The organism is Lacticaseibacillus jixiensis (assembly GCF_042847315.1).
GTDB lineage: Bacteria > Bacillota > Bacilli > Lactobacillales > Lactobacillaceae > Lacticaseibacillus > Lacticaseibacillus jixiensis.
The window spans coordinates 1-57,671 of record NZ_BAAFPR010000018.1; the positions used below are offsets into that span (position 1 = coordinate 1).

A 57,671-nucleotide genomic window follows, 5' to 3' on the forward strand; every position below is an offset into this window, starting at 1 on the left:
GTCCAACTTGATACGAACAATCTCGGGTTGATCTTCGTCCATATAAATACCTCACCATTCTTATGATGAGGTCATGATACCGCTTGGCAATTGAGAGGGATAGGCGGTCTGTTATTAGGTGCTTACATTTCTTTGCACCTTTTTGCATAATAAATCCCCCTAAGGATAACTAAACACAAAAAGCCAGAAAAGAATCGATCAGATTCTTTTCTGGCTTTCGTTAGTCTGAAAAGATTTGGTCCCTAATTAAACAATTAAATTGTTATGATTAGGCGCGCTTCTTCAAAGAAGTACCGGCCAAACCGAACAATGCGCCCATGACTGCGACAACACCGACAGCAGTAGCAGCAGTGTTGTTGTTGTCACCAGTTGCTGGGTAAGTTGCAGCCTTAGCAGCAGCAGTCTTAGTAGCGGCAGCCTTAGTGGTTGCAGCAGTCTTAGTTGCAGTAGTCTTAGCAGCAGTCTTCACAGTCTTAGCAGCAGCTGAGGAAGCAGCGCTGGATGCAGCAGAGCTAGTAGTGGAAGAAGCGGTGCTGGATGCAGTGGAGCTTGCAGTAGAAGAAGCAGTGCTGGAGGCAGTAGATGAAGCAGTGCTACCAGTGGAAGTGTTGGTGTCTGTAGTATCAGTAGTTGGTTCGCCCTTGGCTTCCATTTCAGCCTTGAGTGCAGCAATCTGATCAGCATACATCTTTGCTTCGAACTTCAAGCCTTGAGCGTTAGCATTTGCATACTTAGCTTCAAGATCCTTAAGTGTGTTAAGGTCCTTTTGTGCTTCGAACTGCGCAACAGTCAAGCCAAGTTGGCTAGCTTGGTATTCGTCAGTGTTAGTGATCATCTTGCCAGGCTTGGAGCCAGTATCAGGCTTTTGAGCGTAACCGTTAGAAGTGCTGGATGCAGTGCTGGTAGCAGTGGAAGAAGCACCGCTAGTTGCAGTAGAACCAGTGCTGATCTTAGTGCCATCAGTGTTGTAGCCAAGGGCAGCTAACTTCTCAGCGACTTGCTTAGCCATGCTCTGTTCCATCTGGTTCGCAGCTTTAGAGTATCGTGCGTACTCATCAACCAAGCCTTGAACTTCCTTGGACGTAGCATCGTTAGCGGTCTTAGTTTGGCCAGCGGCTGCATTGTGGGCATCTGAGCCGAACGAACCACCAACTTGGCCGTTGTTAACTGCAGTGCTTGCACCAGTAGTAGGAGCGGCAGAGCTAGTTGCTGTAGTGGTAGCAGCGGCTGCGTTGTGGGCATCCTTACCAAAGGAACCAGCGACTTGGCCATTGTTAACAGCGGTGCTTGCACCAGTAGTAGGAGCGGCAGAGCTAGATGCTGTAGTGGTAGCAGCGGCTGCGTTGTGGGCATCCTTACCAAAGGAACCAGCAACTTGGCCATTGTTAACAGCAGTGCTTGCAGCAGATGATGCAGGTGTAGTAGTTTTTGCAGTACCAGCGGTTTCGCCAGCTAATACTGAAGCTTGATAATCAGTCGTACGGAGTGTAGCAGCGGAAACATCTTTGTTACCAAAAGCAGCTACTGAGAACAAGCTGGCTGCAGCTACCCCAGCTACGAATAATGTTTATGAGTCTTATGAGTCATTTGGAATCCCCCTCAGGATATAATAGTTTGAAGGAGGCTAATTATGTATTTGTAACTAGCCATCACATCTAAGTTGATTATATGGCATCAGCCATACTTCGTCAAAGAAATATTCATCACTCGCGCGGCAAGATCGCAATTGCAAAACTTTTCCAGCAAACAATTAGTTGAATTAATTGTTTAATACATGATACGGTATGTCATTGTTTACAGAAATGGTTTTCACACATTTCTGAGAATTTTTCTATCTTGATTCCTAAGCCCCGATGCTTAACGTAATATTGCTGCCTCCTGTGCTTGAAAACTGTGTAGAAAGTTAGGCTCATATGTATCGATTGTAACGATCAATTTGTAAGAAAATATATTCATCTTTGTGCCTATGTTCGATTATTACAAACAGATTAATTTGTGACATGGATACTATGGTTGTACACAACACAATTGCTTGACAGCGCGTTTTCCCCGCTATGCTGTGTGAATTGCATACATACTGGCCTATTTGTTCCCGCTTGCGATGATAATTGTTATCTCATTTATGATTGTTAACGTCTGTCTGAAGGCTAAAGTGTTATCGTGTTTACCGACACATCATGTTCAAACGAAAAAAACTGACGCCGAGGATCACCCTCTTCGTCAGTTCTTCACTTTAAGTGCAGATTTAGTCTTGCTGCGGATTGATGACCAATTCCTTCCATCGGTTCCAAACCGCTTCTTGAGAGAAGTCTTTAGCGCGGGCGTAAGCACCCTTAGACAAGTTCGCTAAGCGCGTCTTAGAAGTGAATGTCTTCACCAGCATTTTCGTCAGTCCTTCAACATCGCCGTAAGGAACGATTTCGCCTGACTTGCCAGCTTGAATCAACTCTGCAGGTCCGTAATTCGTATTGTAACTGATGGTTGGTACGCCATGGGACGCAGCTTCAAGAATTGCCAGTGGTGCGCCTTCGTGGCGACTGGATAACAGCATCACTTGCGCATCGTCGTATACCTCACCGATGTTGTCTGAGTATCCCATAAAGTGCACAACATCTTCCAGATCTTGCTCTTTGACGATTTGCTTGGCCAGTTTCTCATCACGATAGTCGGTATTACCATCGCCATAACCATAAATATCCATGGTCAACCAATCCAGCTTGTCATGCGCGGCTTTGAATGCCCAAATCGCGTCGTCAACGTGTTTCTCCCAATACAATCGGGCCACCATGATAATTTTGCCTTTCGTGCGATCAGGTTCCAACACTACGGGCTTAGCTAATTGCTCATCAGGGATCACGCCAACTGGAATGCCGTGAATTGGCACGGTGGTCTTGAGCCGCTTGCGCATATCTGAGGCTTGCTGTTCAGTTGGCGTGATCACCATGTCAGTGCGGCTCAACAATTCGGTTTCGCCAATCGACGGGTACGTCAGTGGTGAATGCATCGGATCATGGAAGTCTTGGAAGTGGATATTATGAAAGTGCTCGAGTTTCCGCGCCGGTGTGGTCATATTGATCATTGGCCGATTCGTCACATCCGAGCGATCAGAGATGAATGTATCGCCGCCAGCATTCAATTCATCCAGAAATACCTTATACATCTGGTCGGGGTTCATCAAGCACCATTCTCGGCCGTCTGCACGACGCAGGCGATAAGCCGTCGCAACGATGCCGTCGCCGCGCTTGCGGTAGGTAATTTCCACGCCGACGCGACCGGTACTGGAATAGAAATTCTCCAATGCAACGTAATTGCGAGACACGTCATCATCTGTGGCGAAGAACTGACTGAAGCCTTTGAAGCCGCGGGTATCATAATAATCCCGGCGAACCAGTTGATGATCACCGTCATAGATGTCAGCGTAATCAATCCGTCCGCCTTTGTGCATAATACTCATCACTTCGCGCTCGGTATTATAACAATGCGTGGTAGTGCCTTGGGCATCTAACCGCAACTCAGGGGCGATATCTTCATCAGCCAAGTGCTTCTCTGGCACATCCGTGTTGTCACAGAAGAAATCATACAAATTCACATAATGCTTGTAATCAAGATGGTTAACTGCCAGGTTATCACTGGCCTCGCGCGTATAGACGCTGGTCACGATTTTGGCGTCGACCCCGTGCAACAAGAAATTTGCCAGGCGCTTGAACTCCGCGTGCTCGATCCCAGAACAATACCGGGGAATAAATGCGTTGAGAAAATAATACATGTCTAGTCTCCTTAAGATGTAGTGGGCGACTCCCTCGACAACGATCAAGCTTGCGGTAACCTCAGCCTAAAGAAATCGTTCTCGGCACCCTATCGTTCGATTATAGGAGGATATCAAGCGGAATACAATTCGGATTCGCATGGGTATGCCTAAATCTCGCCGAAAAAAGCGCTGAGACAATTGTCTCAGCGCCATCAATGCTTGCAGTATGGTGTCGGTTTTGTAACGTGCTACCCACGGCACGTCAGTAATTGGGGGATTAACTCGCGGTAAAATCTTGCCGTAAGTTGAATGTTCATCCAAATCAAACTTCATAAGACTGAACACATTTGTGCAATAAATCAAGCAACTGCTCCAAGCACGACTAAAGATTATCACGATTTGACATGACTGTCAATTTCATGTGCGAGGCTGATTGAAGTGATCTGCATTAAACTTAATCCGTCTTTGGCTCATAGAAGCGGCCCATGATCTTCACTGAATCGGTGATCGACACAAACGCGTATGGGTCGCTGGCCTTCATTGCTGCTTCAAAGTCGTACATTTCCGCACGGGAGATGATCGTAAACAGGATCGTTTTTTCTTCGTGGCGGAAGGCCCCTTCTGCATCGTGGACAATGGTGATGCCGCGACGCAAGGTGTTCTGGATTTCGTTGATCACGTTCTTGGGGTGCTCGGTGACGATCATCACTTGCAGGCGCTGCTGGCGCGTGTAGACGGAATCGAGGATCTTGCCGTTGATGAAGATGGCCAAAGCCGAGTACAGCGCATGCGGCCAATCGTTGACGAAGCCGGCGAAGAACAAGATCACGACGTTGACGGCAATGTTGACGGTACCGATGGTGGTGCCTGTCTTCTTGCGCATCACAATGCCGATGATGTCCAAGCCCCCAGTGGAGATGTTGTTGCGTAAGGCAAACCCGGTGCCCAACCCGTTAACGACCGCCCCGAAGATCCCGCTGACGATCGGGTCTGAAGTCAATGGCTTAATGATCCCCAGCCAGCGGATCGACACGGAACTAAAGATGACTGCCAAGAACGTGAAGATGGTGAAGCGGTGGCCAATTTTGCGCCAGGCTAACACGAATAACGGCACATTCAATAGAAACAACAGCGTCCCGGTGTTCAACAAGTCGGTGCTGCGCCAGCCCATAAACGGCAGCGGGAAGTCGAACCACTTGCGTACGACAGTGGCCAGCAACTGTGCCGCGCCGGTGACGCCGGAAGCAAAGACCCCTGCCGGTTCCCAGAACATATTCATGGCGATGCCGACACAGATGGCGTAGAAGATGGCGGCGGTAAAGCGGCTCCAGTTCTGGTGACGGCGAATCAGCCGATCGATTTCATGCATGTGTAATTGCGATCCTTTCTGCAAGTCAATGCTAGTAGTATAGCATTATTTCTGAAAGCCAGGACGGCCAATTTCTGCTTCCAAGTAATAAGAATGCCCCACCAACTGGTGAGGCATTGCTTATTAGTCAAATAATGATGCGTACTCGCCATAACCTTGTGCCGCCAATTCTGCTTTAGGCACGAAGCGTAAAGCAGCGGCGTTGATGCAATAACGCAGGCCGCCTTGCGCTGCTGGCCCGTCGGTGAAGACGTGGCCGAGATGGCTGTCGGCGTTCTTGGAGCGCACCTCAACGCGTTCCATGCCAAATCTTTGATCGCGGTGCTCTTGCAACTTGGCCACTGGCTTGGTGAAGCTCGGCCAGCCGCAACCCGCGTCGTATTTATCGCGACTGGAGAACAGCGGCTCGCCAGACACCACATCAACATACAGCCCTTCTTGCCAGAAATCATCATAGATGCCAGAGAACGGCCGCTCGGTGGCCCCATCTTGGGTCACGGCGAATTGTTCCGCCGTCAAGCGCTTGCGTAAATCGTCCATGTTTTCACCTTCCTTACTTTAAGTATACTAAACCCCGCCGCTTAACACAAAATAAGCGCCTTGCCAACGTCTGGGTGGACTAAGCGCAACGCGTAAACAGCTGAATCAATGTTCTATAGCACGACAAATACACGATTGGGTCTTTACCCATCGTGGAATTTCGTCGCGGCAGGCTATTTATTTCTGATCTTGCTGCCTGCCGATCGTTATTCAATTAAGTACCCAGCCTTCGTAAGCCTACTCCAGCTGAGGTGGTCGTGATACGGTCCTGTTGTACGCCCTGGCATTGCCCGTGGACTAGGTGACCGGGCTTCATAGCGCGCGCTCTGGGGGAACAGGCCACACTCCTGAGCAGAACTCATTCGTGCCAGACCGGCCTGTTTCGGGGTTTGGGGTACAGACAAGCTTGGCCTTCGTTCGTCTCCTCTCCCCTATGCGGTTGAGCAAGTATAAGATAACATGGTCGCAAGATTAATGCAAGCGTTTTTCTAACATTTTACAATCTTTACAAAGCAATCGCGTAGATCCCGGGTTTTGCAGATCAATCACCTGCTTGCGCGAAGCACTGCAGCACGCAAATGCGCCCATTCAACGCAGATGTGCTGAATGGGCGCATAGTTGATCAATTACGCTTACGACGGAACAAGGTGGCACCAATCAAGGACACAAGGCCCATCCCCAACATTGCCAGAACGTTCTGCGACTCGCCTGTGGCTGGTAAGCTGCGGCGTGTTGCGGCTTGCTTGGCTGCGCGGCGTGAGCCAACGGATTGCGTCTGCTTGGTTAACTTGGCAGCCGGCTGTGCTGGTTGTGCTGACAGTGCTGGCTGGTCGCTTGGGCTTGGCGCTTGAGTCGGCGTTGCAGTGTCACCAACGTTAGTGTCTGGCAAGCTGTGACGATCCGGCGTGGATGCTGGCGTGGTTTCACCATTGGTGTTCGTCGAGGTTGTGGTCTGTTCGCCGTTGGTGTCCGGCGGCGTGGTTTGACCGTTGGTGTTATTCGGTGTTGTGCTTTCGCCTCCATTGTTGTTTGGCGTAGCTGTTTCGCTGCCGTTGTTGTCTGGTGGTGTTGTTTGACCACCGTTGTTGTCTGGCGGCGTCGTTTCGCCACCGTTGTTGTCTGGCGGCGTCGTTTCGCCACCGTTGTTGTCTGGCGGCGTCGTTTCGCCACCGTTGTTGTCTGGCGGCGTCGTTTCGCCACCGTTGTTGTCTGGCGGTGTGGTTTGACCGCTGTTGTTGTCTGGCGGAGTCGTCTCGCCGCCGTTGTTGTCTGGCGGAGTTGTTTGACCGCCGTTGTTGTCCGGTGGAGTCGTCTCGCCGCCGTTGTTGTCTGGTGGAGTCGTCTCGCCACCATTATTGTCTGGAGGTGTGGTTTCGCCGCCGTTGTTGTCTGGCGGAGTTGTTTGACCGCCGTTGTTGTCTGGCGGTGTGGTTTCGCCGCCATTATTATCTGGCGGTGTCGTTTCGCCGCCGTTGTTGTCTGGCGGAGTTGTTTGACCGCCGTTGTTGTCTGGCGGTGTGGTTTCGCCGCCATTGTTGTCTGGCGGAGTTGTTTCACCGCCGTTGTTGCTTGGCTGATCACGAACATAAATCACGGTGTACTCAAGATCATCATCACCAAACGAAACAGTCTGTTTGCTGGTGGCAGCAGCTGGACTTGATTCGACGTGGTAACCTGCGATGATTGGATCATTTTGATAGCCAAGGGTCGCAGATTCTGGGCCATACGTAACGGCGCCATCAACCGCGTCGGTCAATGCTGTGAAGTTCGCGTGATCGGTGAAATCGGCTGCTAGTTGGATACCATTTTGATCGACGTAGTGCACTGTTTTGGTGACAGTGTCTAACGCTTGTGTTGGCGTGTTGCGGTTGTAGACCACGGTATATTCCAGGTCCGCGTCGCCGTAGTGTACAGTTTGGCTGCTGGTTGCGCCAGCTGGGCTGGTGACTTTCGTGAAGCCGGCAAAAGTCGGATCAGCTTGATAGCCAAGGGTGGCGCTGGCCGGGCCGTATTGCGTTGTGTCGGTGACAGCATCGTGCAATGCGGTGAAGTTGGCGTGATCAGTGAAATCGGCGGCCAATTGGTTGCCGTCTTGATCGACGTAGTGCACCGTTTTGGTCACGGTGGCTTGCGTTTGGGTGGTGGCGTTCTTGGTGTAAACGACATCGTACGTCGTGTCCGGATCGCCGAATTTGACAGTTTGGTCGGTGACCGCCGCTTGCGGAGTCGACTTCAGCGTGTAGCCTGGGATCTCCGGGTTCGCTTGATGGCCGAGGGTCGCAGTCTTTGGTGTGTAGGTCGCTTCCTTGGTGATCGTGTCAGTCACCTTGTTTAAGGTCACTTTGTCAGTGAAAGCAGCGGTGAGTGAATGGCCGGTTTCATCGACATAGCGCACCGTCTTGGTGATGGTGTCTTTGGTGGTCGTCGTTGGGTTCTTGGTGTAAACGACATTGTACGTCTGATCTGGATCGCCGAATTTAACGGTTTGATCAGTCGTGGCCTCAGTCGGAATGGTTTGGGCAGTGTAGCCTTTGACCGTTGGCACGTCTTGATGGCCAAGCAGCGCAGTTTCTGGACCGTACTCGGCGGTGCCAGTTGTGGCATCATGCAATTGCGTGAAGTTAGCATGAGCCGTGAAGTCCGGCGCTAAAGTCTGCCCATCTTCGTCGACATAGTGCACCGTCTTGGTGACTGTGTCTAACGTCGTGGTGGCTGGGTTCTTGGTGTAAACCACGGTGTATTCTTCGTTCTTTGCCCCATAACTAACCGTTTGATCAGTGGTAGCTTCTGCTGGGTTTTGCGTGATGGTGTAGCCCTTGAACTCTGGATTATCTTGATGGCCAAGGGTCGCAGTTTCTGGCGCGTACTGGCTCGCATTCGTCTTCTGATCATGCAGCTCAGTAAAGTTGGCGTGGGCAGTGAAGTCTGGCGCCAGCGTCTTGCCGTATTGGTCAACGTAATGCACGGTCTTGGTGACTGTGTTTAGTGTCATGGTGGTTGGGTTCTTGGTGTAGACCACGGTGTATTCTTCATTCTTTGCACCATAACTAACCGTTTGATCAGTGGCGGCTTCTGCCGGGTTTTGCGTGATGGTGTAACCCTCGAACTCTGGATTATCTTGATGGCCAAGGGTCGCAGTTTCTGGCGCGTACTGGCTCGTATTCGCCTTCTCATCATGCAGCTCAGTGAAGTTGGCGTGCGCGGTGAAGTCTGGTGCTAGCGACTTGCCGTATTGGTCAACGTAATGCACCGTCTTGGTGACTGTGTTTAGTGTCATGGTGGTTGGGTTCTTGGTGTAGACCACGGTGTATTCTTCGTTCTTTGCACCATAACTAACCGTTTGATCAGTGGTGGCTTCTGCCGGGTTTTGCGTGATAGTGTAGCCCTCGAACTCTGGATTATCTTGATGGCCAAGGGTCGCAGTTTCTGGCGCATATTGGCTCGCATTCGTCTTCTGATCATGCAGCTCAGTAAAGTTGGCGTGGGCAGTGAAGTCTGGCGCCAGCGTCTTGCCGTATTGGTCAACGTAATGCACGGTCTTAGTGACTGTGCTTAGCGTCATGGTCGTTGGGTTCTTGGTGTAGACCACGGAAACATTGATGTCCTGATCACCATACTTGACGGTTTGCGCAGAAGTTGCTGCTTCAGGGCTGTTCGCAACTGAGTAGCCCGCAATTTCAGGGTTATCTTTGAAACCAAGTGTAGCAGTCCGTGGCGCAGAGTCCGTCGTACCGGCTACATCATCGACAACTTGAGTGAAGTTGGCATGTGCCGTAAATGCGGGTTTGAGTTCATTACCCTTCTCGTCAACGTATTTAACAGTCTTAGTGACTGTATCAAGTGACTGCTTGAGGCTGTTGGCTTTATAAACCAACGTTACTTCAATATTTTTGTCGCCATATTTAACAGTTTGATCAGTTGTAGCTTCTTTTGGAGTATTGGTCAACGTAAAGCCAGGAATTTCCAAGGTTTGGGCTTCTGGATGACCCAGCGTTGCCGTTTCCGGACCGTAGCTCGCGTCGCCAGTCTGCTTATCGACAACTTTGGTAAAGTTGGCTTGGGCCGTATAATCAGGCTTGAGCGTATCCCCTTTCTCGTCGACAAAATGAATCGTCTTCGTCACAGAATTCAGCGACTGGGTGAGGCTGTTTGCTTTATAAACCAACGTTACTTCAATGTTCTTGTCGCCATATTTAACGGTCTGGTCAGTTGTGGCTTCTTTTGGCGTATTGGTCAACGTATAGCCAGGAATTTCCAAGGTTTGGGCATCTGGATGACTCAGCGTTCCCGTTTCCGGACCATAGCTCACGTCGCCAGTCTGGTCATCGACAACTTTGGTGAAGTTGGCTTGGGCCGTATAGTCATCCTTGAGCGTATCGCCATTCTCGTCGACAAAATGAATTGTCTTCGTCACAGAATTCAGCGATTGGGTAAGGCTGTTGGCTTTATAAACCAAAGTCACTTCAATATTCTTGTCGCCATATTTAACAGTCTGGTCATCTGTAGCTTCTTTTGGCGTATTGGTCAACGTATAGCCAGGAATTTCCAAGGTTTGGGCATCTGGATGACCCAGCGTTGCCGTTTCCGGACCATAGCTCACGTCGCCAGTCTGGTCATCAACAACTTTGGTGAAGTTGGCTTGGGCCGTATAGTCAGGCTTGAGCGTATCACCATTCTCGTCGACAAAATGAATTGTCTTTGTCACAGAATTCAGCGATTGGGTGAGGCTGTTTGCTTTATAAACCAACGTTACTTCAATGTTCTTGTCGCCATATTTAACAGTTTGATCAGTTGTGGCTTCTTTTGGCGTGTTGGTCAACGTATAGCCAGGAATTTCCAAGGTTTGGGCATCTGGATGACTCAGCGTTGCCGTTTCCGGACCATAGCTCACGTCGCCAGTCTGGTCATCGACAACTTTGGTGAAGTTGGCTTGGGCCGTAAAGTCATCCTTGAGCTTATCACCATTCTCGTCGACGAAATGAATCGTCTTCGTCACAGAACTCAGCGACTGGGTGAGGCTGTTGGCTTTATAAACCAAAGTCACTTCAATATTCTTATCGCCATACTTAACGGTCTGATCAGTTGTGGCTTCTTTTGGCGTGTTGGTCAACGTATAGCCAGGAATTTCCAAGGTTTGGGCTTCTGGATGGCCCAGCGTTGCCGTTTCCGGACCATAGCTCACGTCGCCAGTCTGGTCATCGACAACTTTGGTGAAGTTGGCTTGGGCCGTATAGTCAGGCTTGAGCGTATCACCATTCTCGTCGACAAAATGAATTGTCTTCGTCACAGAATTCAGCGATTGAGTGAGGCTGTTGGCGGCATAAATCACAGTCACGTCAATATCCTTATCGCCAAAGCTGACAGTTGAATCACCGGTCGCATCAGCTGGATTTTTGATTACATGATAGCCGTCAACTGTCGGATTAGCCTGGCCAGGCAAAGTTGCAGGTGCTGGCACTCCAGTTTTTGGATCAACAGCATCGCTGACTTCTACTGATTTCGAGTAGTCATCTACAAGCTTGTCACCACCTTGATCGGTGTAATGCACAGTTTTCTTGATGGTTTGCGTGGTGACTGGTTCGTCTTTGGCGTAATTGTAGACGATCACATCCCCATCGAAGTCATATTGTGAAACTTGGCCGTCCACGGCAGTATTGTTTGGTATGTCGCCATAATTAGCATCGGAGTTCTCGATTTCGACTGCACCGGCAACATAATCTTTTGGAATCAGCGCCATATCGGTATCCGAAAGCTTCGGAACGTGCAAGGTGTCAACGCCGTCTTTTAGCACTTGCGTCAAGTCGTCCAAGGCAATGTTGTGCACGCCGTCAGCGTCGGTGTAGCGCAAAACCGCGGTGAGTGTTGAGGTGCTGGACATGCTGACGTTGGCACTGGTAGATTCGTTGTACGCCGCGCCGTTCATGAATGTCAACGCATCAAGTTTGGCCACTTTACCATTTTGCTTAACGAAATCATCTACCGTCCCAGTCAGCGTGATGCGGCCGGTGGAATCCCCGGCTGCGACCTTACCGAATGAAACATAAACCGCCCGCACACTGCTCCAATCACTGATCTGATCTTCCGTGACAAAATTCGTCAGATCTGGCGTCGTTTGGCCATCAGCCGGCGTATAGGTGCTGGTCGAATACATGATCTTCGGCGTGTATGCCACCCCTTTGCTTGACGTAGCCGGCACGGTGATCGGTTCGGTGAGATGATAAGTCGCCGTCGAGCCGCCTTGCCCTGCAGTGGCCAAGTTCAAGATCGTAGATGACCCTTCAATGCTGGTATTGCTGGAGTTGAGCAAGTTATAGTTGAAAATTACCGTACCATCGTCATGCACATCAGAGGTGGCGTCAACGACAGGATCAGGGTTTTGGTTACCTTGCGCAAGCGTGATGCCAGCTTGGACTTTAGCTGCGATAACACTCCAAGGCTGCTGCGCATCATCCATTTGAACCGCGTTAGCATCCCCGTCGGTTAATGACAGGTCAGTTACTTTCTTGGTCTGCTTCAAGGCGGTGTTGGGTGAAGTAATGTAGTAATCAACAGAAGATTCGCTTGCTGTTGAATCCAATGAATTCTCAAGGTTCAAGCCGTAAACGCCAGTTGTTGTGGTCGAAACACTTTCCCCAGTGCCGGTGAAATCCATTTTGACGCCAGTGCGTCCGTCGTCGGTGGTGTATTTGGTGATGACTGCCTTAGAGCCAGCCGGAATGAGATATCCGGCAACAGATGCATTGCTTGGCGCAATGAAATATACAATTGGCTCGAATAATTTATCAGTGGTCTGGCCGCTACCACCATTGGCTTTGATACTCATCGACCCTGACGGCTCACCGGGATTTTTGCTTGTCTGCTTAGTCCAACCAATGGTATTGCCGATCGGTGCAGCGATGGTTTCTATCCTAGAGCCGTTAGTTGTCGTGCTCTTGGCTAAACCATCATTGAAGGCAACTGAGAATGTTAGCTTATCGCCCACTTTGAGCGGTGTGCCATCAGCGTAAGTCTTGTCCACTGTGCCATACAGCAAGAAGCGTTCGCTCCAGTTTTCCGCGAGAACTGCGCGGATTGTGTACGCACCAGCATCTAAATGATTTGGTTTGAGCACCGCGGTAACGATCCCGCTGGTGTTTTTGGCTTCAATAGTGCCACCTGGGGCAACCGTGCCGGTTTCTTCACTGCCGTCTTTCATCTTCAACGTGTAGGCATAACTGGTGGTGCCAGGCATATAAATAAAATAGCCGCTGCCCGGATCTGGTACTTTGATGCCAGTTGCGGTGATGCCATCCGGCACGCTGAAGGTGAACGAGGAATTATTCAATGCGGCTGGTGCGTTCAGCGTAAAGTCCACGCTGGACAAGTATTTCGGATCATTGGTGACATCATCATCTACTAACAATACCTCCGTGGAAGTACTGCTGTTCCCATCGACACGCAGCTCGATTTCTGGTGAAATCTGCCCGGTGCCAGTGCCTGATAAATCATCTTGCCAAACTTTCCCAGTCCATGTCAGCGTCTTGCCATTGTCTAGCTTTTGTTCGAAAACAGCCGGCCCGTCAGCTTTGACGGTGGTGTCTTCTGCTGGCTGGGTTCCGGTATAAGCTCCAATCAAGAAATACGGATCGCTCCAGTTTTTGGTGCCACTACCTGGGCCGCCTTGGCCAGCCGGCACCGTGATAATAATATCGCCACTTGCGCCGTCTGGTTGGGTAATGGTCGTACCATCTTTGAACTGGTTGTATATATCGGTGGCCGCTTGATCCAACTGAAAACCCTTTGGCACTGGGATCGTGATTTTGGCACCAGCAGAATTTATCCACTTGGATACAGCTTGAACGTTCGTCGAATCAAGCACACCCGTGGATTCAGCAACATTGAATGCATACAAGACTTCGGTGCCGTTGACAAGCTTGGGAATCGCCGTCGTGGAAGGATGTTGCCGAACCGGAGTCGTTAAAGCAGCACTAGGCTGAATCGTTTGCGGCAATTCGATTGGGGTTTGTTCTTTGCCATTGACTGACCATTTGATTTGTAAATTCTTCGTACCGATATATTCAGCACTGATCGGGCGAATGATTGCAGAGTTTTGTGATTGATTATCCGCTAATTTCAAAGTCAAATCTTGGTTGATCGTCACCCCACCAGGTGCAGTAATGGTGTAAGTCGTGGTGCCGTCTGCATTCTTCACCGCCTTGCCAGTACCGACCCCTGCAGGCAGCGCTGCAAAATTATCCCAATTGAGGATCGGCGAATCTGTTGGCAGCGTAACTGATACAGTTTCATCACCAGACGTGGCCATGTTCAAAGTGACAACCAGAGTCTTTGCGCCGGAGTTGTAGCCGATCTTATCTGTGGATAGTGTAAGATTGACCTTCTTAGTGTCGTCCCAATGCACCAGCGGATTGTCGGCTTCCTTGTACTCAACTGCTGGTGCTTTGGTGTTGGCCGCGTCAGCGGATGCGGCTTTGTCGTCACTAGCCGTCGCGTCAGTGGCTGACTTTATTGCGTCATCAGCGGCTTTGGTTGCGTCATCTTCGGTTTGATCTGCGGCTTTGTCTGTTGCGGCAGCATTTGTGTCGCTTGCCACTGCATCAGTTTCCGCTGTTTTATCGTCACTAGCAGCTTTGGTTGCGTCATCGTCAGTTTGTGCTGCATCTTCAGCCGTAGCAGCCTTAGTATCGCTAGCCTTGGCAACGGATATCGCATCATCAGTGGTGGCGTTAGTTGCGTCGTCGCTCGTTTGGTCTGCAGCTTTTGCATCACTAGTCGCTGCATCAGTCGTTTGTTTGTCGTCATCAGTCGCTTTTGCGGCGTCTGCGCTGGTTTTTGCTGCATCTTCATCAGTTGCTTTGTCGTCGCTGGCAGTTTTGCTTGCATCTGCCTCAGTTTGCGCCGCAGCTTTCGCGTCGTCAGTTGTCGCTGCTGGCGTTTTGTCAGTTGCTGCCGCATCACTGGCTTTAGCGTCAGCTGCCGCAACCGTCACTTGCCCATCTTTCACCGTTTCTGCGGTGATGTTTTGCGCCGGATTGGCTGCTTGCAGCGCCGCCAACCCAGCTTTAGACAAGGTCACCGCATAAGTGCCGGCAGTGGTCTTGTCGACTTTGCTAAAGTCAAAATCTTCAAGCGTCCATTTGGGCGCTTGTTCGCCGGCGGTCATGGTGACTTTCGGAAAGGCAGCGGTTTCGCCAGACTTGATGGTTTGCGTGCCAATGGTCAACACCGTGGTCGGCGTAGGCACCAGCTTGGCGGCAGTGTTCGCAGCTGGTGCTTTAGTGGCAGCCGCATCGGTGGTCGCTTCAGTAGCGGCAGCAACGCTGTCAGGCTGTTGGGTCAACAACAAACCAGAGAACACGAAGGCCAACCCGGCTACTGTCCAGTTGCGGCCAACCTTATACATTTTGTAACGCTTCTTCTCGTCATATGTAGCTTGCAATAACTTCTTGTGTGCTTTGACCGGCATACGATCAACTCCTTACTCTACCCAAACAAATTTATTAATAGGGTCAGGATACCATCGTCACCAGTCTACTTGATGTCAACTTTTGTAAAATTCTTGTTCAAAATCTGGAATACACGAAATGTGGAATAACCGTGTGGCCGCTACTCACCCAGCAAAAACCTAATATACATTGTGTCAGTGACAAGTTCTCGTAATATTCCTTCTGATAAATAATCTTACACAAAAAACACCCTTGTACTGCATTCAGCAGTATAAGGGTGTCGATGGTTTATTCGTCGAACTGCGCATGCCCAACGCGGCGTGATCTAAGTGCGGGCTTGCGTGTAAGTCATGACGCCGCTTGGGCCAAGAACGCCCAAACGTCATCCTGCCTTACACTCCGCCCTAAACCCGCTTTGTTCCGCTCTGGGGTTATTCTTCTGGATCGTCGTCGTGTTCGTGTTCTGGATCGACCCCGGCCCGCACTTCGATACCCAAATCAGCCAATTGATTGTCAGCGACTGGGTATGGCGCTTTGGTCATTGGTTCGCTGGCTTTAGAGTTCTTCGGGAAGGCGATGACGTCGCGGATGTTGTCGCGACCGGCCAACAACATAGCGAAGCGATCCAAACCGATCGCCAAGCCGCCATGCGGTGGGAACCCGAAGTCTAACGCGTCTAGCAAGAAGCCGAATGCCTTTTGCGCGCGTTGCGGGGTGAAGCCCAAGGCGTGGAGCATTTTCTCTTGGATCTCGCGGGTGTGGATACGAATCGAGCCGCCGCCAAGTTCATAGCCGTTCAAGACGATGTCGTAACTTTGGGCGTGAGCCGCATGTGGGTCGGTGTCCAACAAGTGCACATCTTCTTCGTTAGGCATGGTGAAGGGATGGTGCGCTGGGACCCAGCGTTGGATACCTTCGTCGTATTCAAACAACGGCCAGTTGACTACCCAGCAGAAGGCAAATTGCGACTTGTCGATCAAGCCCAGTTCATCCCCGAGGTGTGAACGCAAGTAACCCAGCGATGCCGCTACGACTGCCGGTTGATCGGCGACGAATAAGATCAAGTCGCCGGCCTGCGCATTAAGCGCGCCAGTTAAAGCTGCGCCGTCGCCGAAGAACTTGCTGATAGGACCGCTGATGCCGTCGTCAGTCACCTTCAACCAAGCCAAGCCTTTGGCGCCAAAGCGCTTAATGTAGTCTTGCATGGCGTCGATCTTCTTGCGCGAATAGGCTGCTGCGGCTTGTGGTGCCACGATGGCGCGCACTTGGCCGCCGTTGGCCACGGCGTTGGTGAAGACTTTGAAATCAGAGTCCTTGACCAAATCAGACACATCTTGGATCTCCATGCCAAAGCGCAAGTCAGGCTTATCAGAGCCGTACTTGTCCATGGCGTCTTGCCACTGGATGCGCTTGAATGGCAGCTTCACGTCGACGCCTTTGACGTCTTTCATGACTTTGGCGATCAAGCCTTCGGTAAGGTCTTGGATCTCTTCGGCAGTCAAGAAGCTGGTTTCCATATCGATTTGGGTGAATTCCGGCTGACGATCGCCGCGCAAATCTTCATCACGGAAGCAGCGCGCGATTTGATAATAGCGATCAAAGCCCGCCCCCATTAACAACTGCTTGAACAATTGTGGGGATTGCGGCAGCGCGTAGAAGCTGCCTGGATACACGCGAGATGGCACCAAGTAATCGCGCGCGCCTTCAGGTGTCGATGCCGTAAGCGTTGGTGTTTCAATATCAATGAAGCCTTGTGCGTCAAAATACGCATGCGTAGCGGTCATGATCTTGGAGCGCATAATCAAGCCTTGTTGCATTTCTGGGCGGCGCAAGTCCATGTAGCGGTACTTGAGCTTGGTTTCTTCAGATACCGACACGCCGTCTTCAATGTAGAACGGCGGCGTTTTGGCTTTGTTTAACACGGTGATGGCAGAAATCGCCACTTCCACCTTGCCTGTTTTCATGTGCGGGTTAATGGCGTCATTGCTGCGGGCGCGCACCAAGCCGGTAACTTCCAGCACGTATTCGCTGCGCACCGCTTCAGCCACTGCCAAAGCATCAGCGTTGATCTCTTGTGAGAACACCAATTGCACGATGCCTGCGCGATCGCGCAAATCGATGAAGATCAAGTTGCCTAAGTCGCGGCGCTTCTGGACCCAGCCTTTCAGCGTAACGGTTTCGCCTAAATGGGCTTCCGTCACGTCGCCGGCATAATATGTTCGTTTAGCCATGCTACTGTTCTTCCTCCAAAGTTTCCTTATATAGTGATGCGAAGTCGTTAAAGACCACGTCTTGGGCAACGGTTTGTTGCTGGCCGTCTGCCATGTCTTTGACTTGCACCGTGTGGTCAGCCAATTCGCTTTCGCCTAGCGTCAAGACTAAGCGGGCGTTGGCTTTGTTGGCGGACTTGAATTGGGCTTTGGCTTTGCGGCCTAAGAAGTCCATGTCTGCAGCATAGCCTTGCGCGCGGATCGCTTGGGCCAGCTTCAAGGCTGTTGGCGCAGCGGTTTCGTCGATCGCAACGATGTATGCCGGCAAAACGGCTTGCTTTTGCTTACCTTGCATCAGCAGCATCAAGCGTTCAACACCCATGGCAAAGCCGACACCTGGGGTTTCTGGGCCGCCGAGTTCTTCGACTAAGCCGTTGTAGCGCCCGCCGCCTGAGATGGTGGTGTAGCCGCCGCCGAATACCGGATCGCCAGACATCACTTCAAAGATGGTGTGGTTATAATAATCCAACCCGCGCACCATATCGGCATCAACCACATATTCGATCCCAAGGTTCTCCAGATTGGCCTTGACCCCGGCAAAATGCGCCTGAGCTTCAGGGGTCAAATAATCCAAGATCTTCGGCGCGTTGGCGACGATTTCTTGGTCATGCTTGTCTTTGGAATCAAGCACCCGCAGTGGGTTCTTCTCCAAGCGCACCTTGGAATCTTGCGACAATTCGTCGCGATAAGGCGTCAAGAAATCCACCAGCGCCTTATGATACGCCGCGCGCGATTCAGGATCGCCTAAGGTATTGATGGCAAAGCGCAACTTGGTCGCACCCATGCCTTCCAATAAGTCCTTGGCTAAGGCGATCACTTCTGCGTCTAAGACTGGGCTTTGCGCGCCGAAAGCTTCCACGCCAATTTGGTGGAATTCGCGTTGGCGGCCGGATTGGGGCCGCTCATAGCGAAACATCGAACCCATGTAGAACAACTTCACCGGCTTGGCGTGTTCTGGTCCGTAGAGTTTGTTTTCCACATAAGCGCGCACGACACCGGCAGTGCCTTCTGGGCGCAGCGCCATCATACGGCCGCCTTTGTCTTCGAAGTTGTACATTTCTTTGGTGACGATGTCGCTGGTGTCACCTGCTGAACGTGAGAAGACCTCGACGTTCTCAAACAACGGCGTGCGGATCTCTTCATAACGATACCGCTCTAAGATCTTACGGGCAGTGTCTTCAACTTGTTGCCAGAGTTCACTTTGCCCCGGCAGAATATCTGCGGTGCCTTTTGGTCGTTGATAACCCATGCTTTTATCCCCTTTAGTCTATTCATCCGCAAAAAAACACACCCCTCGCGCTAAACGAAGGGTGCGGACACGGTACCACCTTGTGATTTCACTCAGCCATAACGGTGGCTCCCGGAGTACTTCTGCCTCAGCTGCGTCTTGTCGATCATTATCGGGCTTGCACCATCCCCGAATCGCTTAGGTGATCTCTTCTACAGCGTCATTGGCGCGGATGTTTGTTTACCTATTGAGAATACAAAAGGCGCGGCAGTTTGTCAATGCTGTAAGGCGAAAAGTGCAAACGAAAAGCCGCAATCCGTAAACTTTGGCAGGTTTCTTTGCGGCTTTGGCGTTGGTACTATTAACGCTGTGTAGAAACTGGCCACTGCACTTCATCTGACCACGCAAGCCCGCGCCTCAGAAACGTTGGCTGCGATTGGTAAAGTTTACCATGTCAGGTCATGGTGACACAACCAGAAAGTTACTTCGTTTCTCTCTAGACGATCATGGACCCGTGTGCACAGGTGCAGATCAGCACGAGTATATAATTTATTCGATTGTATACCATTAAATTGCTTCGATAGACATGGCTATCAGGACATGAGATAATCACCTTGCGCGAAGTTGATGCGCGGTGGCCTCCAACAGAAAGGTGTGATGCTTATGGCGAAACAAATCGCCGTGTCCCATCATCCTCACGAAAGGAAGCTGAACTTGTTACTCGCACTGCTTATCGCCTTGGCGATAACAGTCAAGTTGCTGGAAAAGCTGATGACGTCGATGTCGCGAATTGCTTCGGCATTTGTTGATATCGAAGAGACGGTGCTTCGTCACCGTCACGTCAGACAGAAGCTGAAAGCGACGCGTGCCGATTCGCACGTTAAGAAGTGCAAGCGAAAAGCCGCAATCAGTAAACTTTGGCGAGTTTTCTTGCGGCTTAGTAGCTTACACTATTAAGTTGTAAATCGAACTGAGCCACCGCACTTCATGCGGTCGCGCAGCCCCACGCCTTGGAAACGTGGGGTTTTTCGATGTCTAAATTTTACCATGTCGGGTCACACTTGCGCAACCAGACAAATCACACTCCTAATCGATCATTACTGTGTTAAGAAGTGCAAGCGAAAAGCGCAATCAGTAAAATTTGGCGAGTTTTCTTGCGGCTTTCAAGCTGGCACTATTAACGTCGTGTAGAAACTGGCCACCGCACTTCATGCGGGAGCGCAGCCCCACGTTATCACACGTGGGGTTTTTCTATACCTGGATTTTAACATGTCAGGTTACGCTGGTACAACCATGCCCTTAACCCCCATAAATATTTATCCCGATTATGACATCACCAATGCGGGCGCGGCGCGAGTTTGGTATAATGAGGCTAACTTATTAAGGACTGATCGAAGATGAAACCATTCAAACAACTGCACAAATGGCCTTTGGTGCTGGCAATCGGCGTGATGATCGGCATCAGCACCGCAACCACGGTGGTCATGGCCAACAACACCACCTTAAGCGTCTCGGCCAGCGTGCTTAACGTCCGCTTGGGCCCAGGCTTGACGTACGGCGTGATGGGCCAAGTACAAAAAGGCGCCAGTCTCACCATTTTACAGAAGAAAAATTCCTGGTATCAAGTGCGCCTTGGCGGCAACCGCATCGGCTGGGTCGCCTCTTGGCTGGTTCATCAAGATGACGCCACCACCAATGCAGCCAAAGTCGCCCGCTTGAAAACCAACGCCAACGTCCGGCAATACGCAGCTACCAGCGCTAAGCTGCTGGGCACATTGAGTTCAGGCTCAGTGGTCAATGTGCTGTATCAAACCAACGGCTGGTCTCAAATCACCTACAACAACACTGCCGCTTGGATCTCGTCAAGCCTGGTCGAATTCACCGGCGCCACCACCAAGATCACCCCGCAACAAACCAGCATCGCCACGACCAAAGTGACCACCCCGACCTTGACAGCGACCACCACGTTAGCCGCCAACATTCGCCAAACTGCGGGGATGAGCGGCCGCGTCATCGAGCGCATCGCCAAAGGCACGCGTGTCAGTGTGCTGAATCAAAGCGGCGAATGGTATCACGTGCGCTTAGCCGACAACAAAACCGGCTACATCGCCAGCTGGATCTTGTCGATGCCTGGCAGTTCCACCAATAAAGCCGCCACGAAGTTATCTGAAGCCACGATCGTCATCGACCCAGGCCACGGCGGCAACGATGTCGGCGCTTCGTCAACTTCCGGCAAATACGAGAAAACGTACACCTTAGCCACGGCCAAGGCAGTCGGTACCAAGCTGCAACAAGCCGGCGCCAATGTGATCTACACCCGCAGCGCAAATACCTATGTCGACTTGGCTCAGCGTCCGGCACTAGCCCGCAAGGTCAAAGCCGACGCATTCATCTCGTTTCACTTTGACTCCACGCCAAACGCCAACACCGCCAGCGGCTTCACCTCTTATTATTTCAACGCCACCAAAGACAAACCGCTGGCCAGCGCGTTGAACAAAGCGCTTGGTGCCAACTTGTCATTGACCAATCGCGGCGTGGCTTACGGCAATTACGAAGTCTTGCGCGAAAACGATCAGCCGGCGGTTTTATTGGAGATGGGTTACATTAATTCCGATAAGGACTTCCGCTATATCTCGTCGCCTGCTTATCAACAACAAATCGCCTCAGACGTGGTCACCGGCTTGACTAATTACTTTGCCGCCGGCCACCATCAATAATTTAAATCACTGTTTCACCGGGGCATGGGTCCTGGGGAAACAGCGATTTTTTGTGCACTATCGTTTGCTCATGGTTGTTATTTTAATCACCGACGATGCTTGGCCAACCGCAAGCCTCTTGGTATAATAATGACATACGAAAAGCCGCATCGTGCTCTAACACAATGCGGCTTCGGATAGCAATATCCTAGCACCCGCTTTAAGAGCAGTTGATTTTCAACGACAGCATCAGGCCGCGTTTACTTGTCCAAAGTATTAATGGCGCGGCTTTTTCTTATGCGACCGTTTTTGCTTGTTCCTGACGTTCCTTAGTACTTGCAGACGGGAGATTGTTATTTTACCAGCCACTGATGCTTGTCCAACCGCAATCCTCTTGGTATAATAAGGACATACGAAAAGCCGCATCGTGGTGGAAACACAATGCGACTTCGGATAGCAATATCCTAGCACCCGCTTTAAGAGCGGCGATTTCGACGTTATTACAAAGCCACGTCTACTCTTCGAAAGTATTAATGACGCGGCTTTTTCTTATGCGACCGTTTTCGCTTGTTCCGATGTTGCTTGGAACTCGCCTGCCACCTTGCGCGTAAATCGAGCAAGATGGGCAGAACCGCCGCTCACAATGCTTCGTGCATTTTGTTATTTTATCATGTTTTCTCTTAGCAAAATAGCTGCCTGTCTGGCCGCCAGTATCAGTATAAGCATCTTGTTGGGCACCGGCCGCATCAGCAGTCATGACCAACGGCTTGGTATTTTAACGTTCATCAATAAATTTTTTTCCGCCAAGACATCCTCCTTCACCCGATAATAATACGCGTCACCCATCAGCAATTTCCTTGATGAGTGGCGCGTATTTTTGTTTGCAATTAATCTTTGCGCCGCTTGGTGGTCACACTCAATCCGAGCAGACTCGCAAGTGCCAAGCCGACAAAAGCCAAACCACTGGTATCGTACTCCCCGGTTTGCGGCAACGTCTGGCGCGATTGCGGATCTGGCGCAGCATTCGACAATTGCGGTTGTGGATCAGTTGGCGGATCTATGATACCACTTGGCGTCTGCTTGGCTGGATCACCATCGGCCGCCGGCAACGTGATGCGCGGATCACTGCCGGTGCTCGAAGGGCCGCTGCTGCCGACATTTGACGGCGTACTGGTACTGCCCCCACTGGTTGGCGTGCCGCTACTGCCACCGTTTGTTGGTGTACCGGTGCTGCTGCCTGTTGTCGGGGTGCCCGTGCTGCCATTACTTGTCGGCGTGCCCGTACCGCCATCACTGGTTGGCGTGCCGGTACTGTTGTCACCTGTTGTCGGGGTGCCCGTACTGTCATTACTCGTTGGCGTGCCGCTACTGCCACCGTTTGTTGGTGTACCGGTGCTGCTGCCTGTTGTCGGGGTGCCCGTGCTGCCATTACTTGTCGGCGTGCCCGTACCGCCATCACTGGTTGGCGTGCCGGTACTGTTGTCACCTGTTGTCGGGGTGCCCGTACTGTCATTACTCGTTGGCGTGCCGGTACTATTGTCGCCTGTTGTCGGGGTGCCAGTACTGCCATCACTCGTTGGCGTGCCTGTACTGTTGTCGCCTGTTGTCGGTGTCCCCGTGCTGCCGTCGCTCGTCGGGGTGCCGGTACTGTTGTCGCCTGTTGTTGGTGTCCCCGTGCTCCCGTCGCTCGTTGACGTGCCGGTACCGCCGTCGCTCGTCGGTGTACCCGTACCGTTGTCGCCTGTTGTTGGTGTGCCAGTACTGTCACCAGTGGTTGGCGTGCCGGTACTGCCGCCTGTTGTCGGTGTGCCAATGCTGCCGCCTGTCGTTGGCGTACCGGTACCACCAGTCGGTACTGCCGTGTAAATAATCGTCAGCTCGACATTTTCGCTATCAGCGGTCACTGGCGTTGATTGGACGACACTTTGATCCGCGGAATATCCGCTGATGAATGGTACATAGAACTCGTCGAATGCGCCGCTGCCCCACGCGCCATACGTGACAGCTTGCGTCACCGCATCTTGTGTCGCACTGCGAGTCAGCGTCACACTTTGTACAACGTCATCACGCATCGGCGCGCCATCACTGCGCCGTACAAAATGAATCGTCCGCGTCACGGTGCGCTGCAACGTTTCGTCTTGTGAATCCAGTGGGACAATGCGATGCGCCAAGTTCACCGTGTACGCCTGATCAACTGTGCTGTCATCGTCAAAAATCATCCCCGCTGTTGGATAATTGTCATCTATCACCTCATAACCTTGATCGATAAAGTCTTGGCGAGTGGCGTCTGTCCTGTAAGCGCTGGTGGTATTCGGCAGTCCGGTCACATGCACCACCTGCAACACCGCATCGGTAGTCGTATCCAGATACATCACGGTGGCTTGTTGAATCGCGCGATAAACTACCGTGATTGCTTGCGGCACGGTATCAAGGTCGATCACCGCCTGATCGGTATCCGTGAAGTCATTTTGCGCTTGGTCGCGGAAAGTGATCAAGGAAGGCTTCGTGCTGAAGAAAGCGTAAAGATACGCTGAAGCACTGCCGCTGGTTGGTTTAACAACCTCAGCGGAACCATCCGGATTGGTGAAAGTGACCGTGTTGTCTGCATTTGCCACTGCAACGATTTGATTGCCGGTGCGCGTCGTGAAACTGACCGAAGCGATTTGTTCTTGCAAGGCCGTATCGTCATAGCCAGCTGGCGCCACCACCAGCGACTTGAAGCTGCTGCCGTTGCCCGGCACATTCAGCGTCAAACTTTGCGCCGGCGCCAGCGATTCGCCTGTGGTGTCGACCACATTCAGCGTCACCATAGCCGTTTGCCGCTTAACCAAGTGCACCACGATTTGATTATCATTATCTGTCAAAGTGTATGGGATCGTGGTTGTTTGTCCGGCGGCTAAGGCATAGTCAGTGACGAGCCCCAAATCGGCCAAATCGACTGTCACTTGTCCCGTCTGCCCCACGAACCCGGCATAAGTCGGCGCATCAGCTACCGCCACATCTGCGTCATTCAAATCATCATGGAAAATGACCCTGCCAGTGACCGCCGCGTTATACACCACCGTCATCACCCGTGGCACCTGGGTCAAATCAACCACGGCCTGATCAGTGTCAGTGAAGTCATTTTGCGCCTGACCTTGGAACGTAATCAGGGAATCCGGTTGACTAAACAGCGTGTACAAGTAAGCCGAAGCGCTGCCTGAATCTGGAGTAATCGTTTCACTGGTCCCGTCTGGGTTGGTCACCGTGACAGTATGATCCGCATTGGCTACCGCTGAAACTTTAGCGCCAGTTTGCGTTTCAAAAGTGATCGAGTGCAGCTGTTCTTTCATAGCGGTATCGTCATAGCCAGCTGGGGATACGACCAACGATTGGAAAGTGTTGCCATTGCCTGGGACGTTCAGCGTGACGCTTTGCGCTGGGGCCAGAACTTTTCCAGCAGTATCAACCACGTTCAACGTGACTGTGGCGGTTTGCCGCTTGATCAGATGCACCACGATTTGATTATCATTATCTGCCAAAGTGTACGGGATCGTTGTCGCTTGACCCGTTGCCAAAGCATAATTGTCTGCCAAGCCAAGCTGGTTCAAATCCACTTCAACGCTGTCAGTTTCACCGACAAAACCTTGATACGTCAGTGGTTTTTCAACATCAACCGCTTCATTGTTGAGATCATCATGAAACACCACTGCACCGCTGACCGCCGCGTTATACACCACCGTCATGACCCGCGGCACCTGAGTCAAATCAACCACAGCCTGATCAGTGTCAGTGAAGTCATTTTGCGCTTGACCTTGGAACGTGATCAAAGAATCCGGTTGACTAAACAGCGTGTACAAGTAAGCCGAAGCGCTGCCTGAATCTGGAGTAATAGTTTCACTGGTCCCGTCTGGATTAGTCACCGTGACAGTATGATCCGCATTGGCCACCGCTGAAACTTTAGCGCCAGTTTGCGTTTCAAAAGTGATCGAGTGCAGCTGTTCTTTCACAGCGGTATCGTCATAGCCAGCTGGGGATACGACCAACGATTGGAAACTGCTGCCGTTGCCTGGCACATTCAGCGTGATACTTTGCGCTGGGGCCAAGACTTTCCCGGCAGTATCAACCACGTTCAACGTGACTGTGGCGGTTTGTCGCTTGACTAGATGCACCACGATTTGGTTATCGTTGTCAGCCAAGGTGTACGGGATCGTCGTCGCTTGTCCAGCTGCCAAAGCATAATCCCCATCAAGCCCTAGTGCGCCGAGATCAACGGTGACATTACCATTTTGCCCAACAAAGCCGGTGAACGTTGGTGCATCGGCCACGGCCACATCCGCGTTATTCAAATCATCATGGAACACGACCGTCCCAGTGACAGGCGTGTTATACACCACCGTCACCACCCGCGGCACTTGGATTAGATCAACCACAGCTTGATCAGTATCGGTGAAGTCATTTTGCGTCTGGCCTTGGAACGTGATCAAAGAATCCGGTTGACTAAACAGCTTGTACAAGTATGCCGAAGCACTGCCTGCATCTGGGGTAATCGTTTCACTGGTCCCATCTGGGTTGGTCACCGTGACAGTATGATCCGCATTGGCCACTGCCGAAACTTTAGCGCCAGTTTGCGTTTCAAACGTGACCGAATAAAGCTGTTCTTTCAAAGCAACCGCATCATAACCATCCGCTGCCACCACCAAGGACTTAAAGGCACTGCCGTTGCCTGGCACATTCAGCGTGATACTTTGCGCTGGAGCCAAGACTTTCCCGGCGGTATTGACGACATTCAGTGTCACTGCAGCGGTTTGGCGCTTAACCAGATGCACCACGATTTGGTTATCGTTGTCAGCCAAGGTGTACGGGATCGTCGTCGCTTGTCCAGTTGCCAAAGCGTAATCTGTTGCCAAACCCAGCGCCTTCAAATCAACCGTGACGCTGCCAGATTGGCCAACAAAGCCTGCATAAGTCAGCGCGTCACTTGGCGCAACATCAACATGATTCAAATCATCATGAAAGACCACCGTGCCAGTGACTGCCGCGTTATACACCACCGTCACCGCGCGCGGCAGCGTGGCCAAGTTGCTTAAGGCCTGATCAGTATCGGTGAACGCGTGCTGTGCTTGATTGCCGAATGTGATCAAGGCATTGGCGTCGGATACCAGCGCGTAGAGATATGCCGAAGGACTGCCGGATGGTGGAGTGACGGTTTGGCTGGTGCCGTCTGGGTCGCGCATCGTCACCGTCCCGTCAGCGTTGGCCACCACATTGACTGTGTCGCCATTACGTGCTTCAACGGTGATTTCATGGATCTGCTCGCTTAACGCTGCCGCATCATAACCCGCCGGTGCCACCACCAAAGTGCGATACGCGCGCCCAATGCCTGGGCTGTTTAGCGTCACACTTTGCGGTGGGGTGAGCGTTTGGCCGCTGGTGTCTAAGACGTTCAGCGTTAAAGTCGCAGTTTGGCGCTTGATCAAATGCACGACGATTTGGTTGGTGCCATCGGCAAGCGTGTATGAAATTGTGGCCGCCTGCCCGCTAGCCAAAGCGTAATCATCGGCCAAGCCCAGCTGACTTAAATCAATGTCCAGCGTGCCGGCCTCCCCGGCAAAACCTGTAAACGTCAGCGGCTTTGCCAACGCGACATCAACATTATCAGTATCATTGTGGAACACCACCGTCCCGCTTAATTGCGAATTGAACGTCACAATGATCGTCGCCGTGGCGGTTTGCGCCCCGCTGGCATTCTGCGCACTGGCATCTAATGTGTTCTGCACTTGGCCGGCAAAAGTCAGCGCCGATTCGCTGTTGCTGATTTGTTGATACAGATATTCACTGGCGCTGCCTTCGGGTTTGATCAATGATTGGCTGCCATCAGCGCGCGTGATGGTCAAAGTGTTATCGGCATTGACCATCACTTGATTGGTGCTGCCGTCTCGTGCCACCACGGTCAAGCCGTGCAATTGCTTTGGCAACACCGCCGGATCATAACCGCTTGGCGCAATCACCAGCGACTGGAAAGTCCCAGTGGCAGGGATGGTAAAACTCAATGTTTGTGGTGCTTGTAATTGATGATCGTTGGTATCTTGTACGCGCACTTCAACTTGTGCTTGGGTACTGGTAATCGTCAATTTCCCGGCTGCAACCACGCCATTGTCAAAAAGCTCCTCAGGATTAGCCGCGGCCAACTTCGCTAAGCCGCTATCAGATAAGCCCACACTAAATTCACCAACCGCCCCGGCGCCTTCTGCCAGCAATAAATCACCACTGGCTGTAGCCACCGTATAGCTGCCGTCATCATTTGCGACCCAGCCGTCTGCCGGCTTCAACCCTTGTGGCAAGTGCAAGGTAAATTGCTCAGGTACCGCGTTGTCATGCCAAGACATTGTTTGATCATCGATCGCCCCTTGGCCCGCTAATTGCGCCAAATATTGCACCGTGTACGTGTTGCCAGGTGCCACCGCATCTAAACTGGTCAACGTCGCGGTGGCTTTGGGATAGGTTTGGGTCAAAGCAACACGGCTGGGATCGATTTCGTACACTTGCCCGTCATGCGTCAGCGTTTGCGGCAACTTGGCCATCACATCATAGACACTACCGGATCGGCCGGTGGTGGTGACTTGATCAAGCACGGTTTGATCGGGTGCAACCAGGCGGTACGTATCTTGCACCGGCGCATCAACGAAGGTGTAACCGGAAACCCAATTGATGTTATCGTATGACCCTGGTGTCAAAGTATAAGCATTGCGCACGCCAAGCGCAGTGGCAACAGTTTGATTGCTGGTATAGCCGGAATCGCCAAGGGTGTAGGCGCCTTTGGTATAGGCAGGATCATCGGTGGCATATAGTGCGGCTGAATCAGGTGTTGCCGCATGAGCGCCAATGAAGCCGTCTTTGACTGTTGCATTCGGGTCAGCAACAACATGAAATTGCGCCGTATTCCCAAAGGCGGCCTGAGCAAACTGCAATGCAAAAGTCTGACGCCGGTTGTAATCTGCCAACTGCGTCACTGTCAAATTCGTGTAAGTGACCCCGGCGGCTTTAAGGCTGGTGATCAATTGTTCCTGCAACACTTGCGCCGGCGCATCAGCTACCAACACGTCACCGTCGGCAGTGGGTTGCCCAATCAGAAACCCAGCAGGCAAAATCAAGAACTCAGTAAGATCAGTGACGGTTTTGCCATTAAAATTGTAGCCTAATACCGAAGCTGACAACGTTAAGGCACTGCGCCGTGACACGACATAGCCTTGCATTGGCTGGCCATCACGATAGCTGAACTCGGTGTCGCCGGTTAGTTTGCGCAGATCTAAGCGAGTGCCGGGAAAAGTCACCCCGAAATTGGATGGATTGATCGACACCTTCGATTGTTGCGAAACCACAACGGTGATCTTGCCTGCTTCAATGGTGGCACCACTCAGCGGCTGCTTAGGATTGGCAGCATTCAATGCATCGATCGTCGCAGTGTTCAACGTTAGCGGATACTTGCCAGTTTTAGTAAGATCCACTTGACTCGTGTCAAAATCGGCCGCTGGCACGTTATAGATCTGGCTGGTTTGCCCGGTATTGGTGTAGCCTTTAGTCCAATCTGCAGGTACAACATAATCCGCTGCATCCATGATCGTGACGCTAAACGTCTTCGGGGTTGCCGCGTTTTGCGCCACGGTGCTGGAAGCCACCACCGCTTTAGCAATGCTTTGAACAGTGAGACTACCGGCAGTCACCGCATTGGCATTCAGCGCGTAATTAGGATTTGCCGCTGCCAGCGCTGCCAAACCTTGTTGAGATAAGGTCACCGAATAGCGGCCTGGGTTCTGTGAAATCGCACTGAGGTCTAAATCGCCGCTGCCAGTCGCGATCGTATAACTTCCGTCAGCGTTAGCCGCCCAGCTTGCTGGCGCTTGCAATTTGCTGGCAGGATCGATCGTCACTTGATAACTGGTGGGATCGGCTTGGCCTTGATCTTTGCTGAGAGCTGCAAGCTTCACGGCGCCGGCTGCAACACTGGCAGGCACAATGGTCAAGTTGCCTGCTTTAACGGTAAACGTGAAACCGGGATTTGCCGCCTGAAGTCGCGCTAAACCGGCATCAGACAATGTCACAGGATGTTCGCCGACGTCTTGACTAACTGCCGCAACATTGAGGTCCCCTGAAGCCACCGGTACTTGATATTTACCAGTCGGCGTGGCAACATACCAGCCACTAGGCGCTTTGATGCCCGCTGGCAATTGCACCGTGTAATTTAACGGCGTGCTGGCTTTGGCATCATAAGTTTTCTTAGTGGTGCCAACAGTGATCACAGCCGTTTGCTGGACAGGACTATCCCCTGTTGCTGGCGAATCTGCAGGCTCAACGGCATCATTGGCTGTTGAAGCATCAGGCGCAGCAGTGGTGGGTGTTGGTTCAGTAGTTGCCGCATCAGCGAGCTTAGGCCCATCAGATGCAGTTACTGTTAGTTTATCAGCCGCGGCCTTGTCGGCTACTGTAGTTGCGTCTTGGTCGGTAACTGCAGTCGTTTGCACCCCAGCTTCATCGGCAGCTTGTACCGCTTGCGGCCCCATCGTCCATACCCCAGCGGCAAACAGCACCGACACCCCTGTCGTTGCCCACAGTTTGCCAATCTTGTACATTTGCACACGATACACCCGTTGCAACGTGTCTTGCGTCAAATCACGCCGCGTTTTGTGGATCCCCATATACAACACTCCCATCCTTTGTGATAGCGCTATTATCTAACGAATCGCCAAGGCATTTGACGCAACATTTATAAGAATTCCGTCCTTAACTTGCAACAGATTCCGACTATACCAATATCAGCGAATACCTTGATTTCCGCCGATACGTGCAGCCCAAAAGCGGTGTGATACCAGTGTGGAATGCACAGCTGTTTGCGATCAACAACGAATTGATTCCAGCCAAGAACGATCCAGATTCGACTACGGTAGGACAGGCGTTGCAGAGGGGCGTGGGGAAAGCGGCGGTCAGGCCGTGAAACGATCAGCGGCACAAGACTTGCGGGTTGTGCAAGGCTTGCGCTGCTGATCGCGGCAAGAATTTAGACAGGCAGGTGAGCGCAGCGAGCGCCTGGCTAAATTCTTAGGCGGAAAACGCGCAGCGACGTGGAGCGAAGCGGAGCTAGCAGCGCGGTTGGAGCCGGCCGCACAGCCTGCGCCGCCGCTTTCCCCACGCCCCGGCGCAACGCCTGTCCGGGCTTTACCCAAAACCAAACATCCCTTACACGCCGCCCTAAAAAACCGCTTTGCTGCGCTCTGGGCAAAAAAAAGCCTGCAACAAAACCATTCTGGTTTCGTCACAGGCTGCCGGTTACTTGCCGATCAGCGGCAAGATATCAGTTAATTCTTCAATTTGATGATCGGCCATTGGCGCATCGTTGAGCTTATCGATGTTGAAATACACCCCTTGCACCCCGGCGGCTTGACCGGCAATGACGTCAAGTTTGCGATCGCCGATCATCGCCGTATGCGCCGGATCCAGCTGATATTTGTCAACCAGGTACAACACCGCATCAGGCTTGGGTTTGCGGGCCAGATGCAAATCACTGGTTACCCCGCCTAAGAACAGCGTATCCAAGCCGTTTCTTGCCAGCAGCGTCCAGGCTTTGTCATCGCGATGCGTCATCAATAAGTTGGTGCCGCCTTGAGCCACCACGCCGCGCAACACTTCGGCGGTTTGCGGATAAGGGGTGGCTTTCATCACTTCCAAAGCTTCGCGGCGATGGTATTCTGCCAGCACCGCTTGTTCGTCTTGGCCTTGTTGGCGCGCATAGCTTAAAGCCGTTTCGGTGACTGAGCCGTGCTTGATGATCTTATATAAGCTGGCTTGGTCAATATCGACGCCGATGGTTTCAAGCGTATCATACAAGGCCTTTAAGATGCCTGGATAAGTGTCATACAGGGTCCCGTCGAGATCCCAGATCGCGTTTGTAATCAAAAAATTTATTTCTCCTTCGTATCAATGATGATGGTCACTGGCCCGTCGTTGATCAGCGCCACTTGCATATCCGCGCCGAACACGCCTTCTGCCACAGTGAGGCCCAAAGCGCGCAGCTGCGTGTTGAATTCATGGTACAAGCGCTCGCCAAGTTCAGGTTTGGCTGCGTTAATGAAGCTGGGCCGGTTGCCTTTCTTGGTATCGGCAAACAAGGTGAATTGCGAAATCGACAAAACCGCGCCATTAACGTCGGCTAACGCCAGATTCATTTTGCCGGCGGCATCGCTGAAGACGCGCAGCTTTGAAAGCTTGCGCACCAAGTAGGCGACGTCTGATTCATCGTCATCAGGCGCCACGCCTAACAACACCATGAACCCGGCGTCGATTGCGCCATGCACCTGGCCGTCGATGGTCACCGACGCTTGGCTGACGCGTTGGATCACTGCTTTCATGTTGGCCTCCTAACCTTGCGAGCGCTTGACTTCATAGATGTCTGGGATGTTCTTAATGGCATCCATCATCCGATCCAAGTGCGCCAAGTTGCGAATGCCAACGGTGACGTGAATGTCGGCCATTTTGTCATGGTCAACGCGGCCGATCACGTTGTTGAGGTTCTTGGTTTGGGCATTGAGCGTCTGCAAGACATCATTCAACAAGCCGGAGCGGTTGTAGCCATAGATCTCCAAATCGGTGTCAAAAAGCTGGCTTTGGTCATTCAAGTTCTGCCATGCCACATCGATCAAGCGGCCAGCCATTTCGGAATCGGCGGCCACATTCGGGCAGTCGGTGCGGTGGATCGTCACGCCGCGGCCTTTAGTGACATAACCCACGATTGGGTCACCTGGCACTGGACTGCAGCATTTGGCCAAGTGCACCAGCAAGTTGTCGACGCCTTCGATGACGATGCCTTCTTGGGTGCGCGAAGTTGGCTTAGCCGGCTGCTTGTCGCGGTTGACGGTGGTGACTTTCTGATGAGCTTCTAAGATTGCCTTTTCGCGGGCGGCTTGGTCGGCCTTCTCCTTCTGGCGGCGGACTTTCTCGGTCAGGCGGTTGGCGATGATCTTCGGTGTATATTCGCCATAGCCAATGGCTGACATCAATTCGTCTTCTTGCGTGAAGTTCAACCGTTTCAACAAGTCTGCCATGGCAGGCTTTGGCGCAAAGAAATCTTTCGGCGCATAGCCGCTGTCCAACAATTGATGTTCCAGCATGTCGCGGCCTTTGACAGCGTTGACTTCTTTGTCTTCTTGCTTGAAGTAGCGGCGGATCTTGTTGCGCGCACGCGACGTGAACACCAAGTTGACCCAGTCGCGGCTGGGCTTAGAGCCAGGCGCGGTGAGGACTTCAACAATGTCGCCGTTTTTGAGTTGATAGTTCAGCGGGACGATCTTGCCATTGACCTTGGCACCAACAGTCTTATTGCCGACATCGGTGTGCACCATGTAGGCAAAGTCCAAGGGGCCAGCGCCTTTAGGCAATTCGTACACATCCCCGCGCGGTGTGAACACATACACCCGGTCGGTGAAAATGTCGCCTTTGACGGATTCCATGAAATCATTGGCGTCGTCGGCTTCATCTTGGATCTCCAAGATCTCGCGGAACATGTCGAGTTTCTTGCCAGATTGGTCGTATTGCACCTCAGTGGTTTGGCCTTCTTTATACGCCCAGTGCGCCGCAACACCATATTCGGCGACATGGTGCATTTCTTCGGTGCGGATCTGCACTTCCAAAGGCTTGCCTTGCGGGCCGATCACTGTGGTGTGCAGTGATTGATACATGTTGGCTTTAGGCATGGCGATATAGTCTTTAAAGCGCCCTGGCATCGGCTTCCACTTGGTGTGAATCGCCCCAAGCACGGCATAACAGTCTTTGATGGTTTCGGTGATCACCCGCACGGCCAATAAGTCGTATAACTCATCGAATTGCTTGTGCTTATCGCGCATTTTCTTATAAATCGAGTAAATGTGCTTCGGCCGGCCGTAGATCTCGTATTTCATGTGCAAATCGGCCAAAGCCGCGTTGATTTCTTTGATGGCACCGGCAATATAGGCTTCACGCTCGCCGCGCTTGGACTTCATGAGCTGCGCAATGCGGTAATATTGTTGCGGGTTCAAATAGCGCAGCGATAAGTCTTCCAGCTCCCACTTAATGGTGCTGATCCCTAAGCGATCGGCTAATGGTGCATAGATCTCCAGGGTTTCATTGGCGATGCGGCGCTGTTTGTCCGGCCGCAGGTGCATCAAAGTGCGCATGTTGTGCAAGCGATCAGCCAGCTTGACTAAGATCACGCGCATATCTTTGGCCATGGCCAAGAGCATCTTGCGGTGATTCTCGGCAAGCTCATCTTTATGCGCAACGTAAGTGACTTTGCTTAACTTGGTGAGGCCATCGACGATCACGGCAGTTTCTTTGCCAAACACTTCTTGAATGTCGCCAAGGGTGATGTTGGTGTCTTCAACCACATCATGCAAATACCCCGACGCCACAGTGACCGGGTCCATCTTGAGCTCCGCCAAGATGCCTGCCACTTGGATCGGGTGAATAATATAAGGTTCGCCACTTTTGCGGCGCTGATCGTGATGCACATAAGCCGCGAAGTCATAGGCTTTCTTGACGAAGGCCAAATGTTCTTCGTTCATATACTTGCGGCACAGATCCATGACCTGTTCTTGGCTCAGTTCGGTTTCTTCAGCCATATTCTTTCCTCCCAGACGCCTGCACCGGCGCGAAGCAGCAGCGCAGACGTGCCTTGACAATGTGTCGTCCAATTGATTCGATTGTACCACATCTATTTGGCCAACGCGGCGCAACTGATCAGACCAATCGGCTTTAGTCGGCTTTGATCCAACTAAGCATCGTCAACAGCCAATAAATCGGCAAGAACCAATAGTTATACTTGGCAAAGCGCAAGAACACCATCACGCCAAAAAGCACCGGCAACACCAAGCTGTAATACCAGCTTAACTGGCCGCGGCGCATCAAGTGGCCGACCCATAATGCCCATAAGCTGTTGATCACCATGAACAACAACCCGACGCGCCAAGCGATCGACATGCCGACCAATTTGAACACCCAAGGCATCAATAAGGTAAGCACGAGGTCGCCTAGGATCAACAGCCCGGCGTTAGATTTAGACCATGTGAGCAATTTCTGCATATCAATCAGATCTCCTGTAATTCTACCAGCGCGCTAATGGCGCTGAGTAAGTATAGTGGTGCGGTTTCCGTGCGCATAATGCGCGGCCCCAAGCCCGCAGCCGCAAACCCCACTTGCGTCAAGTGTGTGACTTCTTGCGGACTCAACCCACCTTCTGGTCCAAACACGGCAATCAATGACGCTGGTTGCCGGCCCACAGTTTGGACCAATTGACTTGCTTCACCGTGTTTGGCAGCTTCTTCATAAGCCACCACCCCAGCAACGCCTTGTTCAAGCTTCAATTGTTCAAGCGTCGTAAAGCCCACTTGCGGGATCATCAAGCGGTGACTTTGCTCGGCAGCACCTTGGGCAATGGCTTGCAAGCGCGTCAATTTCTTGGCGACGCGCTCTTTGGGCCATTTGGCGGTGCCCCATTGCATATTGGCAAAATCGATCTTGGCCGCGCCTAGTTCGGTGGCCTTTTGGACGATCCATTCGGCTTTATCGCCTTTGCCCACGCCGCACACCAAGTGCACTGCAATAGGCAGTTCAACTTGTTGGCTCAAAGGCGCATCAACATGCACCGTTAGCGGCGTGTCCTTAACGATCGTTGCCACATAAGCGTGCTGATGCGCATCGACCAGCTCCAGCTTGGCCCCTGGCTGCATGCGCAAGACCTTAATGGCGTGTTGGTGAATGCTGGCTTCTAAGGCAACGGTTTGTTCTGCGGCTAAAGCTTGGCTGGTAAAGAAGCGATTCATGGCGTCACCTGCTTGGCGCAAATGGCCACCCAATCGCCGCGATGGCGCACTTCCACCACAGAAAGCCCAGCGTCTGCAAGCGTTTGGCGGATCAAGGCTTCCTTGTCGTAATAGATCCCAGCCAACAGCACCTGGCCGTGTTCAGCTAAGCGCGCAGGCAGCTGCGGAATCAACGGCACCAACACCTCGGCTAAGATATTGGCACAAATTAAATCGGCTTGTTCATCGATGCCTTTAAGCAAATCATTGGCGATCACGTGAATGTGATCCACCGGATTCAACGCCAGATTGGCTTCGGCATTGGCCACAGCGACATCATCCACATCAGTCGCCAACACCGACGCTACGCCAAGCTGGCGCGCGGCAATGGCTAAGATCCCGCTGCCGGTGCCGACATCGATCATGTGTTCACCGCCGCGGACATTGGCTTCTAACAGCTGCAGCATCAAGCTGGTGGTCGGATGCGCCCCAGTGCCAAAAGCCATATCCGGGTCTAAGCGCACCACGATTTCACCAGCTTGTTCAGGCGTGTAATCTAACCAGTCCGGCACCACCGTTAAGAACCGCGAAATACGCAAGGGATGATAATACTGCTTCCACGCCGTTGCCCAATTGGCTTGGGCAATGTCGTCGACAGTGATCGTGCCCGCCCCTGCATCAAGCCCAAATTCAGGCAATTGCGCCACGCGGGCGGCAAGCGTGCTTTTGAGTTCCACCAGATTGGTATGCGGCGCATAATAGCCGGTCACCGCCGCGCCGGCTTGGCGATGCTTGATGCTGTTAGGGTCCAGCCACTGCCCGGTGGCGGTTTTGATTTCTTTGGCGTAATCGGCACTGTCATCGATTTGCACGCCAGCGGCGCCAGCTTCCATCAAGAAGTTGGCCACCGCCTCAACGGCTTGGGTGCTGGTGTCGATCGTCAATGCGATCCAATCGTCCATGGGCTCTCCTTAATAGCGCGGGTAAGCGATGAAATTCTGCTTCGTGGCCGCTGGCTGCTTGGCATAAGCGGCATCGAACTTGGCTTGATCGAAGTGCAGTTCAAACACTTCTGCATCGCTGGTGCCGTCAACGAAATCAAACAAGTCGCTTTGCCCATCGTCTAACAAGTCTTGCAAATACACGAATAATGCATCCACGACCGCTTGTTCAATGCCTTTCTTACCGGCAAAATCAAACATTGCCAAATAACTGTCGGCGTAATCAGCGCCGTCGATGCGGGTGCGGTCATAAAACAAAATCGCATCAGTGTAGTCCACCACGTTGCCTGATTCAACTTCTTCGCCGGCTTGATCTTCAATATCAAAGGCGTCTTGGGCATCAACGTGCATGGTCATTTCCAATTCGATCACATGCGCTTGTTGATCCCAGTTGAGGTTCAATTCCCCGTCAAAATCCAGCGCGTCCATTTTGTCGCCGATATAGTCGAGCATGTTCGTTTGTGCCATGTTGTCTTCCTTTCTGGTGCAGGGTCACTGCACACAAGCGACGCATCGCCGCATTCCGCTTGACAAGCCTTGACTTGCCAACACATTGTCATCTTTATATGATAGCCGAAACTGGCGTTAGTTTCCACTGCTTCTTACACCTTGTTAGACGCCTGCAACCTTGCAATCTCGCTGACACATCAACTATTGCAGCGAGCTGCTTACAGAAAAATCCCCGCCGGCAGTGCGAAGCGGCTATAATTAACCTCATATTACTGAGGAGGATCATCATGCCTGATACCACTTTTGCCCAACTCGTGGCCACTTGCGCCGACGAATTGGTTTCTGCCGAATACACTGAAGACCGCATCGCCAAGCGCTTAAGCGACTGGCAAGCGAAGAATCCTGACGCCGATGCCGCATTGTTGGCCACTTATCAATTGAATGAAGCGCGCGGCTTTTCCGAAGCGCTGTTAAGCGGCGTGTTGGCAGCCTTGAACGCGCAAGGTTATTTGCACCAGCCATGAGCCAAAAAGCCTGCAACGCCACTAACTAGGTGATGGCGTTGCAGGCTTTTTAAGAGGCACTTTTACAAGATGCGCGGCAGCACCGGGCGGCTGAAGTAATTGCCTTGCCCGTATGCCGCCTCATAGCGATCGCACAAACGCAGCCCAGCGTCGCTTTCGATCCCCACTAACACCAATTTCAACCCATATTGTTGACAGCGCGCCTGCCAGAACGCCAGATTGGCCTGCAATTGCGTCAGCTGCTCAGGCGTAGGCTTGACGATCAGCGGTACTTTCACCGTATCAAAGAACCGGATCACTGAGGCAAAGGCGTCAAACTGCGCCGGCGTGGTGCACCCATCAATGGCAAAATGGATCCCGCAAGCCGCATAGTCTGGGGCATATTGGGCAAATAACGCCGCATCAGGCATTTGTTTGAGTTCGATGCGAAAATCAAAGCCAGGGTGGCTTCTGGCATAGGCGATCAGCGCCGCTTTCAGCGGTGCGTTCACCAACTGCGCGCAAGTAAAGTTCATCGCCAAAGCCGGCGTTTCCAGCTGGGTGTGGATCTTAGCGATCAAGGCCATCAAGGTGGCTAACGTCACTGAGAAATCAGGCGCTGCTTGCCAGTGCCCGGCGGCATAAACTGATAAGCGCAACTCGTTGGTGACCACTGTTGAATCTTTGATCCGCATCACCGGCTGGGTGTAATACGTATAATTGATCATCACCGAGTGGGAATTGTTCAACAAATCTGCGCGGCCATCCACAGTGATCCGGTCACGACCGTTTTGCTTGGAGAGATACAAGCTGTCGTCTGCGCGCTTCAACAAGTCATCAAGGGCCACATCGCTATTTTCCAAATAAGCCACGCCAATGGAAATCGAACAGCGCAAATGGTCATGCGCATAAGCGATGGGCACCGTGCGCACCGCCGTCCAGCAATTGCGCACCAACGCCACTGCCTGTTCCAAGGTGCTGTTGGCCATGATGATGGTCATTTCTTCGCCGCCGGTGCGATATAGTGCCGCATCGATTGGCGCTTGGGCCAATTGTTTCTGCAACAAGCGCGTGACTGAAATCAAGACCTCATCGCCTGCGGCATGGCCGAATTCATCATTGATCGACTTAAAATAATCAATATCCAACATGGCCACGGCCATCGGCAATTGTTCTTGTTGACAGCGTGTAAACGCCGCTACCCCTTGCCTGCGCATCCGATTGAGACTGTAAGCATGCGTTAAGGCGTCATACATCAGCGAATTGCTGAGCCTGGCCCGCTCTTGGGCGTGTTTGTGCACCCGGGCAATATAAGTATAAGCATAGGCACTCATGGCAATAAAGATAATCGTAAAGCGCCACTGCTCCGCTGTGGTCATGTGCACAGTCGTGGTCCAGGCCAAGATGCCCAAGATACTAAACAAGCTCAAGTTTGGTGCCGCTTGGTAATGGAAGCAGCTTTGATAACGTCTGACCACAAGACATGTGACGGCTAAGATCACTGCCACCAGTACAAACAATTGCGGCTGGAACGGATGATTGATAAACCACACCAAACTAAACTGCGCCCAATACCACAAATAATCCGGCAGTGAATTGGTTTCGTCCAAGATCGGATAAGCCGCAGCAAAGAGCAACAAGTTGATATACATCCCGCTGCCTTGAAACACCGTCAAGATCGCCGCTTGCAAACAAGCCAAGACGCTGAGCAACACCAATTTGCGCAACCCGCTGTTGACCAGCCGCTGCCAACGGGTATCACCGCCGCGCAGGCGCAAATAGACATTAGAATCGTAATAAGTTAAATATCCTGCAACAAAAAATATTGAGGTGACTAATCGCCCCAACCAGGTTCCTAATGCCATTGTGTTCCCCCGTGATCACACTCACACTGATGAGTTTCATAATCCTTTTCATTTAAACGCAATGGTTAACACCTGTCAAATCAAGGCGCCGCCGCTGTCACGTTTGGCGTCGGGTCAGAAATTTCCCACTCACATAAAAAAAGGCAAGCCCTCGGTTGATTCCGAGCGCTTGCCCTTTTAAACAAGTCAATCAGTTATGCAATGAATCATGCACCACAGGCATGGCAATCGGCTTGCGGGCTTTGACCACCGGCACTGGTTTGACGTTTGGTGCTGGCACCGGTGCGCCTTTGATAATGGTTTGCCAAGTCGAATACAGCAACAACGCTGAGACAAAAATCAACGGGAAGCCGGCAACTGAACAAATCGCTTGCACCGTTTCAAAGCCGCCAACAAACACGATCCCGAAAGCAAACAACATGAAGATCACCATCCAAGACATACGGTTGACCAAGCTTGGCTGCTGCGTGGCGCTTAACTTCTTGGAAGTAAACGTCGACACGATGTAAGCCGATGATGATACCGTCGTGGCTAAGAAGATGAAACATGACACACCGTATACAGCGACCATCACGATTTTCAACGGCAAAGTTGACAAGACTTGCGCAATCGCTGCGGCTTGACCTTGACTGTTTAACGTGGCGATCAGATCCACCGCGCCGCTTTGTTGCAAAGCCAGCGCATAACCGCCTAAGATCGCATAAAAGCTCATGCAGCCTAAAGCACCATACGCCAACATGCCAAAGATCACCTGGCGAATCGTGCGGCCTTTGGAGATACGGGCGATAAACAAGCCCATAAATGGCATGTACGTCAACCACCAGCCCCAATAGAATACCGTTTGGGCTTTGATGGCGCCTGCGCCGGCACTAGTGGTCATCCCAGTACTCATTTGCACAAAATGCGTCACCATGAGTACCAAGCTGCGGCCTTCGCTGCGAATCAAGGTGCCAGTCGGTCCAACAATCAACACGATCACCAGAAAGCCAATGGCCGTCCAGATATGTGCTGAACTCAACTTATCGATGCCGCCTTTAAGCCCTTTGACCATGGTCAAAGCAAAAATCAGCAGCAGCACGATAAACATTGAAAGCTTCAAGAAGATGGTATCTGAAACCCCAGTCATTTGGCTGATGATCTTGGCTAAGACAGGAATTTCCATGCCAACGGAAGAACCGACCCCGCCCATGATGCCAAACACGACCAAGAAATTAACCACCAAGCGCAGCGCCTGCTTCACACGGCCTTTGCCTTGCAAAATCGGCATTGCGTCAGATAACGCCGTGACATGGACATGCTTGACAAACATTTCATAGCCGATCAACACGGCAGCTGAAGCAAACATCATCCAAGCCATCGGCCCCCAGTTGAACTGACCGAGCATATGGGCATATTGATAAGCCTGCGCCGAACCTGCCTTGGCACCAAACAACGGTTGTTGCACATCGCGTAATGGATCGACCATGCTTAACATCAAGATGCTGGCATCAATGGCAGTGGCAAACACCATACTGCCCCATTGGAAGTTGCTATAAGCCGGCTTGTCATCGGCTTTACCTAACTTGATGCGGCCAAAGTGGCTAAGCGCCAAGTAGATGAAGAAGACGAAGTTAATAATGTAAATACTTAAATATAACCAGCTGAAGTGGGCCGTTAAGCCCGCCATCATTGCGGCTAAGAAAGTCTTCAGGCGGCTGCCGCCAAGCAATAAGCCTGCCGACACCAGCATGAACAAACCAGCCGTTGGTACAAAAAGACGTGCGTTGATATTTTGTCTGTTTAAAATAAAAGTGCTCCTAGTTCCCGACGACGGTTATCACGCACTGCCCCTACCAAGCGACGGGTCATAGACGCCGTCAATAGTCCTGCAAAGAAAGTTCTCTGCTCCCGTTTGAATTATTCAAACGCTTGGCACATACGCGATGGATCGAACCTGTTGAATAGTCAGTCTTGGATCACATTACCCTCTCTATCCAGCCGGTGAATGATGCGCGCTGGATTACCAACAATTACCACATCGGAACCAAAAGACTTGGTCACTACAGACCCGGCGCCGATCACCACGCGATCGCCAATCGTCACGCCAGGCAAAAGCGTTGCATGGCCGCCGATCCAGACACTATCGCCAATGGTGATCGGCTTGCCTAACTCCACATCGGCATCGCGCAGCTTGGCGCTTAGCGGATGCACCGGCGTGTAGAAGCCCACATCAGGCCCCACATAACAATGGCTGCCGATGGTGATCGGGCATGTGTCCAGCAAGGTCAGGTGATAGTTGGCATAGAAGTGATCGCCAATATGGATGTTGAATCCATAATCGAAGCTCAGCCCGGCTTCCATAAAGCAATCATCCCCTGTATCTTCAATCAGCGCCTTGACTTGCTGCATGCGCTGCGCGTTGTCGGTGGTGTTATTGATCTGCAACAGGTGTTCTCGGACCAATTTGCGCCGCGCGATCAATTCCGCGTCGAATTGTTGATAAGGTTGGCCCAAGGTCATTTTGGTTCTTTCAGTTTCTATCATGCTTCTAGCATAGCACTAATTGGCTCGTTTGTGAAAAAAACGGGCCTTTTGTCAAAAAAAGCCCGTTTCCGGGCATTTATAAAATCAAAAATATTCACAAGATTTCTGCAAGTCAAGTGTGGGCTGATCCTGCCGGCACCTGCGCTGCCAATGCCTGGGGCACCACCACTTTCTCCGCCGGGTTGTTGGTCAGCTGCACCAGCTCACAGCCTGCTGCTTGGGCTTGGCTTTGGGTCAGCTTGACTGCCGCAATGTCTTTAAGCAGCAAGGCTTGATCGAGATATTTGCGGGCTGTGATCGTGGAGACATGCAGCAGCTGATGCAGCTGCTTGGCCAAGCTTTGATAAGCGCCCACCGCCTGATCGGGTGGCGTCTGGGCAACGCGCTGTTGCAGCCACGCGATCGCGTTTTGCGGCACCCCGCCGCTTAAATCGCCAAAGCGCTTCTGCACTTCGAATTCGTCATAACACCACGCCAAGGCAGAACGGCCAATACGCACATTCAGCGCCAAGCGAAAGTGCGCCGCAAATCTTTCCCAATGCACTTCATCAAAGTTCGCCACGACATACACGCGATATGATGGCCGCTTGTTGCCGGCGATTTCTCGCACCATGGCCAAACGCTGACCGGCTGCAGTGAGTTCGTCAGCAGTAGCCACTTTCAACATACCGGCAATGCGCAACACCACCAAGGCGTTGCTCAATTGTTCGTCACTTAATTCATTGGGCCGCTGCATGCAAGCGCGAATCGCAGCGCGCGTTTCATAGAAGCCCGCACCTGGCGTCCAAGCCAATTGCCGGCCGGAAACCACATTGGCTGCAGCCAAATACACCGCTTGCGCCACATCGGCTAAGGCCCGCTTGGCCAAGCGATTCGGGTCGGCTTTGCTATACGCTTGAAAAAGCACCTGTTGGCTGGCTGGCACGCGGCGATTGCGGCTGTCGCTGACCTTCAGCAACCGTCGCCGATTCGCCAAAGCGCGCTGCAACGCTTCAGCAAAATCTTCGCGCTGTGCCACTTCTGGATAAAACGTCTTCAAGAAGTCTGGCAAGGTATCGGCAGCTTCGCCCATTGCCGCAAGCAGCGCCGGCAGCAGCGGCTGGGCTTGATGCGGGGCACTGACCACAGTTAACTCACCTGCTTTGCGCACGCGACAACCCAATAAGCGCCCGGCGTTGCTGGCTTCCAGCACTTGCGTCAGCGTGTGCTTATTGCGCATGCGCATGCGCGAGTGCTGAGTCAGTTTGCCCACTTCTTCTATATTTTCTTGCCAGTGTGCCAGCAATTCTGCGTGATCAAATTTCGCCAATTTGCATCCCTCTTGATGGATTATTTAATGTCGTAAGTTTACTACATAAATTGCGGAAAATAAATGAATATTTTCCCATGCCGAGATTCGCGTGACGACCGGAGACCAAGCATAATTTTGCTTAATTAATACGCGTCATATTTCTTTAAGTACGCCGTTGCTAAAAAACAAGCCCAAGTTCGGTTGCGCTGCAACCCTGCGGTAACCCGCAAGAGCCAAATACGAACCCTGTGGTCCAGCAAAGTTGCTGGGCCTTTTTCGTGCAGGGTCAAAACCGTGGGCGCTGCCCACCCAGCTGGCTGCACCAGCTAAGAAACACTTGCGGAATCGAATGGAGGTGATACCATGACTACAATGTGGCGTAATCCAGTTGGTCGTTGATTCTTCGGTGAAGCCTTCGTGCATATGCGCGAAGGTTTCCTTTCTGGGAGAAGCCACACCTACCATAGAGGAGTATCATTCATGTCACAAACCTTAGGAAATTTCTTCCGTCAGTTTCGCCAGCAACGCCAAATCAGTGTTCGGGCTGCTGCCCACGGTGGTTTAACCGGCGCGTCAATTTCACGCTTTGAGCGTGGGCAATCTGATATTGCGACAAGTGCCGCGATCCGCCTGATGTTCAATATTGGGATGACGCCTGCGGACTTATCAGAACAGATCACGCCCAAAGGCATCAATACACCTTTCAAGATCCTCGTCGACCACGGTCGCAAACAAGTTGGTGTCGCATTAAACCAATATTTGGCAAGCTGCCAGTCAAATCGCATGACCGACTTATTAGCAAAGCTTGTCCGATTGTTCAGCGATAACGCGACGACTCGCCCGAATGTGTCAATCGATCTTGAACAACGCGTTGCCGATTTTCTGGCCTACCCGTTGACTTGGGGCGCCTTGGAGCAAGTGGCCCTGCTGGCGATCTTACCGTATTGCAGTCAAGAATTGGCCGAGCTGCTTTGGCGCCGCATGTATGTCCAACACCAACAACAACTGCACTGGTCCCCTTATACCATCGGCTTCTCTGCTTTGATCATGGCCGCAACCGCGGATCAACCATTACGCTTACGCCTCGATGAAGATATCGCCAAATTGCTCAATGTCAAAGCCACCCAATCCCGTACCCGCTCGTCTGAACCCTTATTGATCGCAGCTCGCCAATTGTGCCAAGGTGCTGACCTGCAAGCGCTGATGAACGCTCTTAACACGCTCAACGCCCACAAACTTGCATCATTTATCACCCAGACCATTAGCCAAGAAGGCCAAGGCCGAGCGCCTTGGCACAATAATGCCTTGCATGATAATTTTGATCCACAGCTGGCGTTAACGCCTTCGGATAACTTCTTTTCAGGCATCAGCTTGGGCAAGCTGCGCCGCCAACGCCAACTCACTTTAGCAGAAGCCACCGGGCAAGCATGGTCGACGTCCAGTCAGTCCCGCTTTGAATCATCACAAAGTACCTTGGCCTTCTCGTCGACCCTGCAATTGATTCAACAAATGGGTTTTTCATTTGCACAACTGAGTGTTGGCAACGACAGTATTTCAGCCTTCCATCGCACTTATTATCGACTGCGGCATATGGCCTATGATCGTGAAAACACCAAGCATTCACAGGCAGACTATTTGGCAGTCATCAGTCAATTCGAAGCCGATAATCACGACCTGCCGCCGATCATGCTTAAGATGCAATACCTAGCCTTATATCAGACTGTTGTAAACTTTTCTCCGGATATTCTTGCATCTACAGAATTGACACCAAACCTGACAGAGGCTGATCAATTACTCATTTGTCAGTATTATGAAAGTCTAACGTTGCCCAGTCTACTTGATATCGAGGTATTGGTCCAATTGGTTGGCATGCTCAATTATGAGGCATTTCACCGCATCATGCATACTGTTGTTGCACACACCCAATCGGACACCGCTGCTAAGAATGAATTGTTCAATAATGCTCGTTTTTTCATTGTCGGCGCGTTGTACTGGCAAGATGCGTCACTACTCAATGAGCTCGAGGCTTATTTTGCTCGTGATGCCGATTATGATTACAACAGTATGGTGACTCGAGAAGTGACATATGTGCACTTGGCAGTCGCTGCGTTTCACCACGACACACCGGCATTACGTCAACAAGCTGCCAAAGTTATTGCCGCCATGCGCTTCTTCATCCCTTTTCCAGATGGTGCTTACATGCCGAATCGTTGGTTGGACTTTGCTTTTGACAAGAACTATGAGCAACTGGAGAAAGCTTGATCGTCATCCTGGCAACCGGCAACAAATAGCGCTCACAGCACTCGCGCATCCATCGCCATACGAATGCGTTCAGCGGTAGCCCTTGGTGTCAGCTGATCAGTATCGACCATCAGATCATACTGATGGCCCAGATGTACCGCCTGCTCCCAGCGTTGTGTGATCATCGCACTTTCGCTCTGTCCCCAAGTGGCCAAGCGGCGTTGTTGGATAACTGCCATTGGTGCCGTGACGCCAACCAACAATAACGACAAGTCGGCAAACGTTTGAAGCATCAACGGCCAAACATGCTGCGGGGTGGCATAATCATCGTGGATATCCAAATCAGCAACGACATTCAGCCCTAAGCGCGCATAGCCGGCAATGCTGGCAAACAGGCCTTGATACATGCGCTGAATCAACGGTTCCAGTTCCGGACGCTCGCCGCCTGGCCGCAATCCAATGCCTGGCAAGGCCGAAGCCGGCGTACATGCCATCATGTGGTCAACGCCTAGGTTTAACCACACCCCGGAAAAAGTAGTTTGGATCGTCTTGGCCAGCGTTGTTTTCCCAGAACGCGGCGCGCCGTTTAGAATGATAATCTTACCTGGCAATATCGTATTTCCTTTCATTAACTCGAACTCGGCTAACCATCGGGTGCAAATGTTGGTTGCGCTTCTGACAACAAGATTAACACATTGAGCTGATCAAGTGCGCCCTAATACGAAGCGTGATTTATCCTATTTTGGTGCCGTTGCAGCTCGAATTATACTTGCTGTGCCTTCAACAAAGCGGTAAACTCAGTGCTAGATAGCTATACTTAATCGCGAAAAAATCGACCGGCCGGTCACAAGAACAGTCTTCCCTCAGACATGCACTTGCATATCTGTAACGTTTGGCAATTGCCAAGGAAGAACCGTTCTGACATCAGCCGGTATTTTTGTACGCAAAAATCAGACATCGGTATTGCCTAGGGCACCGCACCTGCTGAATCCCACCGATCTGCCCACGTTCACATCGTAAAGGAGAACACCATGTTATCTGCAAACAACGCTCTAATGACCACCTTGAATGACATCCGCGAGGTCTGGGGTATTTTGTTTCACCCAGACCACCTAGGTAAAGCGGCTCAAGTTCAAGCATTCATGTATATCATCAAAAGTACGCTATTTGATATCGTGGCGATTTATGTCATCATGTGCGAAATTCTCGCCTTCATCCGGCTCTACACGCATATTCACAATAACCGCCAAGCCCAATCGCAAACCAATGTTGCCAGAAAGTCTCGGTTATCCAATCGATATCTGGCTTGGCTATTAATGCGGACCAAGGAATATTTCACACCTTTAAGCGCATTCTTTCTCATCGGACGTTGGAAACTGTTCATTATCCCACTGGTACTGGGCCTGATTCCTTTACTCAACTATCTGATTGTTTTTGTTGGAACAATGGTGGTTTTGTTTCCAGCGATCGTATTGTACTTCGCTGCATTTGCGATATTGTTATGGCGCCTCAGTATGTTCCTCGCCAAATATGTCACCATCATTGCAAGATTCATCTTCTCGATTCTTGACCACTTCAGTCTGCATGTCACAACTGGCACATCATACGGCCCCACAGCGCACAAAGGCGGCGACTTGGGCACCTACAAAGATTCTAGCGGACGTACCCGTGTCGTTAATTCAGACGGTTACGCTCGGGATTTCGGTGGTAATAAAGTCGGTAAACTGGGCTCCAACGGCAAAGTCAAGGATCTCAGATCCAAGGACAACAGTCGGCATCTATGGTGATCCTGAAGCTCGATTCATACAGTAACCGGCTAAACACTTACCTCACAAGGAGATCATCGCATTGAAAAAGCTAACCGCCTTTACCATTATTGCCATGACCACACTCTTACTGTCTGCTTGCGGCAACAATTCGTCAGCAAAAGACTCAAACAGTTCCAAAGACAAATCGGCCTCTGTCTCCCGCGCAAAAGCTGAATCAGCTTCAAAGCAAAAAGCCTCATCTGAATCCAAAGCCAAAGCTGTCTCAGAAGCTGCGGCAAGTTCCAAAGCAAAGGCCGACGCCGAATCCCGAGCTGCTGCATCCAGCGCTGCGGCAAGTTCAAGTGCCGCTGCCTCTAGTACTCAAGCAACGATCAAGCCGCTAACAAGTCGTGATTTCGAAACTGTCGAAACCATCATTTGGGAAGCAGATAAAACCTTCGACGAGAGTCAAATTGCGGATCAAAAATTGGTAAACAACACAATGGGCGTTCAAAGCGATGGCTCATTCGTGATTGATACATATGGTGGGGCTAAGGGGCTCAACGTGTATACCGTTATCCCTAAGTCTGGAAACCAATACGAAGTCGTTGCTCAATATGGCTCGATGCAAACTCAAGATTCACTGGCATCATGGGATAAAATCACGAAAACCGTAACAGATATCTATCGATAATCCGGTTGCAGCTCTCGGATTTGCTGATCACAAGTTTAGTTCATGCGATTGCATAACTGTTTGCATTTTGTCTTGTCACCTGTTACACTCGAACCAATTGAATACGTGTATCTGGGGTGCTGTACAAGGCTGAGATTATACCCATCGAACCTGATCCAGGTAATGCTGGCGTAGGTAGATCACATCTGCACGTGACGTGCGGTGTTTTCTTGTATCTTCAGTGTGCCTCCAGTTACTCGATTCAGAGAAAGTGGAGGTTTTTTTGTATGGGAAAATCAAATGTACAGCGTCTGGCAATTCTGGCGATGATGATCGCCTTAGACGTCGTGTTGTCGCCACTGTTTCGTATCGAAGGCATGGCGCCAATGTCCAGCGTGATGAATGTCTTGGCTGCGGCAATCATGGGGCCGCTGTATGCGACGTTAATGGCTTTGATCTGCGGCATCATCCGCATGGGCTTGATGGGCATCCCCCCATTGGCCTTGACTGGGGCGGTGTTTGGCGCGGTATTGGCCAGTTGGGGTTATCGCTTAGCCAAGCACAATTGGGGGGCTGCGATCGGTGAAATCATCGGCACCGGCTTGATCGGGTCGCTGGCATCATTTCCCGTGATGGTTTGGTTCACCGGCAGTACCCAAGCCTTGTATTGGTTTGTCTACACGCCGCGGTTTTTTGGCGGGTCGATTTCCGGATCGATCATCGGCTTAGTCGTGTTGTATCAACTTGACCGCTTAGGGATGACGGCAAAGCTGCAGCGGATCTTCAAAGGAGTCGTCCATGCCAAAGTCACTGATTGAACAATTTCCAGCCGTCTTCAAGCAATCGTTGCCGTTTACCACGCCCCCATTGGTGCAGTGTTTGACCAACGAGATCTCTGTGGAAATCGTTGCCAATGCCTTATTAGCCGTTAATGCCAAACCGGTCATGGCCGATGATCCTCGTGAATTGGCTGATTTTATGGCCCAAAGCGATGCCGTGTTGTTAAACTTAGGACACTTATCGGCTGCTCGCGAAGCCAGCATTCGCTTGGCCAGCACCACTGCAAAAGCACACCGGCAACCAGTTGTAATCGATTTGGTCGGCATCGGCGCCAGCTCCATTCGCGCTGCCTTAGGCCAACAGTTATTAGCCGATGCCCCCACTGTTGTCAAAGGCAACTTAGGCGAAATGCGACATCTGGTCGGTTTGCCCAGTCGTGCACGCGGTGTCGACAATCATCAAGCTGACAGCGCAGCATTGGCACTAACAGAACTGGCCGATCACCTGCGTGCGTTCAGCAAACGTTATCCGCATACGATTTTCTTGGCGACTGGACCAACTGATCTGGTGGTTTCTGCGACATACGCTTGGCGCCTTGACAATGGCGTTTCGCAACTCGACCGCTTCACTGGTACCGGCGACATTGTCGGGGCTTTAATCGCCGCTAATTTAGGCAATGGCATCGAGTCGTTTGCGGCCACCTGCTTGGCGGTCAGTTACTTCAACTGTTGCGGCGAAGCGGCGCAGGCCATGGCACTGCAAGCCGGGCTGGCCACGTTTCGTTTGCATGTTATCGACCAGCTGTCATTATTAGGCTGCAACTCGGATTGGACAGCTAATATCAAAGGAGCATCCCTATGAATCCAAGTAATCTGAAATTATATCTGGTGACGAATCGCTATCAAGATTCCACTGCTGATTTTCTGGCTAAGGTTGAAGCTGCTTGTGCCAATGGCGTGACCATGGTCCAGCTGCGGGAGAAAAACCTGAGCTCGCGAGCCTACTATGCCTTGGCCTTGCAAGTCAAGGCCATCACGGATCGCTACCAGCTGCCGTTGATCATCGATGATCGCGTTGATGTCTGCTTGGCTGTTGATGCCGCCGGGGTCCATATCGGCGATGATGAGCTGCCTGTTGCCGTCACCCGCCAATTATTAGGCCCGGATAAAATCTTAGGCGTCTCCAGCAAAACCGTTGCCGCTGCCAAGCAAGCTGCGGCAGATGGCGCTGACTACCTCGGCGTCGGTGCGATTTACCCGACCCAAACCAAAGCCCACGCGATTCGCACAACGCTTTCTACTCTGACGGCGATTGCTCACGAAGTTGCCATTCCGATCGTCGCGATTGGCGGCATCAAGGCCCATAATCTGGCCAACTTCCAACACACTGGTGTGGCTGGGGTAGCGATCGTCAGTGAAATCATGCAAGCCGAAGATGTCGGACAGATGGTTCGGCAATTGTGCGATCAAGTTGATGCGATCAGCTTCTAACCTGGGCGCTAAGCAAACAAATCCCCCAACCAAATACGCTCGGTTGGGGGATTTTGCTTGCCCCACTTTTGCCCCCAAACGGCATATTTCGGGCAAAAACAAAAACTCCGAAATGCCTTCATATGGGCATTTCGGAGCTAATCAGTAGCAAATCGGAACTAAAATAAGGAGAGTACAGGATTAGTATGGGTGCTATAAACGTTGATATAACGGCATTCTTGCTCGATTTTGCCCCACTTTTGCCCCACAAAAGATCCTAAAAATTCGGCGCTACGCCGGCCAGTGAACTCGCTGGCCGGTCTTTTTTACAGTCAGATATAGCCCTTGTCGCTCCGCTCCTGGCCGTACGGCAAGACATAGAAACGTCTTGCCATCAAACATTAAAGGAGTGTGTTCTCATGCAAGCAGATCAGGAATTTAGACAAAAGGTCTTCAACAATTATCGGGTTGCCATGAATGTCTCACTAGAGATTCTCGGCTATGATTGGGTGCAATTTCCTTGGCAGATCATTGCTCAGTTGCACAGCGACTGGGAAACCACAAAAAGTAAGTCTCGCAAACAGCAACTAGCTATTGTCATCTCGGCTATGCGTGAATGGAGGCAATGGCTTAGCACACTTGGTAATACGGTGATACCTGATTACTGTGACGAAGATATGTGGTACACGGACTAACCTATCAACCCTTCATCTTAATTGATGGAGGGTTCTTTTTTTAATCCTGTAACCGTTGCACGCGGTGCTTACCACCCCGAGGAGCCCGCAAGCATCAACCATGGGGCGGCGAGTATCAAATGCGCACAGACGCCCTTAAACCCTAAATATCATTGTGCTTGGCTATTCATAAATTTTCCACTCTGGCCGTCTTTCCTTGCTGTTGATCACAAAGACCTCAGGCCCCAAGTGCGGTGCTCGCTCTGCAAGCGGGGCGTCCAAGCCCGGGCCGCAAGGTTCAGTCGTGTAGTTCTTGAAAATCACAAGTCGATTCCATAGGAGGAATTCATCATGACAAACATCGACACTTTAGGTATCACCTTACACCGTAACGACGTCGGCGAATACGATCCTGACTACGACATCATGGACGAGTCTGACATTTACGTCACCGTCGCTCGCTAACACACATTCCATAGGAGGAAATCACCATGACTAAAGCTTACAAAGATATGACCGACACTGAAAAAGCCGCATACATCGCAGAACTCGACTCCAATCGCGTAGCAGCCGGAATTAAGAACGCGCTGTTTACGATCGTCCGCCAATACGATATCACAGATAACGCCGACGGGTCGCGTTCAGCACGTTTCCGCGTTGTCACATACATCGATCATAAGCCTGTCTATTTCGGCGCTAGCGCATACATCCGGCCAGATCATCCCGCCCAAGAAAACTACTTCAAGCAGCTCACACAAGGTAGCCGCTGGAGCATCGACTACAAGCCTTCCAACAAAGACGGGTTCATCGACATTTTCCGGGCTTTTCCACGCCCACGCAAAGCCGAACCAGCCGCCTAAAGCCGCGAAAACTCCAAGACAAATTCCGTCTTGGAGTTCTTTTTCTTCTATATAGGGAGGTACATCTGCATGTTCAAACTTTTACCGGCAAATATTGGCGATTATGACGCCATTGAGGTCACAGAGTACTCATACGCCGCCGGCATTGCCATCGCACTACGTAGCTCAACCGATCCCGACCGCCTCTTGCCGCTAAGCGCATACGTAGCGCCCTTTCCGGAATACGAGACCTTTGCCGTTGATTCGCTGACACCACAAGCCAATCTTGACGACTTAATCCGATACGGCTGCATAACGCCATCACTGTATGGCACCGTCCGTTCGGCCTCAGGCATGACTACATACGACGTCTATGAAGCCAACACAGATCTAATTTCCCGCTGGAACGACTGCCACACCCTCACATAACGAAACCCCATCAAGCTAAAAACGGCCTGATGGGGCTATTTTTTCATCCAAAATCAATCTCCACAAGTGTGGAGCGTACAGCAGTCGAGTAACATGCCGCTCAGACGCGATAGGAGCATCCCCACGGGTTGTGGGGCAAATCGCTATAACTCCATTATACAACATCTCGACCAGCATTATTGGCGGCATGACGATCCCGAATACGATAAACTTGTTGTCTGGAAACATGTCTTTGGTGTGCAATGTCAGAAATGCGTTTACCAGCATCCAAATCTTGACAGATAGCGGCATACATCATGCGTTGCTCTGGCGTACGAGCATCAGGCGCATACCGGGCTGGACGACCTTTATATTTCCCCTTCTCTTTGGCAATGCGAATACCCTCCGCCTGCCGCTGATGGTTTTTCTCGCGCTCATTTTGGGCGATATAGCCAAGTAGCCCAATCATCAAATCTCCCAAAAATTTGTCCAACGTCTTGTTGCCAGTATTCATATTTAGAAATGGGGCATCTAATACCGTAAGCGTCACTTGCTTGTCACGCAACTTTTTCACCAAAGCCCCAACGTCATCATAATTGCGAGATAGACGGTCAAGTGACACGACGACCAACTCGTCACCGCGACGAACAAACGTCATCGCTTTTTTGAGTTCAGTACGTTGGGTGATGTTCTTACCTGACCTCTTTTCGACAAAAAGTCCATCTTCTTCAACGCCATATTCTTTAAGTGCCACCAATTGCCGATCAAGTTTCTGACCAGTGGAGCTGACACGCGCATAGCCGACTTTCATAATTATTGGCCCTCCATTTTCGTACATATTAAACGGACACTTTTGCTTCCTCATAATACAAGGGTCTTTGTCCGTTCTTGGGGCATGCCCTACCGGACACGACATATCTTTAATAATACTCAGCGATAGCTGACCATATTGCGATTTGGCTAAACTTCTTGAACTTTTTCTGGCGAAGTGACGTCTCCAGAGTATGATGATGGGCTACCCTAGTAGCTACCGCGACTGCTCTGCGATGGTCGCGGTACGCGACGAGACTTCGCCACGTTATGTTGTTTCCAACAGTAGGATAGGAGGACATTTTATGTCAGACAAATCAAAGATTGATCCAAAGGCAACGCCCCTGACCCAAGACGATGTGCAAAACGACGAGTTTCAAACAGCTTGTGTTTGTACCTCTTTAATTCAGCTACTTGCGGTAATCTAAGAGCTGTTCCAGCTTCTGCAAGAAGGCCTAACTGATAACGTAGCTTTTTGGCTGTTGCCTTCTCAGTTTTGTCAGTACTTTCTAAGAGCCCATCCAAGTATTCTTCAAAATCGCTATATCCATCTGAGTCTCGGTAAAAGTCGATGTCGTATCTACTCATATCTAGCTCGCTTTCTCAGCCATTTACTGCTCTGTATTATAGCAATATTGCTATCAATAATTTCGCCTGATGTACTCTATCCCGATCTGTTGATCTATTGTCCGCAATACGAACAAAATTTGCCGCTTTGTCTTAGTTACTGTCGACGCGTACTTTATGCTACTTCAAAATATACGAAGGCAGGCACCATTGATCGTAATTTGATCAACGGTGCCTGCCTTTTTAAGTCCTTCTTTGCTATCTTTCGGTGCTTTCTTCATTCAAGTTACAAATACACAAACAAGCGACCAAACACATTCTAGTATCAGTGTATTGATTTTCATCGGCATTTTCCATCAATGATGTACAACAGATTACCCAGTCCGTGATTGCAGGCGGCGTTTGACGTATTTTAGCCAATGCTCCTCTCCAAGAAACTCTAGCGTCTCAATTAATTGGTCATTAGTCTCCCCACTCGCTTTTCCTGCTTCGTCTTCTTGCAACACTGAGAAGATTTTTACAACAAGCCTTGCCTTTGAATCGCCATATATTTGTGCGACCTCCCGAAGCTCACCAATGAATCGACGTAAATTATCCAAGTTATGATGCTCATACAACAGCTGTGTTCCATTGATCAAAAACTTAGTTAAGTCAGCGGAATAGTTTGAACTATCTAAGTAAATCCGCATATGAGTGACAGCCTCGTCATACTCTGCCCGAATATTTTCGTCTGAAAACAAGAACATGCAGTTGGTGTACAGCACAAGCTCAAACCTTCCCCAGGGATAAATACGATCCAGATAGCTGATCACTTTATCCTTGATCTTAGCAACTTCAAGTCTGGTCTCTCGGTCAACTTCATCGCCCCTTTGCTGGCGTGAGAAGTATTTCTTAATTAAGAAGTACTGAGCATACAAGCTGTAATAGAAAAAATCACGAGTCTCTTCAAATAGATCCCGTAGCAGTTTCACCACTGATTCTTCAAACGGTTTCTTAAAGCTTCGAGAAACCATCCGCGCAACAATTCGTTTTTCTGGTAACGAGTCTGCGTCCGCAAGCAGAAACTCGAACTCCTCTAGGCTGACATTCATAGTCTCGCAGTATTCGCTTAACAACATGAACGAAATACGAGTCCCATTCCGTTCAAAGGATGCTAACGTATTACGGTTAGACGAGCCCCTCGCACACAGTGCTGCTTGCGATAAGCGTCGCGCTTCTCGGAGCTGCTTAACTAATTGACCACACTCCATAATAATTCACCCCCGCGTTTGTAAATTTATTGTAAAGTTCAGTTGGAATTCATGTCAATTTATAGAATGTAACCGGATTCATTTATACTAATAATATTGATAGGGCATCACAGATGTTCGGAAAGGAGGAACCAACATGATCAATGTGCCTTTGCCAGTACCGACATGGGAAGAAATTGGATTACGTTAATCCGGCAGACTCAAGGAGGTGTATATATGCTCCTCTCATTTACAAACATTTGTCGAACTCTACTAGTATCCTTACTCATCATCACTGGGGTATGTAGTTCGCCAGAATTAATCACTGCTGCAAGCACTACGCCACAGACTCAATTAAGCTTGTTGGTAGACGAGCCAACAGTGGTTTCAATAGAACAATATGAAGATAATATTCAGGGCGTTAATTGGGTAACCAGTCAAGAATACTTAAATCTCTTAACTGAAAATTTGCAGCCCTTCATCCTGTATATTGGCTCTTGGATGTGTAAGTATTGTCGAGCAGCATCAACTGAACTATCAATGTTTATTAGTAAAGCATCCATCCCAGTATACTATCTAGATACTGTTGATTCGTTTGAAGATACGTCAAGCGCAAATATCGACGACATTCTTGAAACTTTAGCACCTTACAAACTACAAGGTACCCCCACTTTCTATGCATTTAGTAAAGCGACCCCAATTGCCGAATTTATCGGAGCTACTGTTACACTATCTGATCTCGTTAATCTCGAGAATAAAGCTTTAGCCTACTAGCATATTGCCGAAACTTCAACTAAATTGAGGAGGAACCATTATGTTTAAAAAATCAATCTTTACGTTATTAAGCGCAGTAACTCTTGCTGGCGCTCTTGCACCTACCGTTTCCACTCTTGCCTCTACTCAAAATTCTTCCCCTTCTTCAGTATCTATGAAAGCCGATTCTACAAGTGTTGTATACTCAGAGGATGATCCAATTACCGACAGTAAGCCAGTATATGGTAAGGATTACAACACCATGGAAGAACTTGTTTCTGGTATTTCAGTTTCTTCAGATGACGTTCAAAAATCAGCTAAAACGCTCAAGTTTTACTTCGAGACGGTAGGGCACTTTACTGAAAATGGAGAATACGAAGTAACCAATGTCCAAGCATTGGAGGCCGTTATGTCCGAGGATACCGAGGAGGGTAGAGTTGCCACAGACTTCTATAAAAACGTAGTTATTCCGTATTTAGAAAAGGGCTACGTTGACTACCTATTCTGTGTTGTTGGTAACCTCCTAGGTGCATCAGACATTAGGGACTGTATAGATGCGCTGATTCACCTTGGGACTGCTAAATCCCTTTCGACCATGTTGAAAGATGCTGCTTGGGCAGAGGCTGCTACGCTTATGCTCAAAGTACTTGCAAAGTTTGGATATGAGGGTTCTATGTATGGTCTTGTAATTAATTTAACCTATGCTTGCATCACCTGTTAATTTTCAACGTAACGCTTGTATTTTCATTACATTCGGAATCTGAATGAAGGGGATACCAATCGTGTCAATTTTATATCGAGTCTTAGACGGCTGGGGTAATCCCAGCTGTTTTTTTTTGCCAAAAAGCTCATACTTAACGTCTTTCAGTGTTATTACTCCTGAGGGCGTCTTAAGTTTAATTACGGATACTTTGCCGTTATCTAACCAGCTCTGCCTTTGGCCTCTATAGGTTATAATACCCGTATAACTATGGCGGTACATTAAGCTCGCAATTAAAGCAATAGCAACAATAGTCATGCAGATAATTCGGAAAACTCGGTAACGATTCAAGCTCATTCACCTCTCATTTTCGTCCATCATACTCCCACGAATGAGTTAAAGTAAACAAATTCGTTCATCAAGTTGGTTCCCGCATCAAGTCATCTTCAATGATCAAAACATCAAACAGTCATCGGCCTATGTGACACAATTGTAATTGTGTCACATAATCTGAAATAGCCGTATCGTTACGGACTCTAAGGCTCATCTTCAATTAAATAGCCCTGGCCTAATCCGCCAGGGCTATTTAAACTTTGGATGGCTACCTTGGGTTAATTTCCATTCGGCTACACTATACGTAGGTCGTTTGCGTTTGAACGTCGCAAGCTATCTAACCTGTTCAGCGTCATACCAACTTTCATCGGCCAGCTTTATCAGCCCTTAGGTTCCAAATTCGGACCCAACGTCTGGTAAGGATTCTGTCACAGCCCCTTCGTACGAGTGTGTTCATAAAGCATCCTTCTTCTATCCTATCCGGTCTTGTTGATTGTGTGGTCGTGTCTTTACAAATGCATCTACACAGTTCGAGATTGGAAGAGCTAACATAACCAATGCAATCGCGATATCGTGTAACTGGACTGTGTGCAAGGACATGCCCCATCCAATCATCACGCTCACAAGTAACAAAGCCAATGCTGTGAGTGCCCAAACAAGTCTGAAGTGCACTACAATTGGCAGACACGAAGTCTATGATTGGGGGTTATTTTTTGACCAAGTATACTTGTTGAAACGATCACCGCGACCGCTCCGCAATGGTCGCAAAAAACGCGACAAGATTTCAACATGTTGTAGATTGTTTCCAACAGTAGAATAGGAGGACTAGCCCCATGACTAAACCAAAGACAACACCAAAGACCAAACCCGTTACCCCTGATGACGTTAACCATGTTGAGACCCCAGAACCTGATGTTTTGGACGCTTTTATACAACAGGAACGCACAAACAAGTTCTTACGGGATCGCCTAACCATCACACACATCACCAAAGATTCAGGTAGGAGGTAAGCCGCATGCCAGTAGTCAAAAGATTTATGATCCAAGACGCCGAAACGAACGAGATGCTTTCATATGGTGATTTGACCACTACTCAGAGAGCCCTGCACCACTTACTTTGGCAAACATACGTTGATCATATCGGCATACAGAAAGCTACCGATCCTGAAACGCTTGACCCTCAACACATGAACGACGACGAACCCTGTTACCTTGGTGCTTTTGAAAGTGCCCGTGACGACATCGCAAGCAATATTGACCTCTGGACACGTCCCGATGACTGGAATGTTGCGATGCACTATGCTAAAATCCGCATTTACGCCGTTGACCCGAATCGTAAGTTTCGCAACGCGTTCGAGCCTTTCAAACCTTGGCATGAAGTCGATATTTGTGGCCCATTGCCTACCGACGAACCGACTTCCGACATTAATGAGTTGCTACAAGAGTTCTTCAAATACGAAAAATACTACATGAATGAGCCGGATCTGCCCATTGGCGCGATCTTGTCTGACCAAGAGGCCGGGCTCTTTGTAGATTCTTGGTACCAAGATCACCCAGAGGATTGGCCTGACGACAGTCAAGCCTAGCATGGCGGCATTCCTGCCGGTAGTAGTCATGCAGTGCCTTCCAAGTGCTTGCAGCAGACACCGATTCTTCCACGCCGCGTAGATCACAACGACCCGAAATGGATCCTAAAATGCCGTATGTGACCGTTTT

General features: G+C 50.8%; 39 protein-coding genes and 1 riboswitch. Of the genes, 16 read left to right on the plus strand and 23 right to left on the minus strand.

Annotated features, from left to right (window positions below):
• Window positions 1–268: 268 nt before the first annotated feature.
• From ACGG90_RS10825 to hisS, 7 genes are all read right to left on the minus strand, one after another.
• On the minus strand, window positions 269–1,534 hold the full coding sequence (locus ACGG90_RS10825; RefSeq protein WP_390409331.1) for an LPXTG cell wall anchor domain-containing protein: 1,266 nt from the start codon (window positions 1,532–1,534) through the stop codon (window positions 269–271).
• A gap of 711 nt (window positions 1,535–2,245) precedes the next feature.
• On the minus strand, window positions 2,246–3,766 hold the full coding sequence (locus ACGG90_RS10830) for a glycosyltransferase (protein WP_390409332.1): 1,521 nt from the start codon (window positions 3,764–3,766) through the stop codon (window positions 2,246–2,248).
• A 436-nt stretch (window positions 3,767–4,202) separates the two neighbouring features.
• On the minus strand, window positions 4,203–5,117 hold the full coding sequence (locus ACGG90_RS10835; protein ID WP_390409334.1) for a YitT family protein: 915 nt from the start codon (window positions 5,115–5,117) through the stop codon (window positions 4,203–4,205).
• 123 nt (window positions 5,118–5,240) lie between these two features.
• Window positions 5,241–5,657: a peptide-methionine (R)-S-oxide reductase MsrB gene (gene msrB, locus ACGG90_RS10840; protein WP_390409335.1), complete on the minus strand. Its 417-nt coding sequence runs from the start codon at window positions 5,655–5,657 to the stop codon at window positions 5,241–5,243.
• 622 nt (window positions 5,658–6,279) lie between these two features.
• A complete protein-coding gene (locus tag ACGG90_RS10845) occupies window positions 6,280–15,120 on the minus strand; it encodes a mucin-binding protein (RefSeq protein WP_390409337.1) in 8,841 nt (2,946 codons plus the stop codon).
• Window positions 15,121–15,531: 411 nt separating this feature from the next.
• Window positions 15,532–17,331 (minus strand): aspartate--tRNA ligase, encoded by a 1,800-nt coding sequence (gene aspS / locus ACGG90_RS10850; RefSeq protein ID WP_390409339.1) that lies wholly within the window; start codon window positions 17,329–17,331, stop codon window positions 15,532–15,534.
• A gap of 1 nt (window position 17,332) precedes the next feature.
• Window positions 17,333–18,619, minus strand: coding sequence for a histidine--tRNA ligase (hisS, locus tag ACGG90_RS10855; protein WP_390409340.1), 1,287 nt, complete (start codon window positions 18,617–18,619; stop codon window positions 17,333–17,335).
• A gap of 642 nt (window positions 18,620–19,261) precedes the next feature.
• Here hisS and ACGG90_RS10860 point away from each other — a divergent pair.
• Both ACGG90_RS10860 and ACGG90_RS10865 read left to right on the plus strand, forming a co-directional pair.
• Entirely contained in the window at window positions 19,262–19,555 is a 294-nt protein-coding gene (locus ACGG90_RS10860; RefSeq protein ID WP_390409342.1) for a hypothetical protein, read from the plus strand.
• A 440-nt stretch (window positions 19,556–19,995) separates the two neighbouring features.
• Window positions 19,996–21,315 (plus strand): N-acetylmuramoyl-L-alanine amidase, encoded by a 1,320-nt coding sequence (locus ACGG90_RS10865; RefSeq protein ID WP_390409344.1) that lies wholly within the window; start codon window positions 19,996–19,998, stop codon window positions 21,313–21,315.
• An 866-nt stretch (window positions 21,316–22,181) separates the two neighbouring features.
• Here ACGG90_RS10865 and ACGG90_RS10870 read toward each other — a convergent pair.
• From ACGG90_RS10870 to ACGG90_RS10905, 8 genes are all read right to left on the minus strand, one after another.
• Entirely contained in the window at window positions 22,182–29,969 is a 7,788-nt protein-coding gene (locus ACGG90_RS10870) for an MBG domain-containing protein (protein WP_390409346.1), read from the minus strand.
• 628 nt (window positions 29,970–30,597) lie between these two features.
• Window positions 30,598–31,224, minus strand: a complete 627-nt coding sequence (locus ACGG90_RS10875; RefSeq protein ID WP_390409348.1) for an HAD-IA family hydrolase — start codon at window positions 31,222–31,224, stop codon at window positions 30,598–30,600.
• Window positions 31,225–31,229: 5 nt separating this feature from the next.
• Window positions 31,230–31,676, minus strand: coding sequence for a D-aminoacyl-tRNA deacylase (gene dtd, locus ACGG90_RS10880; RefSeq protein WP_390409350.1), 447 nt, complete (start codon window positions 31,674–31,676; stop codon window positions 31,230–31,232).
• Between the two features lie 9 nt (window positions 31,677–31,685).
• Window positions 31,686–33,920, minus strand: a complete 2,235-nt coding sequence (locus ACGG90_RS10885; RefSeq protein ID WP_390409352.1) for a RelA/SpoT family protein — start codon at window positions 33,918–33,920, stop codon at window positions 31,686–31,688.
• 133 nt (window positions 33,921–34,053) lie between these two features.
• On the minus strand, window positions 34,054–34,380 hold the full coding sequence (locus ACGG90_RS10890) for a hypothetical protein (protein ID WP_390409354.1): 327 nt from the start codon (window positions 34,378–34,380) through the stop codon (window positions 34,054–34,056).
• A 5-nt stretch (window positions 34,381–34,385) separates the two neighbouring features.
• Window positions 34,386–35,120, minus strand: coding sequence for an RsmE family RNA methyltransferase (locus tag ACGG90_RS10895; protein ID WP_390409356.1), 735 nt, complete (start codon window positions 35,118–35,120; stop codon window positions 34,386–34,388).
• Entirely contained in the window at window positions 35,117–36,061 is a 945-nt protein-coding gene (gene prmA, locus ACGG90_RS10900; protein WP_390409357.1) for a 50S ribosomal protein L11 methyltransferase, read from the minus strand. Before prmA ends, ACGG90_RS10895 begins: the two co-directional genes overlap by 4 nt.
• Window positions 36,062–36,070: 9 nt before the next feature.
• A complete protein-coding gene (locus ACGG90_RS10905; protein WP_390409358.1) occupies window positions 36,071–36,568 on the minus strand; it encodes a DUF3013 family protein in 498 nt (165 codons plus the stop codon).
• Between the two features lie 269 nt (window positions 36,569–36,837).
• Between ACGG90_RS10905 and ACGG90_RS10910 the strand changes: the two genes are divergently transcribed.
• The gene (locus tag ACGG90_RS10910; RefSeq protein WP_390409360.1) at window positions 36,838–37,074 is read left to right on the plus strand and encodes a hypothetical protein; all 237 of its coding nucleotides are present in this window, start codon (window positions 36,838–36,840) and stop codon (window positions 37,072–37,074) included.
• A gap of 62 nt (window positions 37,075–37,136) precedes the next feature.
• Here ACGG90_RS10910 and ACGG90_RS10915 read toward each other — a convergent pair whose 3' ends face one another.
• The 4 genes from ACGG90_RS10915 to ACGG90_RS10930 form a co-directional block, all read right to left on the minus strand.
• Complete coding sequence (locus ACGG90_RS10915; RefSeq protein ID WP_390409362.1) at window positions 37,137–38,918, minus strand: bifunctional diguanylate cyclase/phosphodiesterase; 1,782 nt, start codon at window positions 38,916–38,918, stop codon at window positions 37,137–37,139.
• Between the two features lie 190 nt (window positions 38,919–39,108).
• Window positions 39,109–40,686 (minus strand): BCCT family transporter, encoded by a 1,578-nt coding sequence (locus tag ACGG90_RS10920; RefSeq protein WP_390409403.1) that lies wholly within the window; start codon window positions 40,684–40,686, stop codon window positions 39,109–39,111.
• Between the two features lie 176 nt (window positions 40,687–40,862).
• Window positions 40,863–41,441, minus strand: a complete 579-nt coding sequence (locus ACGG90_RS10925; RefSeq protein ID WP_390409364.1) for a sugar O-acetyltransferase — start codon at window positions 41,439–41,441, stop codon at window positions 40,863–40,865.
• Between the two features lie 112 nt (window positions 41,442–41,553).
• A complete protein-coding gene (locus ACGG90_RS10930) occupies window positions 41,554–42,750 on the minus strand; it encodes a hypothetical protein (RefSeq protein WP_390409366.1) in 1,197 nt (398 codons plus the stop codon).
• A gap of 462 nt (window positions 42,751–43,212) precedes the next feature.
• Here ACGG90_RS10930 and ACGG90_RS10935 point away from each other — a divergent pair, with 462 nt between their 5' ends.
• Window positions 43,213–44,994 carry a hypothetical protein gene (locus ACGG90_RS10935; RefSeq protein WP_390409368.1) on the plus strand — a complete coding sequence of 594 codons (1,782 nt, stop codon included), beginning with the start codon at window positions 43,213–43,215 and terminating at the stop codon, window positions 44,992–44,994.
• A 32-nt stretch (window positions 44,995–45,026) separates the two neighbouring features.
• On the opposite strand, the gene ACGG90_RS10940 is transcribed toward ACGG90_RS10935, so the two are convergent.
• Window positions 45,027–45,584, minus strand: a complete 558-nt coding sequence (locus ACGG90_RS10940; RefSeq protein WP_390409370.1) for a phosphotransferase-like protein — start codon at window positions 45,582–45,584, stop codon at window positions 45,027–45,029.
• A 420-nt stretch (window positions 45,585–46,004) separates the two neighbouring features.
• On the opposite strand from ACGG90_RS10940, the gene ACGG90_RS10945 reads away from it, so the two are divergent.
• The 8 genes from ACGG90_RS10945 (at window position 46,005) to ACGG90_RS10980 (ending at window position 51,585) form a co-directional block, all read left to right on the plus strand.
• Window positions 46,005–46,760 carry a hypothetical protein gene (locus ACGG90_RS10945; protein ID WP_390409372.1) on the plus strand — a complete coding sequence of 252 codons (756 nt, stop codon included), beginning with the start codon at window positions 46,005–46,007 and terminating at the stop codon, window positions 46,758–46,760.
• Window positions 46,761–46,821: 61 nt separating this feature from the next.
• Window positions 46,822–47,415, plus strand: coding sequence for a hypothetical protein (locus ACGG90_RS10950; RefSeq protein WP_390409374.1), 594 nt, complete (start codon window positions 46,822–46,824; stop codon window positions 47,413–47,415).
• Between the two features lie 102 nt (window positions 47,416–47,517).
• Window positions 47,518–47,609: riboswitch (TPP riboswitch) on the plus strand.
• 72 nt (window positions 47,610–47,681) lie between these two features.
• Window positions 47,682–48,212, plus strand: coding sequence for an energy coupling factor transporter S component ThiW (gene thiW / locus ACGG90_RS10955; protein ID WP_390409376.1), 531 nt, complete (start codon window positions 47,682–47,684; stop codon window positions 48,210–48,212).
• Window positions 48,193–49,035, plus strand: coding sequence for a hydroxyethylthiazole kinase (locus ACGG90_RS10960; protein WP_390409378.1), 843 nt, complete (start codon window positions 48,193–48,195; stop codon window positions 49,033–49,035). Before thiW ends, ACGG90_RS10960 begins: the two co-directional genes overlap by 20 nt.
• Window positions 49,032–49,664 (plus strand): thiamine phosphate synthase, encoded by a 633-nt coding sequence (gene thiE, locus ACGG90_RS10965; RefSeq protein WP_390409379.1) that lies wholly within the window; start codon window positions 49,032–49,034, stop codon window positions 49,662–49,664. The genes ACGG90_RS10960 and thiE overlap by 4 nt, the downstream gene beginning before the upstream one ends.
• Window positions 49,665–50,062: 398 nt before the next feature.
• Entirely contained in the window at window positions 50,063–50,338 is a 276-nt protein-coding gene (locus ACGG90_RS10970) for a hypothetical protein (protein ID WP_390409381.1), read from the plus strand.
• Between the two features lie 470 nt (window positions 50,339–50,808).
• Window positions 50,809–51,177: a hypothetical protein gene (locus tag ACGG90_RS10975; protein WP_390409383.1), complete on the plus strand. Its 369-nt coding sequence runs from the start codon at window positions 50,809–50,811 to the stop codon at window positions 51,175–51,177.
• Between the two features lie 69 nt (window positions 51,178–51,246).
• Window positions 51,247–51,585, plus strand: a complete 339-nt coding sequence (locus tag ACGG90_RS10980) for a hypothetical protein (protein WP_390409384.1) — start codon at window positions 51,247–51,249, stop codon at window positions 51,583–51,585.
• A 154-nt stretch (window positions 51,586–51,739) separates the two neighbouring features.
• Here the strand turns inward: ACGG90_RS10980 and ACGG90_RS10985 are convergent, their stop codons facing one another.
• The 3 genes from ACGG90_RS10985 to ACGG90_RS10995 all read right to left on the minus strand — a co-directional run bounded on the left by ACGG90_RS10985 (window position 51,740) and on the right by ACGG90_RS10995 (window position 54,191).
• The gene (locus ACGG90_RS10985; protein WP_390409386.1) at window positions 51,740–52,375 is read right to left on the minus strand and encodes a recombinase family protein; all 636 of its coding nucleotides are present in this window, start codon (window positions 52,373–52,375) and stop codon (window positions 51,740–51,742) included.
• A 302-nt stretch (window positions 52,376–52,677) separates the two neighbouring features.
• Window positions 52,678–52,962: a hypothetical protein gene (locus ACGG90_RS10990; protein ID WP_390409388.1), complete on the minus strand. Its 285-nt coding sequence runs from the start codon at window positions 52,960–52,962 to the stop codon at window positions 52,678–52,680.
• 353 nt (window positions 52,963–53,315) lie between these two features.
• The gene (locus ACGG90_RS10995; protein WP_390409390.1) at window positions 53,316–54,191 is read right to left on the minus strand and encodes an Rgg/GadR/MutR family transcriptional regulator; all 876 of its coding nucleotides are present in this window, start codon (window positions 54,189–54,191) and stop codon (window positions 53,316–53,318) included.
• Between the two features lie 216 nt (window positions 54,192–54,407).
• Here ACGG90_RS10995 and ACGG90_RS11000 point away from each other — a divergent pair, with 216 nt between their 5' ends.
• The 4 genes from ACGG90_RS11000 (at window position 54,408) to ACGG90_RS11015 (ending at window position 57,541) form a co-directional block, all read left to right on the plus strand.
• A complete protein-coding gene (locus ACGG90_RS11000; RefSeq protein ID WP_390409392.1) occupies window positions 54,408–54,944 on the plus strand; it encodes a hypothetical protein in 537 nt (178 codons plus the stop codon).
• 40 nt (window positions 54,945–54,984) lie between these two features.
• Window positions 54,985–55,644, plus strand: a complete 660-nt coding sequence (locus tag ACGG90_RS11005) for a hypothetical protein (RefSeq protein WP_390409394.1) — start codon at window positions 54,985–54,987, stop codon at window positions 55,642–55,644.
• A gap of 1,145 nt (window positions 55,645–56,789) precedes the next feature.
• Window positions 56,790–56,966: a hypothetical protein gene (locus ACGG90_RS11010; RefSeq protein WP_390409395.1), complete on the plus strand. Its 177-nt coding sequence runs from the start codon at window positions 56,790–56,792 to the stop codon at window positions 56,964–56,966.
• Window positions 56,967–56,971: 5 nt separating this feature from the next.
• Window positions 56,972–57,541 (plus strand): hypothetical protein, encoded by a 570-nt coding sequence (locus ACGG90_RS11015; protein ID WP_390409397.1) that lies wholly within the window; start codon window positions 56,972–56,974, stop codon window positions 57,539–57,541.
• Window positions 57,542–57,671: the final 130 nt, after the last annotated feature.

What these genes read in the sequence shown, in the direction of transcription:
- ACGG90_RS10830 (WP_390409332.1), bottom strand. Translation starts at nt 3,766, where the DNA reads ATGTATTATTTTCTCAACGCATTTATTCCCCGGTATTGTTCTGGGATC.
- ACGG90_RS10835 (WP_390409334.1), bottom strand. Translation starts at nt 5,117, where the DNA reads ATGCATGAAATCGATCGGCTGATTCGCCGTCACCAGAACTGGAGCCGC.
- msrB (WP_390409335.1), bottom strand. Translation starts at nt 5,657, where the DNA reads ATGGACGATTTACGCAAGCGCTTGACGGCGGAACAATTCGCCGTGACC.
- ACGG90_RS10845 (WP_390409337.1), bottom strand. Translation starts at nt 15,120, where the DNA reads ATGCCGGTCAAAGCACACAAGAAGTTATTGCAAGCTACATATGACGAG.
- aspS (WP_390409339.1), bottom strand. Translation starts at nt 17,331, where the DNA reads ATGGCTAAACGAACATATTATGCCGGCGACGTGACGGAAGCCCATTTA.
- hisS (WP_390409340.1), bottom strand. Translation starts at nt 18,619, where the DNA reads ATGGGTTATCAACGACCAAAAGGCACCGCAGATATTCTGCCGGGGCAA.
- ACGG90_RS10860 (WP_390409342.1), top strand. Translation starts at nt 19,262, where the DNA reads ATGGCGAAACAAATCGCCGTGTCCCATCATCCTCACGAAAGGAAGCTG.
- ACGG90_RS10865 (WP_390409344.1), top strand. Translation starts at nt 19,996, where the DNA reads ATGAAACCATTCAAACAACTGCACAAATGGCCTTTGGTGCTGGCAATC.
- ACGG90_RS10870 (WP_390409346.1), bottom strand. Translation starts at nt 29,969, where the DNA reads ATGGGGATCCACAAAACGCGGCGTGATTTGACGCAAGACACGTTGCAA.
- dtd (WP_390409350.1), bottom strand. Translation starts at nt 31,676, where the DNA reads ATGAAAGCAGTGATCCAACGCGTCAGCCAAGCGTCGGTGACCATCGAC.
- ACGG90_RS10885 (WP_390409352.1), bottom strand. Translation starts at nt 33,920, where the DNA reads ATGGCTGAAGAAACCGAACTGAGCCAAGAACAGGTCATGGATCTGTGC.
- ACGG90_RS10890 (WP_390409354.1), bottom strand. Translation starts at nt 34,380, where the DNA reads ATGCAGAAATTGCTCACATGGTCTAAATCTAACGCCGGGCTGTTGATC.
- ACGG90_RS10895 (WP_390409356.1), bottom strand. Translation starts at nt 35,120, where the DNA reads ATGAATCGCTTCTTTACCAGCCAAGCTTTAGCCGCAGAACAAACCGTT.
- prmA (WP_390409357.1), bottom strand. Translation starts at nt 36,061, where the DNA reads ATGGACGATTGGATCGCATTGACGATCGACACCAGCACCCAAGCCGTT.
- ACGG90_RS10905 (WP_390409358.1), bottom strand. Translation starts at nt 36,568, where the DNA reads ATGGCACAAACGAACATGCTCGACTATATCGGCGACAAAATGGACGCG.
- ACGG90_RS10910 (WP_390409360.1), top strand. Translation starts at nt 36,838, where the DNA reads ATGCCTGATACCACTTTTGCCCAACTCGTGGCCACTTGCGCCGACGAA.
- ACGG90_RS10915 (WP_390409362.1), bottom strand. Translation starts at nt 38,918, where the DNA reads ATGGCATTAGGAACCTGGTTGGGGCGATTAGTCACCTCAATATTTTTT.
- ACGG90_RS10925 (WP_390409364.1), bottom strand. Translation starts at nt 41,441, where the DNA reads ATGATAGAAACTGAAAGAACCAAAATGACCTTGGGCCAACCTTATCAA.
- ACGG90_RS10935 (WP_390409368.1), top strand. Translation starts at nt 43,213, where the DNA reads ATGTCACAAACCTTAGGAAATTTCTTCCGTCAGTTTCGCCAGCAACGC.
- ACGG90_RS10945 (WP_390409372.1), top strand. Translation starts at nt 46,005, where the DNA reads ATGTTATCTGCAAACAACGCTCTAATGACCACCTTGAATGACATCCGC.
- thiW (WP_390409376.1), top strand. Translation starts at nt 47,682, where the DNA reads ATGGGAAAATCAAATGTACAGCGTCTGGCAATTCTGGCGATGATGATC.
- ACGG90_RS10960 (WP_390409378.1), top strand. Translation starts at nt 48,193, where the DNA reads ATGCCAAAGTCACTGATTGAACAATTTCCAGCCGTCTTCAAGCAATCG.
- thiE (WP_390409379.1), top strand. Translation starts at nt 49,032, where the DNA reads ATGAATCCAAGTAATCTGAAATTATATCTGGTGACGAATCGCTATCAA.
- ACGG90_RS10970 (WP_390409381.1), top strand. Translation starts at nt 50,063, where the DNA reads ATGCAAGCAGATCAGGAATTTAGACAAAAGGTCTTCAACAATTATCGG.
- ACGG90_RS10975 (WP_390409383.1), top strand. Translation starts at nt 50,809, where the DNA reads ATGACTAAAGCTTACAAAGATATGACCGACACTGAAAAAGCCGCATAC.
- ACGG90_RS10980 (WP_390409384.1), top strand. Translation starts at nt 51,247, where the DNA reads ATGTTCAAACTTTTACCGGCAAATATTGGCGATTATGACGCCATTGAG.
- ACGG90_RS10985 (WP_390409386.1), bottom strand. Translation starts at nt 52,375, where the DNA reads ATGAAAGTCGGCTATGCGCGTGTCAGCTCCACTGGTCAGAAACTTGAT.
- ACGG90_RS10990 (WP_390409388.1), bottom strand. Translation starts at nt 52,962, where the DNA reads ATGAGTAGATACGACATCGACTTTTACCGAGACTCAGATGGATATAGC.
- ACGG90_RS10995 (WP_390409390.1), bottom strand. Translation starts at nt 54,191, where the DNA reads ATGGAGTGTGGTCAATTAGTTAAGCAGCTCCGAGAAGCGCGACGCTTA.
- ACGG90_RS11000 (WP_390409392.1), top strand. Translation starts at nt 54,408, where the DNA reads ATGCTCCTCTCATTTACAAACATTTGTCGAACTCTACTAGTATCCTTA.
- ACGG90_RS11005 (WP_390409394.1), top strand. Translation starts at nt 54,985, where the DNA reads ATGTTTAAAAAATCAATCTTTACGTTATTAAGCGCAGTAACTCTTGCT.
- ACGG90_RS11010 (WP_390409395.1), top strand. Translation starts at nt 56,790, where the DNA reads ATGACTAAACCAAAGACAACACCAAAGACCAAACCCGTTACCCCTGAT.
- ACGG90_RS11015 (WP_390409397.1), top strand. Translation starts at nt 56,972, where the DNA reads ATGCCAGTAGTCAAAAGATTTATGATCCAAGACGCCGAAACGAACGAG.